Source organism: Pseudomonas weihenstephanensis, assembly GCF_001043055.1.
GTDB classification, from domain to species: Bacteria; Pseudomonadota; Gammaproteobacteria; order Pseudomonadales; family Pseudomonadaceae; genus Aquipseudomonas; species Aquipseudomonas weihenstephanensis.
The window spans coordinates 115,344-173,014 of sequence record NZ_JYLF01000005.1; the positions used below are offsets into that span (position 1 = coordinate 115,344).

49 protein-coding genes, 1 tRNA gene and 5 pseudogenes (2 of these 55 cut by a window edge) are annotated in these 57,671 nt (G+C 53.8%); 19 read left to right on the forward strand and 36 right to left on the reverse strand.

All coding sequences use genetic code 11. The annotated features are described in order from the left end of the window. Nucleotides 1–404, reverse strand: partial view of an aminotransferase-like domain-containing protein gene (locus tag TU86_RS13650; RefSeq protein WP_048364855.1) — the start only. The gene continues 997 nt to the left of window position 1, outside the view; the window shows 404 of its 1,401 coding nt (coding positions 1–404); it begins with the start codon at nucleotides 402–404; its stop codon lies off the left edge, out of view. Between the two features lie 147 nt (nucleotides 405–551). On the opposite strand from TU86_RS13650, the gene TU86_RS13655 reads away from it, so the two are divergent. Both TU86_RS13655 and TU86_RS13660 read left to right on the forward strand, forming a co-directional pair. Next, a complete protein-coding gene (locus tag TU86_RS13655; protein ID WP_048365096.1) occupies nucleotides 552–1,184 on the forward strand; it encodes a LysE family translocator in 633 nt (210 codons plus the stop codon). A 159-nt stretch (nucleotides 1,185–1,343) separates the two neighbouring features. After that, nucleotides 1,344–2,231 (forward strand): site-specific integrase, encoded by an 888-nt coding sequence (locus TU86_RS13660; protein WP_048364856.1) that lies wholly within the window; start codon nucleotides 1,344–1,346, stop codon nucleotides 2,229–2,231. Between the two features lie 318 nt (nucleotides 2,232–2,549). Here TU86_RS13660 and TU86_RS13665 read toward each other — a convergent pair whose 3' ends face one another. Together TU86_RS13665 and TU86_RS13670 are read right to left on the reverse strand one after the other, a co-directional pair. After that, nucleotides 2,550–3,005, reverse strand: a complete 456-nt coding sequence (locus tag TU86_RS13665; protein ID WP_478003120.1) for an N-acetyltransferase — start codon at nucleotides 3,003–3,005, stop codon at nucleotides 2,550–2,552. 194 nt (nucleotides 3,006–3,199) lie between these two features. Next, entirely contained in the window at nucleotides 3,200–3,829 is a 630-nt protein-coding gene (locus tag TU86_RS13670; RefSeq protein WP_048364858.1) for a dTMP kinase, read from the reverse strand. 427 nt (nucleotides 3,830–4,256) lie between these two features. Here TU86_RS13670 and TU86_RS22165 point away from each other — a divergent pair, with 427 nt between their 5' ends. The 3 genes from TU86_RS22165 to TU86_RS13685 are packed head-to-tail and all read left to right on the forward strand — an operon-like array spanning nucleotide 4,257 to nucleotide 16,486. Next, a complete protein-coding gene (locus TU86_RS22165) occupies nucleotides 4,257–7,118 on the forward strand; it encodes a Tc toxin subunit A (protein WP_082152887.1) in 2,862 nt (953 codons plus the stop codon). A gap of 33 nt (nucleotides 7,119–7,151) precedes the next feature. Further along, on the forward strand, nucleotides 7,152–11,975 hold the full coding sequence (locus TU86_RS22910; RefSeq protein WP_048365098.1) for a Tc toxin subunit A-related protein: 4,824 nt from the start codon (nucleotides 7,152–7,154) through the stop codon (nucleotides 11,973–11,975). Next, entirely contained in the window at nucleotides 11,972–16,486 is a 4,515-nt protein-coding gene (locus TU86_RS13685) for a SpvB/TcaC N-terminal domain-containing protein (RefSeq protein WP_048364859.1), read from the forward strand. Before TU86_RS22910 ends, TU86_RS13685 begins: the two co-directional genes overlap by 4 nt. Before the next feature lie 141 nt (nucleotides 16,487–16,627). Here TU86_RS13685 and TU86_RS13690 read toward each other — a convergent pair whose 3' ends face one another. The 5 genes from TU86_RS13690 to TU86_RS13710 form a co-directional block, all read right to left on the reverse strand. Then, entirely contained in the window at nucleotides 16,628–19,606 is a 2,979-nt protein-coding gene (locus TU86_RS13690) for an RHS repeat-associated core domain-containing protein (protein WP_048364860.1), read from the reverse strand. Nucleotides 19,607–19,780: 174 nt separating this feature from the next. Further along, nucleotides 19,781–20,971 (reverse strand): hypothetical protein, encoded by a 1,191-nt coding sequence (locus TU86_RS13695; protein WP_048364861.1) that lies wholly within the window; start codon nucleotides 20,969–20,971, stop codon nucleotides 19,781–19,783. After that, nucleotides 20,955–22,670 carry an AAA family ATPase gene (locus TU86_RS13700; protein ID WP_048364862.1) on the reverse strand — a complete coding sequence of 572 codons (1,716 nt, stop codon included), beginning with the start codon at nucleotides 22,668–22,670 and terminating at the stop codon, nucleotides 20,955–20,957. Before TU86_RS13700 ends, TU86_RS13695 begins: the two co-directional genes overlap by 17 nt. A 141-nt stretch (nucleotides 22,671–22,811) precedes the next feature. Continuing rightward, the gene (locus TU86_RS13705) at nucleotides 22,812–23,147 is read right to left on the reverse strand and encodes an RcnB family protein (RefSeq protein WP_048364863.1); all 336 of its coding nucleotides are present in this window, start codon (nucleotides 23,145–23,147) and stop codon (nucleotides 22,812–22,814) included. 115 nt (nucleotides 23,148–23,262) lie between these two features. Beyond that, nucleotides 23,263–24,309, reverse strand: a complete 1,047-nt coding sequence (locus TU86_RS13710) for a DNA topoisomerase IB (protein WP_048364864.1) — start codon at nucleotides 24,307–24,309, stop codon at nucleotides 23,263–23,265. Nucleotides 24,310–24,592: 283 nt separating this feature from the next. Between TU86_RS13710 and TU86_RS13715 the strand changes: the two genes are divergently transcribed. The 3 genes from TU86_RS13715 to TU86_RS13725 all read left to right on the forward strand — a co-directional run bounded on the left by TU86_RS13715 (nucleotide 24,593) and on the right by TU86_RS13725 (nucleotide 27,376). Next, on the forward strand, nucleotides 24,593–25,759 hold the full coding sequence (locus TU86_RS13715; RefSeq protein WP_048364865.1) for an acetyltransferase domain-containing protein: 1,167 nt from the start codon (nucleotides 24,593–24,595) through the stop codon (nucleotides 25,757–25,759). 70 nt (nucleotides 25,760–25,829) lie between these two features. Continuing rightward, entirely contained in the window at nucleotides 25,830–26,036 is a 207-nt protein-coding gene (locus TU86_RS13720) for a cupredoxin domain-containing protein (RefSeq protein WP_048364866.1), read from the forward strand. Next, nucleotides 26,033–27,376 carry an OprD family porin gene (locus tag TU86_RS13725; protein WP_048364867.1) on the forward strand — a complete coding sequence of 448 codons (1,344 nt, stop codon included), beginning with the start codon at nucleotides 26,033–26,035 and terminating at the stop codon, nucleotides 27,374–27,376. Before TU86_RS13720 ends, TU86_RS13725 begins: the two co-directional genes overlap by 4 nt. Nucleotides 27,377–27,417: 41 nt before the next feature. On the opposite strand, the gene TU86_RS13730 is transcribed toward TU86_RS13725, so the two are convergent. From TU86_RS13730 to TU86_RS13775, 10 genes and pseudogenes are all read right to left on the reverse strand, one after another. Then, nucleotides 27,418–28,161 carry a potassium channel family protein gene (locus TU86_RS13730; RefSeq protein ID WP_048364868.1) on the reverse strand — a complete coding sequence of 248 codons (744 nt, stop codon included), beginning with the start codon at nucleotides 28,159–28,161 and terminating at the stop codon, nucleotides 27,418–27,420. Nucleotides 28,162–28,266: 105 nt separating this feature from the next. Then, nucleotides 28,267–28,398 (reverse strand): annotated as a pseudogene (locus TU86_RS13735) (GNAT family N-acetyltransferase); the annotation flags it as partial. An 87-nt stretch (nucleotides 28,399–28,485) separates the two neighbouring features. Continuing rightward, nucleotides 28,486–28,971 (reverse strand): copper chaperone PCu(A)C, encoded by a 486-nt coding sequence (locus tag TU86_RS13740; protein ID WP_048364869.1) that lies wholly within the window; start codon nucleotides 28,969–28,971, stop codon nucleotides 28,486–28,488. A gap of 29 nt (nucleotides 28,972–29,000) precedes the next feature. Next, on the reverse strand, nucleotides 29,001–29,606 hold the full coding sequence (locus TU86_RS13745) for an SCO family protein (RefSeq protein ID WP_048364870.1): 606 nt from the start codon (nucleotides 29,604–29,606) through the stop codon (nucleotides 29,001–29,003). 248 nt (nucleotides 29,607–29,854) lie between these two features. Then, entirely contained in the window at nucleotides 29,855–30,511 is a 657-nt protein-coding gene (locus tag TU86_RS13750) for a class I SAM-dependent methyltransferase (protein WP_048364871.1), read from the reverse strand. A gap of 21 nt (nucleotides 30,512–30,532) precedes the next feature. Then, nucleotides 30,533–32,224, reverse strand: a complete 1,692-nt coding sequence (locus TU86_RS13755) for a WD40 repeat domain-containing protein (RefSeq protein ID WP_048364872.1) — start codon at nucleotides 32,222–32,224, stop codon at nucleotides 30,533–30,535. Between the two features lie 26 nt (nucleotides 32,225–32,250). Next, entirely contained in the window at nucleotides 32,251–32,847 is a 597-nt protein-coding gene (gene ribA, locus TU86_RS13760; protein WP_048364873.1) for a GTP cyclohydrolase II RibA, read from the reverse strand. Between the two features lie 35 nt (nucleotides 32,848–32,882). After that, nucleotides 32,883–33,893, reverse strand: coding sequence for a formylglycine-generating enzyme family protein (locus TU86_RS13765; RefSeq protein ID WP_048364874.1), 1,011 nt, complete (start codon nucleotides 33,891–33,893; stop codon nucleotides 32,883–32,885). A 74-nt stretch (nucleotides 33,894–33,967) separates the two neighbouring features. After that, entirely contained in the window at nucleotides 33,968–34,834 is an 867-nt protein-coding gene (locus tag TU86_RS13770) for a VOC family protein (protein ID WP_053076037.1), read from the reverse strand. Beyond that, entirely contained in the window at nucleotides 34,827–35,888 is a 1,062-nt protein-coding gene (locus TU86_RS13775; protein WP_048364875.1) for a methyltransferase, read from the reverse strand. The genes TU86_RS13770 and TU86_RS13775 overlap by 8 nt, the downstream gene beginning before the upstream one ends. 324 nt (nucleotides 35,889–36,212) lie before the next feature. Here TU86_RS13775 and TU86_RS13780 point away from each other — a divergent pair, with 324 nt between their 5' ends. Beyond that, on the forward strand, nucleotides 36,213–36,950 hold the full coding sequence (locus TU86_RS13780) for a nitroreductase family protein (protein WP_048364876.1): 738 nt from the start codon (nucleotides 36,213–36,215) through the stop codon (nucleotides 36,948–36,950). A gap of 49 nt (nucleotides 36,951–36,999) precedes the next feature. On the opposite strand, the gene TU86_RS13785 is transcribed toward TU86_RS13780, so the two are convergent. Both TU86_RS13785 and TU86_RS13790 read right to left on the reverse strand, forming a co-directional pair. Beyond that, nucleotides 37,000–38,334: a DUF6687 family protein gene (locus TU86_RS13785; protein ID WP_053076028.1), complete on the reverse strand. Its 1,335-nt coding sequence runs from the start codon at nucleotides 38,332–38,334 to the stop codon at nucleotides 37,000–37,002. After that, nucleotides 38,331–39,785 carry an MFS transporter gene (locus TU86_RS13790; protein ID WP_048364877.1) on the reverse strand — a complete coding sequence of 485 codons (1,455 nt, stop codon included), beginning with the start codon at nucleotides 39,783–39,785 and terminating at the stop codon, nucleotides 38,331–38,333. The genes TU86_RS13785 and TU86_RS13790 overlap by 4 nt, the downstream gene beginning before the upstream one ends. A gap of 131 nt (nucleotides 39,786–39,916) precedes the next feature. Here TU86_RS13790 and TU86_RS13795 point away from each other — a divergent pair, with 131 nt between their 5' ends. Next, nucleotides 39,917–40,588 (forward strand): helix-turn-helix transcriptional regulator, encoded by a 672-nt coding sequence (locus tag TU86_RS13795; RefSeq protein ID WP_048364878.1) that lies wholly within the window; start codon nucleotides 39,917–39,919, stop codon nucleotides 40,586–40,588. Between the two features lie 65 nt (nucleotides 40,589–40,653). Here TU86_RS13795 and TU86_RS13800 read toward each other — a convergent pair whose 3' ends face one another. Beyond that, on the reverse strand, nucleotides 40,654–43,134 hold the full coding sequence (locus tag TU86_RS13800; RefSeq protein ID WP_048364879.1) for a UvrD-helicase domain-containing protein: 2,481 nt from the start codon (nucleotides 43,132–43,134) through the stop codon (nucleotides 40,654–40,656). A 265-nt stretch (nucleotides 43,135–43,399) separates the two neighbouring features. Here TU86_RS13800 and TU86_RS13805 point away from each other — a divergent pair, with 265 nt between their 5' ends. Beyond that, on the forward strand, nucleotides 43,400–44,095 hold the full coding sequence (locus TU86_RS13805) for a pirin family protein (protein ID WP_048364880.1): 696 nt from the start codon (nucleotides 43,400–43,402) through the stop codon (nucleotides 44,093–44,095). A gap of 60 nt (nucleotides 44,096–44,155) precedes the next feature. Here TU86_RS13805 and TU86_RS13810 read toward each other — a convergent pair whose 3' ends face one another. Both TU86_RS13810 and punC read right to left on the reverse strand, forming a co-directional pair. Next, a complete protein-coding gene (locus TU86_RS13810) occupies nucleotides 44,156–44,692 on the reverse strand; it encodes a hypothetical protein (RefSeq protein ID WP_048364881.1) in 537 nt (178 codons plus the stop codon). Between the two features lie 57 nt (nucleotides 44,693–44,749). Further along, entirely contained in the window at nucleotides 44,750–45,931 is a 1,182-nt protein-coding gene (gene punC / locus TU86_RS13815; RefSeq protein WP_048364882.1) for a purine nucleoside transporter PunC, read from the reverse strand. Between the two features lie 118 nt (nucleotides 45,932–46,049). Between punC and punR the strand changes: the two genes are divergently transcribed. Next, nucleotides 46,050–46,973 (forward strand): DNA-binding transcriptional activator PunR, encoded by a 924-nt coding sequence (punR, locus tag TU86_RS13820; RefSeq protein ID WP_048364883.1) that lies wholly within the window; start codon nucleotides 46,050–46,052, stop codon nucleotides 46,971–46,973. On the opposite strand, the gene TU86_RS13825 is transcribed toward punR, so the two are convergent. The 4 genes from TU86_RS13825 to TU86_RS13840 all read right to left on the reverse strand — a co-directional run bounded on the left by TU86_RS13825 (nucleotide 46,967) and on the right by TU86_RS13840 (nucleotide 50,203). Next, complete coding sequence (locus TU86_RS13825; RefSeq protein WP_048364884.1) at nucleotides 46,967–47,575, reverse strand: LysE family translocator; 609 nt, start codon at nucleotides 47,573–47,575, stop codon at nucleotides 46,967–46,969. The genes punR and TU86_RS13825 overlap by 7 nt on opposite strands. A gap of 237 nt (nucleotides 47,576–47,812) precedes the next feature. Beyond that, nucleotides 47,813–48,355, reverse strand: coding sequence for a DUF4174 domain-containing protein (locus tag TU86_RS13830; RefSeq protein WP_048364885.1), 543 nt, complete (start codon nucleotides 48,353–48,355; stop codon nucleotides 47,813–47,815). Between the two features lie 167 nt (nucleotides 48,356–48,522). Then, nucleotides 48,523–49,107 carry a DedA family protein gene (locus tag TU86_RS13835; protein ID WP_048364886.1) on the reverse strand — a complete coding sequence of 195 codons (585 nt, stop codon included), beginning with the start codon at nucleotides 49,105–49,107 and terminating at the stop codon, nucleotides 48,523–48,525. Between the two features lie 49 nt (nucleotides 49,108–49,156). Beyond that, a complete protein-coding gene (locus tag TU86_RS13840) occupies nucleotides 49,157–50,203 on the reverse strand; it encodes a DMT family transporter (RefSeq protein ID WP_048364887.1) in 1,047 nt (348 codons plus the stop codon). Nucleotides 50,204–50,511: 308 nt separating this feature from the next. Between TU86_RS13840 and TU86_RS13845 the strand changes: the two genes are divergently transcribed. From TU86_RS13845 to arsH, 6 genes are all read left to right on the forward strand, one after another. Next, nucleotides 50,512–50,598 (forward strand) — tRNA-Leu (locus tag TU86_RS13845). A 680-nt stretch (nucleotides 50,599–51,278) separates the two neighbouring features. Continuing rightward, on the forward strand, nucleotides 51,279–51,701 hold the full coding sequence (locus TU86_RS13850) for an arsenate reductase ArsC (protein WP_048365102.1): 423 nt from the start codon (nucleotides 51,279–51,281) through the stop codon (nucleotides 51,699–51,701). Further along, on the forward strand, nucleotides 51,698–52,054 hold the full coding sequence (locus tag TU86_RS13855; RefSeq protein ID WP_048364888.1) for a metalloregulator ArsR/SmtB family transcription factor: 357 nt from the start codon (nucleotides 51,698–51,700) through the stop codon (nucleotides 52,052–52,054). The genes TU86_RS13850 and TU86_RS13855 overlap by 4 nt, the downstream gene beginning before the upstream one ends. 25 nt (nucleotides 52,055–52,079) lie before the next feature. Further along, on the forward strand, nucleotides 52,080–53,363 hold the full coding sequence (locus tag TU86_RS13860) for an arsenic transporter (RefSeq protein ID WP_048364889.1): 1,284 nt from the start codon (nucleotides 52,080–52,082) through the stop codon (nucleotides 53,361–53,363). Nucleotides 53,364–53,379: 16 nt separating this feature from the next. Beyond that, nucleotides 53,380–53,850: an arsenate reductase ArsC gene (locus tag TU86_RS13865; protein WP_048364890.1), complete on the forward strand. Its 471-nt coding sequence runs from the start codon at nucleotides 53,380–53,382 to the stop codon at nucleotides 53,848–53,850. A gap of 46 nt (nucleotides 53,851–53,896) precedes the next feature. Next, the gene (gene arsH / locus TU86_RS13870) at nucleotides 53,897–54,610 is read left to right on the forward strand and encodes an arsenical resistance protein ArsH (protein ID WP_048364891.1); all 714 of its coding nucleotides are present in this window, start codon (nucleotides 53,897–53,899) and stop codon (nucleotides 54,608–54,610) included. Here the strand turns inward: arsH and TU86_RS22915 are convergent. The 8 genes and pseudogenes from TU86_RS22915 to TU86_RS13895 all read right to left on the reverse strand — a co-directional run bounded on the left by TU86_RS22915 (nucleotide 54,591) and on the right by TU86_RS13895 (nucleotide 56,838). Continuing rightward, nucleotides 54,591–54,737 (reverse strand): hypothetical protein, encoded by a 147-nt coding sequence (locus TU86_RS22915; RefSeq protein WP_157395908.1) that lies wholly within the window; start codon nucleotides 54,735–54,737, stop codon nucleotides 54,591–54,593. The two genes, arsH and TU86_RS22915, sit on opposite strands and share 20 nt — an antisense overlap. A gap of 83 nt (nucleotides 54,738–54,820) precedes the next feature. Continuing rightward, nucleotides 54,821–55,210, reverse strand: a complete 390-nt coding sequence (locus TU86_RS13875) for a hypothetical protein (RefSeq protein ID WP_048364892.1) — start codon at nucleotides 55,208–55,210, stop codon at nucleotides 54,821–54,823. Then, entirely contained in the window at nucleotides 55,191–55,595 is a 405-nt protein-coding gene (locus tag TU86_RS13880; protein WP_048364893.1) for a hypothetical protein, read from the reverse strand. The genes TU86_RS13875 and TU86_RS13880 overlap by 20 nt, the downstream gene beginning before the upstream one ends. Nucleotides 55,596–55,760: 165 nt before the next feature. Next, a complete protein-coding gene (locus TU86_RS23865; protein ID WP_478003141.1) occupies nucleotides 55,761–55,916 on the reverse strand; it encodes a tail protein X in 156 nt (51 codons plus the stop codon). Further along, nucleotides 55,865–56,158: pseudogene (locus TU86_RS13885) on the reverse strand (phage tail protein); the annotation flags it as partial. The gene TU86_RS23865 and the pseudogene TU86_RS13885, both read right to left, overlap by 52 nt. Next, nucleotides 56,151–56,333 (reverse strand): annotated as a pseudogene (locus TU86_RS23290) (baseplate assembly protein); the annotation flags it as partial. The pseudogenes TU86_RS23290 and TU86_RS13885, both read right to left, overlap by 8 nt. Then, nucleotides 56,293–56,610 (reverse strand): annotated as a pseudogene (locus TU86_RS13890) (GPW/gp25 family protein). The pseudogenes TU86_RS23290 and TU86_RS13890, both read right to left, overlap by 41 nt. 6 nt (nucleotides 56,611–56,616) lie before the next feature. Then, complete coding sequence (locus TU86_RS13895; protein ID WP_048364894.1) at nucleotides 56,617–56,838, reverse strand: hypothetical protein; 222 nt, start codon at nucleotides 56,836–56,838, stop codon at nucleotides 56,617–56,619. 356 nt (nucleotides 56,839–57,194) lie between these two features. On the opposite strand from TU86_RS13895, the gene TU86_RS23710 reads away from it, so the two are divergent. After that, a complete protein-coding gene (locus TU86_RS23710) occupies nucleotides 57,195–57,341 on the forward strand; it encodes a ubiquitin-like protein (protein WP_082152899.1) in 147 nt (48 codons plus the stop codon). Nucleotides 57,342–57,367: 26 nt separating this feature from the next. On the opposite strand, the pseudogene TU86_RS13900 reads toward TU86_RS23710, so the two are convergent. Continuing rightward, nucleotides 57,368–57,671 (reverse strand): annotated as a pseudogene (locus TU86_RS13900) (phage baseplate assembly protein V); it runs 129 nt beyond the window's last position.

Here is a 57,671-nt window from a genome sequence, read left to right on the forward strand (position 1 = left end):
ATTTGCCGCAGGCTGGCGCGTAGGGTGCTGGGTTGCAGCCAGTGTTCGGGCAAGTGACCCGCGCCGGGGCGCATGGCAAGGCTGGCACCGATCAAGGAGCGACGCAGTACGCTGGTCAAATCCTGTGGCAGCAGGTCGACGCCAGCGGCGCGCGACTGTGTCGGCGCCAAGGCCACAAAATAGCCAAGGCCCTGACTGGAGGTAATACGGTTTTGCCCGCGCAGGCGATCGAGTGCCTCGATAAGAGTGAATTTGCTGACCCCAAATGCTTCGGTCATTTGCCGTGCGGAGGGCAATTTACTGCCGGGGCTGAGTAATCCCTGATCAATAGCTGCGCTCAGCGCATCAACGATTTGCTGAACCTTGGGCGTTCCGGGCTGAAATTCAAGGGTTGGAATGTGCATGACGGCCTCGTACTTTGCCGGTCATCCTACCAGTAAAGATCGGTAAAGTTAGGTCGGGCTTTATCTGCTGCATGGAGCGCACTTTGTCTAACATGGCCCACCGCTCGTACCCGTTCGAGTGATGAGATCAGGGATGTAATGCGCTTTATGGCTACTCAATTGACTTATGCGTCCTTTGCTTACTTTTTGATGTTCTGCGCCACGATGACTTTCAGCCCTGGCCCCATGACCTTGCTGTTAATGGGATTTGGCATGCAGGAAGGCTTGAAACGCTCCATGCCGGTGCAGTTGGGCGCGAGTGCGGCGTATCTGGTGTCGATTCTGATTTTTGCTGTCGGTTTTGCCGAACTGGTGAAAGGCAATGTATTGATCAGCCGTGGGATTCAATACATTGGCGTCGCCTATTTGCTGTACCTGGCTTACCAGCAATGGACCCGTCAGGGGCTTTGCTTGCAAACCCCTGACACGCCAATGGCCAGCGGCTTTAAAGGACGCTTCGGTAAAGGTCTGTTGGCCGGATTCTCAAACCCCAAAACGATTGTCATGTTCAGCGCCGTGTTCCCGCAGTTTGCAGGGCAGGGCGGCGACACCCGAATGCTGGATTTGGCAGCGTTGGGGCTGGCCTTCTTGCTGCTGCAATTTGCCAGTGGCTGCTTGTATTGCTATTTCGGCCAACACATTCGCCATGTGCTGCAAAGCCCCAAACGCCAGAGACTGCTGCAAAGGGCCACTGCCGTCATGCTGCTGTGCGTGGCTGCGTTACTGGCGCGCGGTTTTTGAAAGACGACGCTGGCGACTCAACACCGCGGTAAACAAATCAGATTGATGCGGTATATTGCAGGCCTGTTTTGAGCCGTATCGAGATTGGTTTTGTCGACTTCTGACCCCGCAACACCGCTGGCCGCCATCAGCCCTTTAAATGCCGTGCAGGCGCCTGTGATGCTTTATCTAGAGCGGCTGGCGCCATCGAGCAAGCAAACCATGCGCTATGTGTTGCAAGACGCGGCCGATCGACTGGGCGTTGAAGACGTCACCATCGAAGAATTCCCGTGGCATCACTTGCAGCCGGGGCATATCACGGCTCTGGTGGCGACATTGCGTACCGACGGCTATGCACCCAATACGTCATCGTTGTACGTAAACGCCATTCGCGGCGTGATGAATCAAGCCTGGCAGCAAAGCCTGATCACCCAGGATCATTTACTGAAAATCCGTGCCGTAAAAGCAGGCGGCGGCACACGGCTAAGTAAAGGCCGCAACCTGCGGCGCAGTTTGATTCGTGAGTTGATGGAGGTGTGCGCAGCCGACCCGCGCCCGCAAGGGTTACGTGATGCCGCGATCATCGCGATTCTGTACGGCTCGGGGATGCGCAAGTCTGAGTCGGTGAACATAGAACTTAGCCAGGTCAACGTGACAGAGCGCAGCTTGCAGGTACTGGGCAAGGGCAACAAGGAACTGATCAAATTCGCCCCGGCCTGGGCCTTTGAAAAACTCGACGCCTGGCTGCAATTTCGTCGGGCGAACTTACCCGAGGGGGTCAGTGACGATGAGTTTTTGTTCAATCGCATTCGTCGAGGCAACCACATCACCCGCGAGCGCATTACCAAACACGCGATTTACTACATCGCCAAACAGCGCGGCAAGCAGGTGGGCGTCAACATCATGCCCCACGACTTTCGTCGCTCATTCATTACCCGCGTGATCGAAGAGTACGACGTCTCAATTGCACAAAAACTGGCGCACCACGCCAACATTGCCACGACCGTGAGTTATGACATGCGCGATGACAACGAACGCCGCAACGCCACCGACCGTTTCATTCTTTAACGGCTTTATCCGGCGTGCCGTACCGCGCGAAGCAGGGCAGAGTGGCAGGCCAATTACTGCGGTCTATATATAACTCAACTAAACAGACATTTAGTGGAGTTATATTTTTTGGGAATATAGGGATGATAAAAAACCCTAGTCAACACGGTTACAATTTTTGATTTTCAAGACTTTAACCACAGCCTTTTCACAATAGAGCAGTGCGGCTGCAGTTTATCTGCGTCTCAACCCCTGCACGCGGTGGCCCGGTAGCCTCGGGTTATCGATGGCATACATCCGGGCGTATCAGTGCGGCCTTATTTTGACAGGAACGAGTCATTACTCGTAGGTCATCACGTACTCGCGCTGGCCCGTATGTTCATCAATCGACTCTTGGCCCAGCTTAAATCCCTGGGACTGATAAAAAGCGATACTGGAGGCGTTCTCCTTGTAAACAGCCAATGTCAGCTGATCGTGCAGCGCTTTCACATGGCTCAGAAACTGCTTGCCCAAACCTTTGCCTTGATAATCGGGGTCTACAAACAGCGCAGCCAGTTGATGGTTGATCACAGAGTAAAACCCCAGCACCCGGGATGAGTCCTCGATGACAAATGTCTCTGACGCAGGGATATAAATGTCACGCATGTTTTCTATCTGAGATTGCCAATAAGTCTTGTCGATAAAGTCATGGGCTTTGACCGACGCGTCTAGCCAGATCTCCAGAACGCGCTTCATATCGCGTGGCTCAAGTTTTCTTATCATCCCGGATCCCGCACAGTGAAAGCCTGCAATCATGCAGCAAGCCAACGGCAAGCTCAAAGCGTCAGGTTTGCAGCATGAATGTGCCGGACCAAACCCAGGGCCTACAAACACCTTTGAAATCTTTTCCACTGACCCTGACGCACCAATACGTAGATTCGCATAATGTATATTATGTTAAATCATGTATCTCTCTTAAGTACTCATAAGCCCATAATCCCACCTGTCCTTTAATCCCGAGTACTCTCGCACTCCAGGACTCTGTAGATCTCAGTAATCACCTGCATCGTGGCGTCTTCGATCGCGCCCTCATTGCGGCATAACATCCAATCATTATCCGTACAGGCTCGCTCGAATGCTCTGGTGCACACGGCATGCTCCGCAAATGTGTGGATCACAGTACTCCTCAGCCCACGCCGGCGTGCTGCGGCTCTTGCCCAGGAAATTTGCGGACTGGTCACAACTCCGACATGCAGATCTGGCACGCGAACATTGCAATCCTTGTTCAACTGTAGGATTTCTGCAAACGGTAATATCCGGCGAAATGCGGCTTCTGACGGATACCAGCGATCGATCAAAATAATGCTGTCAGGTGGCTGTTTAGGCAGCACGTGCTCGGAAATCCACCTGCGACTGTCCGCAAAAAGCTCACACACCCGCAACTCCAAAGCCCTGGAGGGACTTCTGGCGAGCGCATTAACCAGGCTCATTGTTTCTGCCCTGTAGGGATCGCTTTTTTGCTCGCTCAGCCGGATGACTTTTTTGTTGTCTGCCCTCATTACTTTCGTAACAGCTTCCAACAGTGTGGTTTTACCAGTGCCTTTGGGTCCATCCAGAGAAACAAATAGCGGACGATTCATGGTTTACATTCTGCTGAATTTAGCCTCTACCTTACGACGCCACCCCTGCTCCCGCCAACGAATCTTTAACTGAGCCGTCAGGCAACGAAATCGGGTCTGTCGTAATGCCCTCTTCCTTCGTTTCCAACGACATCAACGATGCCGTCACACAATGGCAGGCCATAGGCTGCATTACGACGCAGAAAAGACACTGACTTATAGGGGCATACTTGACTACAAAATAACGGAAATTTGTTACATCATGCCCTTACTTTATTGCAGCCTGTCCTTCACCTTGCACTGACAGAACAGCAAGCCCCCCAAAAAAAACCTCAAATTATAAAAGATATTTCCCAAAAATTTTACAGCGCGATCCGACCCATATCCCCAGTAATCCAGTGTTAGTTTCAAGTGCCGTCCTAGATGCTCACTTGTCTTACTGGAGTTCATGAATATGCAAAGTCCCTCCGCATTACTGCTGTCACTGGCAACTGATGCAGGTCCTCCCGCACCTGGCAGAATCAGCTTTGAAGCGGCCATGCTGCAGATGCACCTTTATTCAGTATTCGATATCGCCCGACTGTCTAAATCCGAATTCATCGAAGGCCTCTCTCGATACTGTGATGAAGATGCCGATCAAGCATACGAGCACGCTGTCAGTTATGCTGCGCAAATTGAGTTCCATCATCGCGAACAACAATATTTACCGACGAATCAAGATCGCAGCAAGCGCATGGCTTCTACCCCAGAACAATACGGCGCCTCTTACACCAGCCTTTTCGAAGCCAGTGGAAGAAACGTCTGCTCCAACGATTCGATTGCAGCACTTGACTCTCCGGTTGCGTACCTACGAGCTTTATATTTATTTGCACTTGACGTCGAGAAGACAGGTAAAGGGAGCGCCATAAAAAACACCCTCGACAAACGACGCCCGACCTTGAAAGACATGACCATCGACTTGCACGCGGTGAACCATCAACTCCCAATGCTCACGATTGTGAACGAGACTTTACACACGCACATCCAGTTGCACCTGAAGCAACACAGCAGTAAATACGGAGAGAAAAGTGTTGAAGATATTCTGGCAGAAAGGCGTTTTCCTTTCACACTTCCCTTTTATCTTCCTCATGAGCAATGTGTATTGGGCCTAACAGGAAACAGGCCAGTATTAGGTGAAATAAATTACAAAATCAGCACCGCGTTACCCATAAGTCAGCAGCCCAGCGCGGCCTATGAAAGAGTACAAAAAAACAGCCTAGAAGCACAAAAAATGCTGTCTGCGCTCAGCCCACAGCAATACAGGATAATCACAGAAATCGAAGCGCAGGACAGTATAAAAGACGCCTTCACCCAGCAACACTTCAACTCAACACTTGAGCACCTAAGCACGCTTTCACACTTAATGGAAAGAACTGAACTCACCACGGAGGCACTTTACGAAGTACTCTCCATCGAAAAATTTACTCCCGTCAAGTCAGTTAATCTAACGACAACACACCCCCACGAATCTGAGCATTTCAGCCACTACTTAGACATGGGCATTAGCCTTGACAAAACACACAACACCCAACACTTAACTGGACTGAGCGTCGTACAACTTGACCGTTTGCAGCGTGTCATTCGACTGCACCGCTGGACGAACATTTCCATCACTGATTTAAAGTTATTGCTGCACAGCACGGTGCGGGCCCAGTCCCTTACAGGGAGTTTCACCATCAATGAAAACAGCGTGCGGGCTTTAGGTGTTTACCGTTATTTAAGTCAACGCTACACACTGAACGCTGATGAGTTTTGCGCCATCCTGTACCGCTTGCCTATTCATGCTTCTGCACAATCGGTATCGTTGTATGACCGTGTGTTCAATAACGAGCAATTGTTCAACGGCTCACTCCAGCTGGACGGTAGCCCTTTAAACCTTACCAATTCAGACCCTGAGTCAGTGAGCTTCTTAACTAAAATCGGAGCGGGCCTTACACTCAACGACACGCCCGATGCGTTAGGCGTGTTATCTACTCACGTTCAAAAAAATATACCCTCCCCAAAAAAAAACTTACATACCCTGTCAAGCTTTTATCGACAGGCACGTATAGCCACGCTCTTTAATTTATCGGTCAAAGAAAGCTTGCAACTGGCTGAGTTATTGGGTGGTGTCAGCTACAGCAAACAACTGGCACTGCCAACCCTGCGAAGTGCTATGAAGCCTGGCGCTCCCGACGTGCTAGACGTGCTCATGCAAATGGACTGGGCGACTCAGTGGTTTAAAGAGGTCGGTATCCATACTCAACAACTTCGGCATCAACTGAGGCTTGAAACGTCACAGTCACCGCCCGCCATAAATGAATATGCCAATCAGCTCCACGCCGTATTGATTGAGTTAGAACGCTGCTTATTTAACGACGAGGAAATACATGGAAGCGATTTAAAATCAATGCTCGCGTCAGCCAATATCAAGTTTTCCCAGGGCCAAATACTTGCAAAAACGCTTCTTAAAAACTTCCCCTCTTTACCCGATCACCCTGACCCAGACAAATCACTCCAAGGGCTAGAGTCGGCAGCAGAGAAACTTGCCGAAGGGATTAAAGAGCCTCACGCCAAAGAATCATTAATAGCTGCCATTGTGAGTGCGCTTAAACCTTTTCTATCAGAAGCCTATCAGCGTCTATTGCCCTGGAAAGCCCACCTCTCGAAGATATTCAAAGACACTGCCATGCCCGACACAAGTGAATTGTTCGGTACCGTGTGCAAACACGCTACGTACAACATGGCAAATGCACTGGGTAACTCTGACACGCGAAAGCAGTTAAAGCACAGTTTGCTAGCGATGCCCGGCGCCGTCACGGCCTTGGCGTTGCCGCTCAGCGCTCCTGCACTGCACGTTTTTTTACTCAATCCGCACTGGTTGGATAAAGCAAATAATAAAGAGGCGCAATTAAAACTGACATTTGCGACGTTGTATCTCTTTCAACAACTTAAACAGATCACTCAGAGCTACCCCATCACAGAGAGTGATCTATTAAATTACTTACACCTCGCCAACGTGCAGGACGGCTCAGCCGAATCAGATGCGAGTGCCTGGTTAAGTCGATTACTGGGCTGGGCGGTCAGTGAGATCCAATCACTCCTGCAGGAAGTTAACTGGACACACGTTCAGTCTGTCGCACAACTTGATTGGATCGTCCGGTGTCACCAAACATCCCGCGCCACAGGATTATCGGCCCAAGTATTACTAACAGCCACACACTTGAACGTTGACAGCCCTGGAGATGAATGGGTTCGCGTCGGTGAAGCTGTGATGGCAACGGCTGTTTAATTTCTTATTATCTAGAGTGGCTAAACAATGAACATGTCGCATCGTCTCAAACACCAATTGAATGAAAAACTGCGTGATGCCCAGCTTTCTTTTTATCTGCATGAAGTCGATCCTAGGGGTGAAAAACAGCAAACAGAAAACGCCTCGACGCCAGGAAGAACGGCTGATGAATTGTACGCAGATTGGTTACTGGATGTACAAATTAGCCAGTCCGTCCCCACCAGCCGAGTGGCTTGCGCAACAGCGAGCTTACAGCAGTACATTAATAGTATTTCCCTTGGTTTTGAACCAGGCTATGACATTCAGGGCATGACACCAAAGCAGATTTCAACATGGAATAACAGCCTGTACAGCTATTCCGTTTGGCACGCAAGCCAGCAATTGCGCCACTTTCCGGCTAACTTTCTGAGCCCCGGACTGCGCCAGAATAAAACTGACATCTTTCAACAATTAGAAAACGATATAAATCAAACCCGTCTACAGCAAAACCATATTGACTCGTCGGTACAACGCTACCTGGGACGCCTTGAAGAAATAATTAACCTGCAAACCATAAATGGTTATATAGATGGCAATATCGAGAGCATGGCAGACAGCACATATTATTTAATTGGACAGTCCAAGGGCACTAACACCGTTTATTACCGATCCTTAAACATGCGTGCACATACCTACTCGAAATCCACTGACCGAAGCACGCAAGGATTGTTAAACTATCCAACCCCAGTTGCATGGTCAGACTGGATGGACGTTCCACTCCCTGCATCGGAGGACATCCCGGTGCAAAGTATACGCCCTGTGAGTTTTAATAATCGCTTATTTGTTATTTGGGCTCAATGCACCAAGCCTCAATTTAGCCACTTGGAACGTCCTAGTCCTATAGACGAAACCGACTTTCAAAATCCCGAAAAACTATTGCGTTTCGGCCGACACTATACCCGCTTACGCTTGCACTTTATGTATAAAAAATTTGACGGCAGTTGGAGTTGCCCCCAAGTGTGCATTGATGAAAATTGCACCAGCAGGTCGCTGAATGAATTAACGCTCCAACAATTAATGTCGTCGATAAGAACGGTTGCCACATTAAACTTAAAAACCACGCCCCCCACCTTATTTTTAGGTTTGGTAAGCCATTTCGATACCGATAACCAACCCTTAAACGCCAACCCTCTCACGAAAGTTAAGAACTTTAGTTTTTCTCATGGGGCACAATTGGATAATCAATTCAACATTATCCAGCTCGCATCATCAGGTTCGCTTAGCAGTTTAGTCAAATTTTTTCAAGGTTATCTCGCTGTTGACGCAAATCGCTACCTGTTGACATTTGCGAGACATAATGAAAACAACTTACAGTTCCACGCCCCGGTGAGTGACACTGTTAGTTTTAAAGCACATAACCCTACCTCTCCCCATCCCACAGCATCCCGATGGAACTATGACAACACACAGGATCACATCAACAATACGCCTGAGCGTATCGGCCTAACATTCAACAAAACCACATCAACTCTCGAAATTACCTCACGCCTGGACAAATCCTTCCCCTCAATTAAGACCGTCACGCTGCACGCCCGTGGCTCAGCGTCAAGTGTCACTCTCACATTGGCCGTCGAGGTACCGCAGGACGGGAGCGCGAGCAGTATTGCCTTACATAAAACGTCCTCTTTAGCTTTACAACATACCGGTTCTGACGCTGTACTTACTGAGCACTTAAATCTTTCCATCACGTGTAACAAAACAAAAATTTCTTTCCCCGACGTCATCATGCATGCGAAAACAAATGAACCGTCATCGATTGAAGGCAGAGTTGCAAATCTTCCATATAACGGTAATTCCCTCGAAACGTACGACCTTGAAAACCTGACCATACCGACGATTTTTTTTAACCATTTATTCGTCACGGAAGAAACAACGTATTCAGCCAACCTGTCCTCCAGTGCCGACAACACTCATGCGCCGATCCACTTTGATACGCTTCGCATCACGCGCTCAAATCGGACCTACAGGCAGATCATCATGATCCCTCATTCCGGTATTCCATCCAGCTCTTATCCAAAGCATGTGCATATTACAAATACCGAACTTGTCGGCAGCCCCAATGAGATGCGCCGCTATTTAAAGGGCGAATCAACATCTTTAAACGCAGGGCAAGCCCATACAGCACAACTGAGCATTGATCCTAATCTACTGATGCAAACGCCCAGCACCAACTTACATATATTTCACGGCGTGTTGATTCGAGAACAAAATGTCGAAGACACCGGCTCGGTCATTTTGGGGTATGCACTCAAAGCATTTGAAGTCACGTTAAATACCAGAGCCCGTAGCGATATACCTTTGGGTCCTAAAATAAACCGCCTTGTCTCGACAGACAATGGCACAGCAGAATTTCTGGATTTCAGCACCACCTCCACTCCAAAGTCTGAACCGTCAAACAACCATAAACTGCCCTTGATACGCCTCAATACAGGCCTTGCTGGTAAATTAACGCGCGCAGCCAGTGTTGATATGGCGAATGTATTTTCCTTATCAAACCTCCTCCTGATTGACCCATCACTCACCCCTGAAGCCCCCCATAAGTCCGCCGATTTTCATGGCGCGTACGGCAAGTACTTATGGGAATTATTCCTTTATTTACCTTGGCTCATTACGCATCGCTTACATACGGAGCAACGCTATGTTGAGGCCGAGTCATGGCTTAAGTACTTATTCGACCCAAGCCGTAGCCAGCCCACCGCACCGCACACCCAGGCGTATTGGGGTCTAAATGCACTGACGCCCGAATACTCAGAACCTAGTTATGCTCTCGACAACCCCCTGGACCCAAATCAAATTGCCCTGAGCGCCCCGGTCTACTTGCGACAGGCTTTATATTTGTTGTACGTCGATATCTTGGTCAATCGGGGTGATGCTGCTTATCGACAGATGACTACCGAGAGCCTTTCTGAAGCCAAACTCTGGTATGTGCGTGCCAAGCGCTTGCTTGGACCCTTGCCAGAGATCAGCAAGGTTGAGCCATGGTCAACTATTACGCTAACCACATTGGCTACTCGCCCTGATAGCAACTTGCGTGAGACTGAACGCCTGGCGTTGCAGGTTGATTCTGGTCTGCCTCCTCTCGTGCGAGGCGTACTGGAGGCACCGCAGCACTATGCACCTCTGGACACCCCTGACTTGTGTACACCCATTAATAAAGACCTATTAATGCGCTGGAGAAAAATTGACGCACGCCTGTACAACCTGCGCCAGCATTTGGATATAACCGGTAAGCCTTTGCACATACCTCTGTATGCTGCGCCACTGTCACCTCGTGGTCTGCTTACTCTTTATAGTCAAGGTGCCATGGCGGGGAACACATTGAGCCGTACGCGCCAGCCTATCCAGGTGGGGCATTATCGTTTTCACGTGATCTACGCACAGGCGCTGGCCGCTGTCGACAACCTGATACAGTTTGGCAACAGTTTGCTGTCAATGATTGAGCGTCAGGAGCAGGCTGCGCAAGTAGAGTTACAACACCAGCATGTGTGGCAACTTGCCTCACATGCACTCGAACAACACGCGCACAGTATTCGCGTTGACGAACACAACCAACTAGCGTTGTTGGCTGGCCAGCGAATTATCGAATCACGTATTACTCACTTTGAGCGACTGCTCAAAGAACGCATCAGTTCAGCGGAACAAGTGGCGACTCAAGAGCTTCAGGCCAGCGCCTCGTTAGAAAGCGTGGCTTTTGGACTGCAAGCGGCGGCAGGGCTGGCCATCATCCCGCCTAATATTTTTGGCGCCTCTAACGGTGGATGGCGTCTTGAAGGTGGCTTCTATGCCGTTCAGGCTGGCGTGCAACTTCTGGCTAATGAAAAGCGCGCCAATGCCAATCATCTGGACCGTAATGAACTGTTTAATCGCCGTGCGCAGGAGTGGGAGCAGGCGCTGGAACAGTCACGCCTTGAACTGTCGCAAGTGAAGACTCAGGTTCAAGCGTATGCCGAGCAGGCCAATAGTAGTCGATTACAATTGCAGTCAACTTCCACCGCACTCAGTCAGGCCAAAATCGCCTATAACTTGCTCAATAAGCGGTTCACGACCTCTCAAATGTATCAATGGCTCAGTGCCCAACTGTCTTCCTTTTATTTACAGGCATATGACTCGGCACTTTCGCTGTGTCTTGACGCACAAGCATGCTGGGAGTACGAACGGGCAGAATCGAATCGAACATTCATTCAGACGGCCAATTGGGATAATCAGCACCGCGGGTTAACCGCAGGTGAAACGCTGAAACTCAGCCTGAGCAACATGCACACCGCCTACCTTCAACACAATCAGCGACCGCTGGAGATTACAAAAACGGTGTCACTGCGTCTTTTGCAGGCACAAGACACCACCTCCACGTTGAATGCATCGTGGTCAGAAATCAGCGCGTCGTTGAAAACCAAGGGCACCGCCGAATTTGAGCTAACCCAGGCCATGTTTGATGCCGATTACCCGGGTCATTACCTGCGCCGAATAAAAAGTATCAGTGTCTCGCTCCCCGCAACGCTAAGCCCTTATGAAGATATTCGCGCCACACTGACTCAAACTTACAGCACGATTCAAACCTTGCAGAACGCTGACTTTTCTTATCCCAACCTGCGTGTCAGAGAGCAAATCGCTCTATCGAACGGGCTCAATGACAACGGGTTGTTTACGCTCAACTTTGAGGGTGATGATCGATATTTGCCTTTTGAGTACACCGGAGCAGTATCCCGCTGGATTTTGTCGTTCCCTAACCCTGCAGCCCAGCAGTCGATGCTCGATTCCCTAAACGACGTCATTATTCATGTGCGCTATACCGCCAAAAGCGCAGGAGAGCACGTATGACACAACACCAAGCCACCGTCGAGGCTTTCATGCCGTCGCTGCCCAAGGGCGGAGGTGCCATCCAGAGCATCGGTGTAGGTTGGGGGGCTGTAGGAACGAGCGGTGGTGCTTCATTCAGCGTTCCTTTACCCATTTCTCAAGGCAGAGGGTTCACCCCTGCCTTGAGCTTGAATTACAGCAGCGAACAAGGTAACGGACCTTTTGGCCTTGGATGGTCAGCATCCCCCGGCACTATCCGGCGAAACACTCATCTCGGCACACCTAATTACGAGGAAGACAATAAGTATCTCGGGCCCGGAGGGGCGGAGCTGAGTCCTGAGAAAACTGAGGCAGGCGCCGTCAAAACCACCACGACGACACAATTCAATACCCTGCAACTGAACACACCGTTTACCGTTACACGCTATTTTCCACGCATTGAATCAACCTTCGCGCGCGTGGAGCACTGGTCGTCCAGCGCCGACCCTGCGGGGTTCTGGCTGATACACAGTGCAGATGGAACCCTCCACCTGTATGGCAAAACCCGCGGGGCACGGTGCTTTAACCCCGATGCAGTACAACATGTGGCCGAGTGGTTACTTGAAGAAAGTCTGTCCCCGCACGGTGAACAGATTTACTACGACTATAAGCGTGAGATTCCGAGCGCAGAGGCTGCGCTGCCACATGACTTCCGCAGCCAGCGCTATCTGAAGCGGATTTGCTACGGCAACCTAAACGCTACATCTGACTTACAGTTGTGGTCTTCTGATGTGCTCGCCGACAAACAATGGCATTTTGAAATGTGGTTTGACTACGGGGAACGCTTAACAAGCTTGAGCGATGTACCGGGCTACACCGAGCAAAAACCGTGGCAGATACGTCCCGATCCGTTTTTTAACTACGCGTACGGCTTTGAGCTGGGAAACCGTCGCTTGTGCAAACAAATTCTCACGTTCCATTATTTCCCCCAGGAAACAGCACTGGGACCTGAACCTGTGCTGGTTAAGCGCATGCTCCTTGAATACAAAACCAGCGAACTAGGGGCAAGCTTACTGAGCGCACTCCATAGCCAAGCATTCGATGCGGCTGGTGTTACCAAGTACTGGCCGCCGCTGGAGCTGACCTATAGTCCGTTCAGGCTAACGGCTGACCCGGCGCGGTATCTGCCTTTTCAAGCCCTGCAAGGGCCAGGCGATGGGCAACACTATCAAATGGTTGATTTGTACAGTGACGGCTTACCGGGTGTGCTTTATGGCAACGACAGGCTGTGGCAATACCGTGAGCCCGCCAGAGATACTCATGGGTCTCACGCCGATGCGGTGGTGTACGGCCCGCTGCAAACACTGCCCACAATGCCTGTAAGCGATAACCGTGAATCCTTGCGCCAGCGGTTAGCCGACTTAAATGGCGATGGGCAGTTGGACTGGATACTTGCCCAACCCGACATGAGTGGCTTTTTCACTTTGAACTCGCGCAGGCGCTGGTCTGATTTCGCAACGTTCGCGGCGCTTCCAGTAGAGTTTTTTCACCCTCAGGGACAACTGGCCGACCTGATGGGCAATGGTATTCACGACCTTGCCCTTATAGGTACGCGCAGTGTTCGACTCTACATTAATCAAGGGGCGCAGGGGTTTACGCCTGGTCGTGAAGTCCCTCACCCTCTGGATGATGATGATGCGTTACCGGTACTGAGTCATTCTCCCACTGAGCTGGTGGCTTTCAGCGATATTCTGGGCAGCGGGCAACAACACTTGATCCGTATTCGCCACAACGAACTAAAGTGTTGGCCAAACCTTGGCCGCGGGCGTTTCGGTAAGGGTTTTGTCTTTGCCCAACTGCCTTTCAGTTACGCGCAGTTCGATGCTTCACGGGTCGTGATGGCTGATCTGGATGGCTCAGGCGCCGTTGATTTAATTTACCTTGAACCCGAGCACGCATTGATTTTCATGAACCTGTTCGGCAATGGGCTTGAATCCTCTCCCACACGTCTGCCATGGCCTCAAGGCGCACGCTATGACAGCAGTTGCCGAGTCAGCACCGCAGACCTTCAAGGGTTAGGGTGTTCTAGCCTGATTGTGTCGATCCCCCATGCAACGCCTACGCATTGGCGTTACGACTTTGTCAGCAGCAAACCTTATTTACTTACCGCCAGCGATAACAATATGGGCGCCAGTGGCACATTGACTTACCGCAGCAGTGCCCAAGAGTGGCTTGACGAAAAACAAGAACGCTCACAGGCAAACAAACCTTCAATCTGCGGTGTCCCCTTCCCATTGCACCTGGTGACCCAACAGCAACAACATGATGCAATAAGCGGCAACCGTTTAACCCGGCGATTTCAGTACCGCGAAGGTTTTTACAATGGCCACGAGCGCAAGTTCCAGGGCTTCGGCTTGCTGCTGGAGACTGATACCGATACGCAGGTATCCGCCATTCAAAACACAACGGCTCAGCACACTGCCCCCCTCTTGAGCAAAACTTGGTTCCACACCGGCAAAGCGACGGACATGCTGCGCAGTGATTACTTCAGCCTGGATACAAGCGCTCATCCTCTGGGATACACAGCATTCAGCCGCTTGTCGGGTGAACACACACACGACACACTCATTAAGGGCTCTGGTATCGCGGACTTTGTGCACGAAATCAATCTTGCACTGGTTGGTCTGGTCTTACGCCAAGAGGTATACGCCGCCAAAGATCCACGCACGACAGCTGTCCCTTACTCAGCCAGCCAGCAGCGCTACCTGATAAGACAGGTCAACAGTCAAGCCTCCATGTTGGCCCTAAACCTTGAGACCATCAGTTACCGCTATGAGCGTGAGGCCGCTGATCCTGCGTGCCAGCACACGATTAATTTGCGCTGGGATGCTTATGGCGATTTAACACACAGCGTAACGGTCTATTACGCACGCCGTAAAACCTCTCTCGATGCATCTCCATTCACCAATACCCACCAGGCACAGTGGTGGCAAGACACCCATGACTCAGCGCAACAGTCGTACTACCTGACAGAGACCAGAACCCAGCTGATTCATATCGATAATCCTCAGCGCTGGCGTTTGCACCTGCCCTACCGGCAGCGTACCAACGCCCTGGTACTGGCCAAAGGCAGCACACCCCAAGCATTGACCCCCCAACGAATCAGTTATGAGCACTTCATTGATGAAGACGCTGAGTCGCCTCTGGGAGCTCAAGCGCAACGAACATTGGTCAGTTTATCAACGCAATACTACCGAGGTGTTCGGGCCTCTAAAACGCTCCCTTCCGGGCAAGCCAGTTTTCAGGCCTTGGCCGATCACACTGAAATGGCGGAACTTGATGACCATTCGCTTAAAGCCTACGAAGACATCCCACACCTGCCAGGCGCCGAACCTTTTGACTTGGATAGCGCTCTGACGAAAGCACACTATCATCGGATGTCACTGTTTTTACCTGAAACCACGACCGAAACACGTATTTGGTCTATCAGAAAAAACTATGCCCGCTACAACGACGGGCAGGGTTTTTACCGGGCATACGGTGTACGTCCCACCCAAAGCCATGGCGTAACCTACTTCCAGCACGATCGCTACTACTGTCAGATCGCTACTGTCAAAACGGCGGATGGCTGTATGACGAAAGTCCAGTACGACTACCGACTGTTACTGCCCGTAAACATCACCGATCCACAAGGCACTCAACAACAAGCACTGTATGACGCTTTTGGCCAATTACGCGCTACCAGCTTTTTCGGCCAGGAGCGCGGTCAACCCGTAGGTTTTCAGCCCTTGTCAGACTACCGTGCCCCTGAAGACGACAGCCCGGACAACGCAATCAAAAACCCTGAAAACGCGCTCTTGAAAGCTGCCACCGCCAGCTTCTACAACCCGTTTAGCTGGATGGGGTATGTACCGCCATCTGCCCAACGCCTGCTCTGGATGAATCAAGGCTACCTGCTGCCTAACGGATACATTCGAGAAAGTGCACGCACCCTGACACTGGACCTGACCAACCCGAGCGATAAGCAATTTCATGAACAGCTACAAATAGTTCAGCGTGAGCCGGTGCACTCAGTGGTGTTACAAGCAGATCGATACCCCTCCAACACAGAGGATGAAGCCCCCGTTATACGCATTAACCTGAGCTGTAGTGATGGGTTTGGCCGACTCCTGCAAACCAAGCAGCTAGCCCCTGGTGGCAGTGCGTACAAGGTCGATACCAACGGAGCACTTGAAGTCGACTCCGCGGGCAAACCCACGCTTGAGCAGAGTGAGCGGCGCTGGCGGGTAAGTAGCAGGGTCGAATACAACAACAAAGGTCTGGCCATTCGCAACTATCGCCCCTACTTCGCCGATCAGCATCGCTATATCAAAGATGAGTCACTGCGCACGAGCGGTTACAGCGATCAACTATTCTACGATGCACTGGGTCGTCAAACGCACACCCTCAATGCACGCGGCGATTTGAGTCGGCAAACCTATTGCACGTGGTACACCATTTCAGAAGACGAAAACGACACCCACGGCCTGGAGCAGAATCTCCCGACTGACTAGACAACATGGCCCAACCCGGCAACCGTCAACGATGATCACGACGGTTGCCGGCCAAGCCAGTTTTACAGGTCATCAGTGGGGGCGGCGTATCCCGGCCAGCCGCTAGCGATTACCACCCAGGCGCTCAAACAAACGGATATATCACGCTCGAGAGGGTCGCCACAAACGCGCAATATTGCTGAAGCCTGCCCTGGCTGTTTGCAAGAGTACCCCCCGCACCTCAGTAATTGCCGACACGATGCCCCGCGCAACCCCCACCCAAGTGCGCGTGCGAGCACTTTGTGCAGCTGCAGGTGAGCCTGTGACATAAGCGGCAACCGCCTCAATCCCCACACCCGCCCAGTACGTCCATGTTTGATTGAACATTCGACTCACTCCGCCATGCAGCGTGTCGGTCAGAGGTGGGAGTTGAAGGGTTTGCTGATGCCGCTCAAGCCGCACCGAGGGATGGCCACTGCGGATAATGGCGCCTGCTGCGCCATCGTAAGCTTCTATCAGGGGGGCAATATTAGGGATCAGCGGAGCAGGTATAGAGCCAGCAAAAATAGCGTTGGGCACCGTTGCCAAACCATAGGCAGCAGAGGCCATCAATGTTCTTGGCACCCTGGCGCCAAGCGGTGTCTGCCCCCAGGACGCGTTATCACCCAGGCCACGCAGCGCCTGCTGCACTATTTCGCGTGAAAAAGCACGCAGGTGGCCACCTAGCCGCTGTCGCGCCACCGGGTCCCACACTTGGTCTGTGTCCCCTGCTTCAACGCCCGCGCGGTGCTCAAAACCAATATCAGAGGCAGCGGCTACTGCAAAACCAATGAAAGGACTCCAGCGCACTGCATTCCCCAACAAGCCACTTGTCATATGCAACATGGCGAGGGCATCAAGTAAAGCCACCGTGCTTCTCAAGGCATTGTTAAGTGCCGCAGTGGGCTGTACCCCCTCAAAAAGAGCAACATCCAGACCTGTGCTCAAGGCGTTGCTGATGTAGGTCGACAAGGCGTCACGAATGGCCGCCGAACTCCCGATTTGCACACGAGACCTGACCGCACTCGACACCTGTGCAATATAGCTACGCAGGGACACCGTTCGGCTTTTGGGAACAGCCACATCATTGCTTTGCAAGCCTTGGGCGTCACGGCGATTGACCGGGTTACCGTTCGCCATGCAGTACAAATTCAAACCGTCAATATCACCGGCAGGGTCTGCGCTGATCCAGCGAAACAACCAAGGCGCGTAATAACGATAACCAAAGTAGTACAAGCCACTGGCATCGCGCTCCTTGCCCGAAAAGCGCAACGTTTTATAGCTGGCTTCAATGGCGTTTTTAGAAGCCAGCCATGAGGTGCCGCCATACGGGTAGTAGTCTTCCTGGCTAAGCAGACGCGCATCTTGATCCAGCTCCAATGTACGACTGCCCAAGTGCGTCGAAAGGCTGTAACGCATCTGGCCATCCTCCATACCGGAAGGAAGACCTTGCTCCCACAGCAAAACACGCACGCTGCAAAGATCGCCCTCTACCGTCACAACATTCAACCATTCGCCTGTTGCACTGTTGCGTCGAATCTCCAGCCCCGGCAAATAGCGAGTCTCAGAACGGTGAACCTTGCGGTGAGCGTTATACACACGCGCTTTGAGTATTCGCTGGCCACTTCCATCGTAGCGATAGACTTCGTCATCGTTTGCCCCATCCACACGCACCACTTGAGTCACGCGCTGTAGTTGATCGCGCAACGTCCAGTGCAAGGTCTGGCCTTGCTGTAGGGCCTGCTGATTACCATTGAGATCAAACCCGCTGCCTAACATTGGCGCCGATGAAAAGCCTGCGTCCTGGGCCAAACTGTGATTGCTCTTGCTTGAGACATTCATGTGCCGCGTATAGCCGCTCCCTTGCGAGGGCAGGTGTTGCAGAGAAACAAGGTTTCCGCCTGCATCGTAAGCGTAATGTTGGCGATAGTGGCGGCAACGCCCGACGATACTCGAACCAAAATCCACTCGCCCCGGTAAACCCGGACCGTGGTTTTGCTGGGCATTCTCGCGTCCGGTCGCCGTTATCAATTGATAGAGCGTGTCGTACGCATACGTACAGGATGCCTCGATTTGTGTGTTGTCCAACCACTGCGTCTGTTGTGCTGTGTCACGAATGCTGAGTACTTGCCCAACGGGGTCGTAGGTATAACTCAAGTCCTGTAAGGGCAAATCAAGCTGACCATCACGGTAAGTTGTACACCTTAGCAATTGATCTGTAGCCCCATCGTAAGCCAGCACACTGCGCATGCCATTCCCCGCATATTCCTTCTCAACGTTGCCGCTGGCGCTGTAATGGCGCTGCTGCAACACCGTGCGGCTAACACCCCTGCTTAACGTGACCGCCATCGATGCCAACAAACCATCCACCCCATAACGCGGCACTTGTCGATAGCCCTTGGCATCCGTCTGAGCCACTAATTGCCCTAAGGCGCCGTACTGGCATTGAGTGGCATAGGCGTGGTGTTCAAGCGTCAGATCTCGTAACGCTGGCAACAACGGCCAATCCGCTTCCTCCGCCAAATCCAGGCAAAATCGTCGCGACTGCGCCGTGGTGTTTCCCCACAGATCGTAGTGCTCATACAGCAACGTCCCTGCGGGATCATCATGACGTCTCAAACGGCCACAGCCATTGCCCGCCGCTTCTTCATCGGATGCTTGGGCATAGCTGAAGCGCTCTGCGCACCTTGGCTGCGGCGCATTGGCGGGTTGTTCAAATACCGCAGTCAGACGCAAAAGCGAATCGTATTCATAGCGATGTCGGGTACCGGCACCATCCCAACGTTCCAGTACCTGATTACTCGCCCCTACCCTGACAATACGCGGCCCTTGATCCAGATTACGGCAGCACAACACGTAACCCGAAAGTGAGAAAACAGTGCGTTGATTCGGTTGCAGGCTCGGGTCTTTTTCGTGCAGCGCGCCCAAGCGCGCATCCCATTGTTCACATAGAAAGCCTGAAGCGGTGTAAGACTGCCGGCTTATACGTGCCTCAGGAGGTTGCGCTGTTGAACGACGGTGGTATGCCACGCAACGCACTTCTAAACCGCGCGGATCGAACGCGCTGAGCGAAGGAGTATGGTGATGCAAATGGTGAGTCATGATCGGATTCCTGAACTGCACAATGATTAAAAAGTGTAGATATCAAGCGCCATCGACATGCCATATTCGGTACGCGTTTTGTGATGGGATACGGGCAGTTACAACATATTCAGATCATTCACGGCTGATGGGTTGTCGGGTCTTACAGCACCAAGAGGGCAACGCGCGTAGCGCTTAATGTTCAGGCTGGCTGACCACTTGCAACGCTTGTTCAAACAGGTCGTTGATGGCCTCGACTTTAAATTTTTGCGCTGACACTTTGGTAGTGGGACGGCTCAGATCGAGCACCGCGGCATGGAGGGGCGAGTTGAAGTTCACAGCACTGAGGTCTACACCCTGCCCCTTCAAAAACTCTCGCAACTTATAGGTATCCAGATACCAGGCGCGTAAATTTTCATTTCCGTTGTACAGGCCCTTGATTTTGAAAAGCTCAATGTTTTTATCCTTGAAGGGCTCATTTTGTGGCACCACATCAAAGGTAAGCGTTTGAGCCTCGTTACCGTCAGGCACAAACCCGACCCTGAACACACTCGCGCCCTCAAGGCTGTCGATATAAGGATTCATGTGGCCGAGCATGGAGCTGTTTCTTTTGTGTTTTTGATTACAGATCGATCCCGCCGGGATCAAATTGAACAAAGAAATCGCCAGGAACGGGAAGCGCGTCTTGGGATAAAAATGATCAAGGTCAGGACGTACCGAAATAGCGGAATACGTCTGGATCTCCTCCAGCGCGCAATAGGGACAGACCGTCAGGGCGAGTTGACCCGTGATCGCCATACCAAATTGTTCAGAGATAGCTTCGTAATCAAAACAATCTTTGAATACCTGTATCCAGGGTGGAAAGCGCTCTTTATCGGCGTCGGTGACTTGCGAGTGACCGCGCTTGGCGTTTTCTAATCGACACAGGTAGCGCTTTTTTTTATGCCGCGGCAGGTCGGACTCCAGCTGTTCAATAATATGAGGCGTTAAGCACAGCGTGTACCGGTCGGTTAAAATCCGCAGTTCGTGAATGGCTTTAATCACAGCCAGATCAAAAGCGTCTTTCCCAGCCGCCGACTGTATATCGAGGTTAACGGCATCGAACGCCAGGTCCGATTCCGTCAGCAGATAGGCGTAACAATACCGCTCGGCAAGCATCGGGAACAATGCAAACAGCTCTTCAATTTTGGCTTCAAACAGGGCGGGTGGAGCAATCAGCAGCCCCTTCAAGTAGTCTTTAGTGAACACCCCTCTCGCCTTGGCCTGCTCGTCGAGAGGGACCTTGTTGAGCAGGTTAACTATTTTGGGATACAGCACATCTTCCAAGGCGTACTCAACGTACGTCTGGATGAATGCATCCGCGTAGACTTTATTGATTTTGATCATGATAGAGAAAATAGTTCTTGATGGGAGTGCCCGGCAGTTTTTCAATCAGCACGCGGTCTTGGGAGGTTAATTGCCCTTGTTTGGCTGCCTGCAACAAGTGCGCAATTTTTCGCTGTGCGTGCTCTCCAAAGGTCGATGTCAGGTGCATGCCATTCATATAAATATCGGCAATGCTATTACCAAATCCTGAGGACGGGGTCACTTCAATATCGCCGTCTTCATTTTTGGCGAGCGACACAATATCGTCAGGCAAAAAGTCACTGATCATGATCGGCGAATGGGTGCAGATAATAACCTGAGGCTTTCTGACACCTCGGCTCTGCTCCAAGTACCACAGGTGAGATAAAAACTCATGCAAAAACGTCCGTTGCCATTCGGGGTGCAAATAGAGATCGGCCTCGTCCAGCAGAAAAATATGATTGGCTTGGGGTGAGGCAGTCTTTAAATAGTGATAGCTCTCGGAGAACACATGCGCACGTGCCAGCTCTCCACTGCTAATTCCTCGCCAACCCCATTTGATATTGGCCGCGATATTAGCAGGCAGTCGTTGGATGACCTCTGTCAACGCCTCGATGGTCGCGTAGTCATCCGTCTTGACCCTCCCCAAATTCAGATATTCTCCGTCATAACAATGGTCAATAATGAGGGAAGCCAAGCGTTCAAATACCTTGAAATAGCCTTCCAGCACATTCTTCATATGCTCGACGCCAATACGGTATTGGGATAATCGTACCCACTCTGATTCTTCTAATTGAAGCAGTGCCCGTCTCAAACAATCAGAAACCACAAGGGTATCCGGAAAGTCTCTCACCACCACACTGTACTGATGAAGCAAGCGTGACAGGCTGTCTTCTTGCAGACCGGAGACCTTACTGAGTGCACTTATAATGGAAAGAATATTCATACCCAGTAGTCGCTGGTACACGCTGCCGTAACTGACTTCCTCCTCACTCAATTCAGGCGAATAGTTGACATGTTCCCATTGGGAAAGCAGTTCGTTGCTGTATTTGGCATTCGTTGAAGGACGCCGTATGACGCGCTCAATGATGCTCATGGAGGAGGAGGTAAAGGTGAATTCAAAGTTAACGCTTTCCAAAAACTCATCGCGATCCGGTGCGTTATTAAAATAGCGCAACAACTTCTCAAAATAGCGTTTTTTGCGGGCGGTACTTTTTACGTTCTCTCGAATACTCAGATCATGGATATGTTTGAATTTTTTAGCCTTCGAGAAATTTAACCCTCCCTCGTCCCCCGAGAGCGAATTAATTTTCACAAAGTGTATAGCATGCTCGGTTAGAAATTCCTGATTATCTGAAACAAGAAAGAATCGCGCATCTGATTCGACCCACGTCAGTTCCGTGACATCAATATTGATCATGCATAAGTGATAGCACGTTTTAGCGCTATCAAAAAACACCACCAGCGCTCTGGAGTCACTCTCACCGCTGAGCAATTCTAGCACTTCTAGCGTGCTGCTCTTACCCGCGCCATTGGGCCCAATCAAGGCCGTACAATGATGATCACGGTAAAACCACGTCGTATCGTCCTTTTTAAATAGACTTGCATGGCCACGACTGTAAGTGCAGTTAAAACTGCCATTAATAGGAATATTAAGGTTCTTTAACGCCTTATGTTCCGCCACAAAAATATGGACCAAAATCATTACCGTATCCATTGTAAGTAAGGCAAAAGACGGCATCTTGCCCTCCCTTCCTCAACCATTAATCCTTGGCATGCCAGACACATGCGAATAATGGCATTTTACAATCAACCATAAAAAAAGTGCTACGGCCCACAGTAACGGCAGAGCCGCTGTGCTCAGCGGCCCTTCCCCGTCGGCTTACTGGCTTACGACCGTGCCATCCAGTGCGCGTATTTGCATAATCACCGCGTTAACGCGGTTGACCAGGACGTAATGACGGCTGAACTCGACCCACTGGGCGTCTTCGTCAGGTTTTGGTAGGCCTTTGGCTTTCCAGTTTTTAAGTGCATTTTCCTCGCGGGTGTATTGATCAGGCGCCTTGTCCCCACTGGTGTAGCACGTGTGGTGATCCATGGATGTGGCCAATATGGAGCCTTTCTTGCAATCGCTGGCGGTGTCATCTGCGGCCTGCACAACAAAAGGTGCTGCGCATAAAAAGCCGGCAATGAGTGATGCACAAAGGGTATTTCGCATGGTTAACCTCTTTAGGACGCAATGGACCGTATTCATGCCTGTGCTGCTGCAATGAGCGTCAGGCTTGAGGGGTAGACCCTTACAGCGCGCCAGAGTGCCGAACTTTCAATAATGGTCAGGCATCACCGCCTTTGGCCTGGGTATGCAACAGAGTATCGAGGAACATTGCCAGTCCCACTTCCTGCACTTTAAGCCCTTTGCGTACCCTTGGCGTGGGCAGATCCGCCAGTGCGCCTGATATGAACCCCTCCAGCACGGCCGGGTGGATATAGCACTTGCGACACACCGCCGGGGTGTTTCCCAAGTGTTTAGCGACGTTTTTCACCATATCAACCACGTATCGTTTGGCGTCTGCCTCAGGCTGCCATTGCAGGCCTCGCAAAACTGATAGCGCTAATGCGCTGCCGGCCCAGGTGCGAAAGTCCTTGGCGGTGAAATCAGCGCCGGTCAAGGTGTGCAGATAGGCGTTAACGTCAGAGGACGTGATGCTGTGGCGTACCCCCTCTTCGTCCAGATACTGAAACAGGTTTTGCCCCGGAATCTCCAGGCAACGTTTGATGATCCCCGCCAGCCTGCGGTCCTTGACTGAGATTTGATGTTCGACTCCGCTTTTGCCGCGAAACTGAAATTTAATCGTGGTGCCACTGACCTCAACATGACGGCTGCGCAAGGTCGTCAGCCCATAAGAGCGATTGTCTTTGGCGTATTGGGTGTTACCGACGCGGATGAGGGTCGCGTCGAGCAAAGTGATTACCGTGGCCATCACCTTGTCCCGACTGAAGCCCGGTGTGGCGAGGCGCGCTTCCAATTGCTTGCGCAGCTTGGGCAGGGCCCGCCCGAATTCGCGCAGACGCGAGTATTTACTGGCATCGCGCACTTCACGCCAGCGCGTGTGATAGCGGTATTGCTTGCGCCCTCGGGCATCACGCCCCGTGGCTTGAAGATGCCCGCGTGGATCGGCGCAGATCCATACCTCGATATACGCGGGCGGCACCGCAAGGGCATTGATACGTTTAATTTCGCCCGGATCAACAATGCGTCGGCCTTCGGGATCGAAATAACGAAATTTCCCACGTGACCTTTTGCGGGTGATTCCAGGCTGCGTGTCGTCGACATAATGCAGGTCGTGTGGCAACACATCAGGGAACGGTATCTCGGGCATGGCAGCGATCCTGAAGGAAAATGGGCCGTTACAGCTATTGACCGCGTGCTCGGGCAGACGTGCCAACCCATTGCAGCCTGCGGTTCTTGTGCCTTGCCTCGGTGGTCGCCGAATCAGCCCATCACAACCTCAGCACAAGCTCCTGTGCTGAGGCATTGATGAGCAGGGTCCAGGCTCTGTGGAATGAACGATGGTCAATCGAATTAGAAACGTTATAAGATAACTACTAATTCATGTTCGCCCTTGCACGTTCATTCCCACAATCCTTGCTTGCGATCCTTCAATGACTAACGCTCCCACTGCTGCACCTCCCATTCACCAACGCCTGCTGTCCATTGACGCCCTGCGCGGTCTGGTGATTGTGCTCATGCTGCTGGACCACGTGCGCGAGACCTTCTTGCTGCACCGACAGGTCGCTGACCCAATGAGCATTGACAGCACCGAACCTGCCCTGTTTGTCAGCCGTACCCTCGCCCATTTGTGTGCCCCGGTGTTTGTTCTGCTCACGGGGTTGTCCGCGTATCTCTACGGCGAGAAATATCAGGGCAAGGGCGATGTATCCGCTTTTCTGTTTAAGCGCGGCCTGTTTCTGGTGGTGCTGGAGTTCACGCTGGTCAACTTCGCCTGGACCTTCCAGTTCCCGCCCAGCGTGATTTACCTGCAAGTCATCTGGGCCATTGGTATCAGCATGATTGCGCTCTCAGCCTTGGTCTGGTTACCCCGTCCCGCGTTGTTTGTTGTGGGCCTCGTCATCGTGGCCGGGCATAACCTGCTCGACACAGTGCACTTTGCGGTGGGTTCTGACCTGCACGTGCCGTGGGCAATTTTGCATGACCGGGGCTGGATCGAGTTCTCGGACACCTTGCGACTGCGCACCTCCTACCCTGTGCTGCCGTGGATCGGTGTCATCGCGCTCGGTTATTGCGTAGGCCCGTGGTTTACACGCTCGGTTTCAGCCCACGTCCGTCAGCGTTACTTGTTGTTGACGGGTACAGGTCTACTGATGGGTTTTGTCGCGTTACGGTGGCTCAACGGTTATGGCGAGGCGCAATGGACGAACTACGGGAATGTCACCCATACGCTGATGAGCTTTTTCAACATCACCAAATACCCGCCTTCGTTGCTGTTCCTGACACTTACGCTGGGCGTTGGGCTCTTGCTGCTGTTGGCGTTTGAACGTGCCCAGCAACACAAATGGCTCAGCACACTCGCGGTATTGGGTGGCGCACCGATGTTCTTCTATCTGTTGCACCTGTATGTGCTCAAAGTGCTGTATGTGCTCTGCGTTGCAGCGTTTGGACTGAATCACGGCGCCTACTTTGGTTTTGACGGCATTGGCGCTGTCTGGCTCACCGCCATTGCGCTGGTCACTGCTCTGTATTGGCCGGTGCGCTGGTTTGCCGGGTTAAAAAGCCGTCGACGTGACATCACCTGGCTCAAGTATTTTTGAAGGGATACCCGTGGATGGCGCACAGATCCTGCGCTTTCGAACTTCTTGAACTGTTTTTGGATGAATGAACATGCGACGTTGCTCCCTGCCCCTGTTTCTGACCAGTGCATTGCTATGCGCGTCGGTTGCAGCCCAGCCCCATGAAGTGAAAATGCTCACCTGTGGCGCCACGAGAAGCATGCTGCATGAATCGAGTTACTTACAGATTGCGCCCACACTGCCAAAGCTGGCGCTCGATCGCCTGAGTGCCGCGTTTGAACAACAGGTTGCGCAATGACGGCGCTGAACACTCGGGCCGCGATGCTGATGGTGTTCGTCAGCCCGATCACTCTGGCTGACTCCATTCAATCCCAAAGCCAGGGTTTGATCGAAGATAGCACCTGGAACGTGATTAACCGCACAGTGTACGACCGCCGAGACTACCAGCATGGCGCTCGCAACAGCGGCGCCCGTAACGCCTACAAACCAAAGGCCGAGCGTAATGGCTATGCCGAAGAATGGGCCTACGGTTTGATGGCCACCCTGCAATCAGGTTTCACACAAGGGTTGATTGGCGTAGGGGTCGATGCGCACGCCTACCAAGGCGTCAAACTTGACAGCGGTGGCGGACGGGCTGGCAAGGCGCGCTTGCTGGGGCTGGACAACGAAGGTTACCCCAAGGACAACTTTAGCCGAGGCGGAGCAGCACTTAAGCTGCGCATGTCCAATACCGTGGTGTCCTACGGCGAACAGCGGGTCAAAACGCCAGTCTTCAGCTCTTCCGACAGCCGTTTGCTCCCCGAGACAGCAACCGGGGTCTTCGCCGTCAGCCATGAGTTTGCAGACCTTAAAATGGTCGGCGGGCATTTCACTGAGAGCACCGACCGTAACGCCAGCAGCCACGATCAAGGCTTTGTGGTGAACTACTCCAATGCGCTCAAAGGCGATGCCTTTGACCTGGCAGGCGTGGTTTATACCCCGCGCAAAAACTTCAGCGCCAGCCTCTACACCTCACGCTATGAGAACACCTGGAACCAGCACTATCTGGGTGCGATCTTTAGCCACGCGATTGATGCTAAACGCGCGTTGACATTCAACTTCAACCTTTATCGCACAACCGATGAAGGCAAAGCGCTGTCAGGCAGCATCGACAACACGACTTGGAGCGCACTCTCTACCTACTCCCAAGGGCCGCACAGTGTCAGCCTCGGTTACCAAAAAGTACACGGCAGCACACCGTTCGACTACGTGACCCGAGGTGCCATTTTCATTACCAACGCCGTTCAGTTGTCTGACTTCAACGCACCCAACGAACAGTCATGGCAAGCCCGCTACGATCTGGACATGTCGCCCTGGGGCCTGCCCGGATTGATGTTCAGCGCAGCCTATGTGCGTGGCAGTGATATCGACGGCAGCCATGTGGACCCGCGCGGCGGCTATGCCTACTTGGGCTATGGCAAACATGGCAAGCATTGGGAGCGGGACCTGGAGGCGCGTTACGTCATACAGAGCGGTGCCGCCAAGGGCACCCTGCTGTCACTGCGCCACAACATCCACCGGGGCAACGCTGCACAGGCCGAGCTGGACACGGACCAGATACGGCTCGCCATTGAATACCCGCTCAGTGGCAGGCTCTGAATCATTCAAGGCGAGGGGATCGATGTTTCCTCGCCCCCCCCTTAAAACTTATGACCCAGGGCCATGCCTGCAAAAAATGACAACACAATCAAGGCAAAGCTTGCCCACAGCGCGTATCGCTTGAGGCTGACCAATTGATTGTTAACGGTGTCCACTTTAGTACTCAGAGCACTCAGCAACGTCGACATGTCTTCGAGCGCTTTCGACGTGTGGGCAAACCTGTCCGTCTGAACCTGTGCATGTTCGCGGTCAATAAGGATTGGCTGTGCCGCTGACTCGCCCCTGGCTGAATACCAGCCCGAGCGTCCCAAAATGATCAATATCGCGGTCGCGCTGTACGTCATCCCGATCAGGGCTTGGGTCGCCACAACAATACGTCCTGCCCCGGGCTTGGGCACAATGTCGCCAAAACCCAGGGTTGTGAACACGACAGTGGACGCGTAGAGATAGTCCCCGTTGAAGGGACTTTGCAGCACTGAGTAGGTTGCGCACGTAGTCGGGATGTCTAACAGGCAGTGTCTCTGATAAAGAACCGCAAACAGAAAGATGTAAATCAGCGCCACGGCCAGAAAAAAAACAAAGACAATACTGCCTTCCCAGGGCGCAGGTTTTATCCCCGAAAAGAGCGCGATATTAAAGCATGCATAAAAGATCATCAGCGCCAGATAGCTCTGCCACCAAGCTGTGAACTCCAAACAGGCATAGACCGCGAAGCCCCCTGTTAGCGCAATGACCAGCAGCCCTAAAACGTCTGCTGTACGGCTCTCTTTTTTGGCTAACAACATATGAAAATCCTCATGCAACCACGGTTTCGACTTCCATAAACCCGCCTTCCCGGCAAACAGTTAAATCCATGAACAGCCGCTTTTTTTACCTTCAACGGCCATCTTTCAGGTGGCGTGTAAAAGCCGCCGCTCCATATGGGTCGTATGCCACACCGGGTCGTGTTCGATGTCCGTCAGCGTAAACCCTTGCCGACGCCAAAAATCGACGGCGCCGGGCAGAAACAGAGGTGCATGCAACGCCGCACGCGTAGAAAACATCTGCGCCTGCGCCTCTGTCACGAAGTCCACAACTTCAGCGATATCGCCCGTGACTCCGTAAAAAGATCAGTGCATGTTGCCGTGATCTGACATGTGCATGGCCCCATGATCATGCTTGGACACGGCGTTGAGCGCGCGGGCCGGGGCCTTGACCTCAATCGATTGCTGAGCGCCTTTGGCATCCTCAATGACCAGCGTCAGTGGCACGCTGTCGCCCTCTTTGATTTGCCCGACCAGGTCAATCAGCATGACGTGATAGCCCTCTGGCTCAATGTCGACGGTTTTACCCGCCGGCAAAGCAACGAAAGGCACAGGTCCCATGCTCATCACATCGTTGACCATTTTCATCTCGTGGATCTGTACGGTCCTGGCCACAGGGGATTTGACCTCCACCAGTTTGCTGTCCGTGGTCGAAGTAATGTGCATGAAGGCACCACTGGCTTGCTGGCCAGCCACCGTGGCACGTACCCACGCGTCATCCACGGTGGTTTGCGCCGAAACGTGCAGGCTCAAGCCCAGCAACGACAACATCAGATACTTAACAGGTTTCATAAGGTTGGCTCTTTCAAAGGGGCGTTAAATCAGCAGACCGACATCACCGTCAGCAAGTCTTCGGTGCACTGCTTGGCAGACAACGAAGGTGACAAACCAAGACGCAGCACACCGCGGGTATCAAATACGAAGCTGGTGGCCGTGTGTGAAAGCGTATAAGTCGAGCCACTCGGGATTTTCTCGTAAAACACCTTGAACTCTTTGGCCGTGGCAGCGGTTTCTTCCAGCGTGCCAGACAGCGCCATAAAGGTCGGATCGAAGGCTTTGACGTAGGCATCCAGCACCGCAGGCGTGTCGCGCTCAGGATCGAGCGTGATGAACACCACCTGCAACCGGTCACCATCCGGGCCCATCATTTTTTTCACTTGCGCGGCGCGCGCCAGCGCAGTTGGGCACACCGCCGGGCATTGGGTGAAACCAAAGAAAATCATGGGCATCATGCCGCGAAAGCTGCCCAGCATGACGTCATTGCCCTGAGTATCGTGCAGCTTGAACTTGCGCCCCAGGATCTCATTGCTCAAATCTTTACCGTACTTGTACGACAACCCACTGCCGGGATCGCACCCAGCGAGCAACCCCAGACTGAGCAAGCCCAGGCCTTGAACAACATGGCGGCGAGTCAGTAAATCATTCATGTGAAGGTTCCTTTGGCGCACGACTCATCCCCAGTTCAACCCACGAACCGGCGACATTCAGCGTTTTGGCTTTGAAGCGGGTGTTCGTTAAGAGGGAGACGAGTTTCATGGGCGCAGAATTTACCACTCTCAGCCCTTCGGAGCACGTCACGTTCGTCATTAAAAAGCCGGAAGCCTGTGCGGGTTCCGGCCTTATTCAGGCCCGGCAGGCCCTCAAACGCATACGTGTGTGACTGTCGGTCGCGTTATCAAGTGCGCACCAGCGCCAGCAGATACACCGCATCGCCATGTTGGCGTTCGATGGTGATGAGCTGCTCCCAAGTCAATCCGAAACCTTCCAGCGTGTCGCGAATCCCTTGCTCGGTAAAAAAGTAGCCTTGACGGCGGTTGTCCATTTCACGCCAACCCGGTGTGAGGTTGCTGGCGTCGACGCCAAATACGTTGATTGCAATCAGGCCCCCTGGGCGAACATGGCGGCGCAGGTCATCCAGATAGCTTTGCCACTCCTCCGGGTGCTGGTGGTGAAAGCAGCCGTTATCCAACGCCGCATCGAATTGACGTAATAAGGTCGGCTGCCAGTCTTGCAGTGCGCAAGGCACCAGCTCAAGCCGCTCGCCCCAACGTTTGCGCAGCAAAGGCCAACTGGAGTTTTCGACGATATCCAGACCGGTAACGCGATGACCTGCCTGTATCAACTCGGACGCATCACGCCCCCGCCCGACCCCGACATCCAGAATCAGTTGATCGCTTCTATCCCCCAAATGCTCAAGAAACACCCGCGCGGCCTTGGCCATGCCTATGTCCCATGACCACTCGTCCTCACCGTTGCCGTAACGATGAACAAATGAAGTGTTGAGTACGTTTCTATACGTGGGCACATCCAGAAATTGCGTCTGCTTATTCATTATTGTCCGCTCCTGGTGACGTTAAGAGGCTTGGCGATAGGCGATGGTGTAAATGTTGCCGTCATAGGAGCTGGCAATGAAGCCATTGCTGTCCTTGTCCTGGCTCAAACACGAGATGCCACTGGCGGTCGGACGTTCGACATCCATCCAGGTGCGGCTTGGTAAATCGAACAACGCTATGGTGCCGCTGTAGTTGGCGGTCGCAATGACACGACCATCCGCCGAAGCACAAATGCACTTGATCGAGTTTACGTGTGGCGTGTCGTAGACCTCATCGCCTGAGCCCAGCCACAGGCGCAGTTTCAGGTCGCGACCGATACTGGCAAAACCGCCGTCTACGGTGCAGCAACCATTGGAGATCCGAGTGTGCGCCTGCTCGACATGCCGCGCGCTGCTGAAGTCGTCAATGTTGTGCAACGCCACGGCGGCCGAGGCGCAAACGCTGAACAAGTGTCGGTCGTTGGCCGCCACCCCCTTGATTGCGTTGTCGTGCATCGGGATAGACGCGATCAGCGTCAAGCCATGTGCCGTGTCCAGAGCAAACACCAGGCCTTCGCCGGTGTAAGTGCCGATAAGGGCGTGCAACACACCGTCCTTGTGAAACGCAGTGGCGCAGTTAAGCGGTGAACGATGTTGATACAGAAGCCGCCCGGTCAGCGCATCAAAGACTTGCCCCATTTGCCCACCTGACAATAGCAATGGTCCAAAGGGCAACAGGAAGTTGCACAGGCTGCCCACGCCCATGACCGGCTGGTTATCTTTGAACAGCATCCCTGCGTCGCCGATGCTGTATTGCTGCCCTGCATCGTTGACCACCGCGTTGATACTCACGGCCGGGGCGATGCCGTCGACGTGCCATTGATCCTCGGCGTAATTCCAGGTCGCGTAGCGCGAGCCAAAGGTGGCAAACACCAATTTTTCTTCGCCGACAAAGGCGCAGCTACGCGGCCAGACAATGCTTGGCAAGGCGGTGGTACGGCGTTTGATCAGATCTTGCTGGGCGTCCAGTTCCCAGACAATCGCCGAACGGTCGTAACTGAGCGTCACCAACAACTGTTTATCGTCGTTCCACACGATGCGCTTGATCCCGGCTTCATGGGCAGGAATCGTGCGTACGTGCTCATTGCTGATCAATGAAATACGGCCGTCATCGTCACCCGCAAAAACCAGGCCCTGACGGGTGATTGCGATGGTGTCAGTTTCAACGCCGCCAATGTCTACCAGGCCACACTGCGCCAGGCTGGCCGTGTCCCACTGGCGCACGGTGCCGTCATCGCTGCTGGAAATCAGGCGCAGTCCGTCTGGCGACCAAACCACTGAAATCACGTCGGCGTCATGCCCCTTCAGTTCACCCAGCAACGTACCGTCCAGGTCGAAAATACGCAGTACGTGATCGCGCGAACAGGTGGCGACACGCGTACCGTCGGGTGAAAAAACCGCCATTTCAACATCATCGCCATGCCCGGACAGCACCGACTTCAAACGCAAGCTGGGCACCTCCCAAATACGTGCGGTGTAATCACTGCTGGCGCTGACCAAGTACTTGCCATCAGCGCTGAAGGCACATTGGTTAGCCAGATGGTCGTGGGTAACACGGTGAATCGAACGCCCGGTTTTGGCGTCCCACAGAATCACTTGGTTGTCATAGCCGGCCGTCGCAATGAACTCACTGGCATGCGCGGAAATACCGCTGATAGGACCTATATGTTTCATGGTGAAATCCTTTTCGAAAGCAAGCCTTACAACTTGATGGAGTGACTGGATTTAGTGACCTTCGATTGCAAATAGCCACGGTTATGTTGGGTCAGGAACACCCCCGTAGGCACTGCACTCACCACATCAATCCCGCCATCGCGCAATTGCTGGACTTTCTCCGGGTTATTGGTCAACAAGCGGCATTGCGTCACCTTAAGGGCTTTGAGCATGTCCACCGCCGGGGTAAACGTGCGCGAATCCGCGGGATGATTGAGGTGCAAGTTGGCCTCATAGGTATCCAGCCCGGTGTCTTGCAATAAGTAGGTCTCAAACTTGGAATACAAACCAATGCCGCGCCCTTCCTGACGCAGATAAATCAAATACCCCCCTTGTGCATTCAACGTTTCAAGGGCTTCTTGCAGTTGCGGGCCACAGTCGCAGCGTTGTGAACCGAACACATCACCGGTGATGCACTCCGAGTGCACGCGAACAAGAGGGATGTCCGCGGTGTCGGTATTAACCCCCACGGCAAAATGCTCATTGTTCTTATCAAAACCTTTAAAACCATAAAAGTGCGCATTAATGGTGCCGCCCAAAATAGAAATAGGCACTTTGGTATGACGCGATACTGGCGTGTGCATGAGGTATCCCAATTAAAAGTTCAGATGACAGACAATCAACGTAGGTTTTCAACTAAGCGAAAACCCATGACATAGAGCGGTCGGGGGTAACGGCCATGACGACGCGCGGTGCGGGCCAGGTCTCTGAAACGGGTGAAGCTTCCACCCCGCGCGACGCGATGCTCACCGACATCCAGCACCAAGTCATCACGGATCTGTGGTCCGCCAGGGTAAGGGTGGTAAGCCTCGGCAACGTACTCTTCAACGTTGCCGGCCATGTCCATCACCCCGAACGGTGAAGCCCCTTCAATGAATACCCCCACTGGCGTGGTTTGCATCAAGCCCAGTTCCGCCGTGTTGGCAAAAGTGGCATCAAAGTGCTCACCCCAGGGGAACTGCAAGCGCTGGCTCCCCGCCGCTGCATGCTCCCACTGTGCTTCAGAGGGCAAGGCGAACAGACGCCCGGTGCGCTTGCTCAACCAGCACGCGTAGGCATCCGCATCGCTGGCATCGACGCTGTACACCGGATGGTTGGCCATATGATGCGGGTAAGCGCCGAATGCCCAACTGCTTGCAAGTGCCGGGTGCTGAGTTTCAAGCAAAAAATGCCGATACTCGCTGTTGGTCACCGGATAACGTGCAATCCGGTACTCATCGAGTGCAACCCGATGGCAGGGGGTTTCTTTCTCGATCCAGCTGCGATCAAGCCCCAGACCTTCGAACGCGCTCATCACGGGGTCCACACGCTCAGGCGCCAACCCGATCTGAACGGTACCGCCGGGCACCGTCAACATGTGCGGGTTGAAGGGGTCGATACGCGGATCGCCTTTGAGTCCCAGCACTTCGCCGGCCGCAATGCGCGTCGCCAAAGGCTGCTCAACCTGGCTGATGATGCTGAGCAATTGACTGACCGGCAGCGCCAGCATATCGATCAATGCGCCTTGCACCTGACGGCTGATGGGATGCTCCACAAAATGCGGCGCATAGCCCATCAAAAAACGGTCAGTCACCTCTTTAGGGAGCGGGCTCGAAAATCGAGGCCAGTGCCCTGCTTTTTTAGTTTTCATACACTCACTCTGTTAGCCACAGACAGGCTGAACGGGACGCGAGGGGCTACCCGATCAGCGCGTTTGTCCAACGATTAGAGGTGGTCGAGGACCAGGCGCGGGTTGGTTTCAATCATTTCGATTTCAGAGGAATACACCTCAATCACCAACCCGTCAGGGTCTTCGAAATACACCGCCGTGCGCACGTTGTCAGGCCCATGATGAAAGCCTGGAGCTGGACCATTGCCCTTGACTACGTTGATCCCGGGCCAGGTGGCTACCTTGTCGGCAATGCGCTGTACGTCGTGTGGCAATGCACGCAAACCGATGTGGTAGCCCGGCGGGTAGCTGAACGTGGGATTTAACTCAATGAAGAAATCGAAACCATTGAGTTCCATTACGATCTTGCGCGGGCCAAGGTTGTAGCAATATCTGGCCGACAGCACCTGCTCATAGAAAGCCTGTGAAACGGCGAGGTCGCGGGTCAGGATATTGATATGGCTGACCTGAGGCGCCAACGCGGCTTCCCTGGCGCAGGCAATCGTTATGCCCTCCAGCGAGCGCCACATTTTGACGGCGGCGGCAAATTTCGAAAAACCGGCCAACCAGTCGCTGACTGTCACTGATGGCTGATGGCTTGTCACATTCAGGCCGTGAGGATAAACAAATGCGTGTGCACTGTTCAGCAATGCGAGCGAGCCATGCTGCGGATAATCATCCAGTGCAATCACCACCGCTGCCGTGTTTTTGGCGTGCTCAGGGGACTTAAGCAAATGCTCGGCAAAGAACTGTTCATCACTCGCTGAGGCACACAACAAAATGAGGCCATCGATCTGCGCGGGCACCTCACCTTCAAGGTGAAACTCAAACCCGGCCAGGCTGGCAATTGCGCTCAAGTCATTGGCCCAGGCACGATGCCGGGCGGCGCAGGCAGGGGACTGAAGCGCAAGAAGCTTAAGCACGGTCAGCAACCTCCCCCTTGCCACGCCCTACCAACAAACTGTAACGCCCCAGTTTTTCTTCCATGACCTCGAACCCCTGATCACTCATCTGTTGAGCAAGCCATGGCGTGGGGTGCAACTCGCCATTCACGGTATTGACCATCATGTGCAACGAGAAATCAGCGGAAAGAGCCGGCGTGATTTCGTTAGCATCCAGCGACATGCTCAAAATCATCAATGCCCCGCCCTTGGCTACGAGTTGGCTGGCCGAGGCAATCAGGTCGCGGGTTTGCTCGCGGGTGAAGTAGTGCAGGCAATCGTTAAGCATTACCACATCAGCGGTTTCGCCCTGGTACTTGGCCAAGTCGAGCAGGTTGCGCTCTTTGAACGTTAAGCGGTCATGCAGATTGTAGGTGTCCAGCGTGTGTTGGGCGGCGTCGCGTGTGGCAGCCAAGTCCCAGATTTCACCCTTGAGCGTGGGGTGACGTCGGGCTATTTCGGCGATATAGGTGCCATGCCCGCCTGCCAAATCGATTACCTTGCGCGCGTTATCGAAAATCGGCAGTTCACGCACCACATCCACCATTGGCTGGCTAAAGCGCACCATCGCTTCGTTAAAAGCGTCACGTGCGGCCTGGTCGTGCTTGAAACGGTTTTCCTGCTGGAAATCCATGGATTGGCCAGTGGCCAGGATCTCGCCCAGCCGCGGCCAGTTCTGCCACTGCAAGCGCTGGTGAGCAATGATGGGGCCAATGAATTCGGGGCTGCTGCTGACTAAAAAACGATCACTCAAGACCTGATTGCTAAACCGGTCCTCGTGTTTATTGAGTAACCCCAAGGCCACCAGGCCATTGAGGAAAATCTTGCCTTTATTTGAGGTCCATCCTAAACGCGTTGCAACGTCTTCGGCCGACACGGGAAGCTGGGTATGGTCAAACACCTGCTGGTCAACAGCAAAGTGCAAAATAGCCGATTGGCGATATTGATCAGATAACTTAACCAAGTCCACAACACTGTTTAAACCCGCCACTTCGTTAGCGCGTTCATAAAGGGTTGTCGGTTTTTGCGCGTTCATACCACTGTCTTCCTTATTAGTTATTTGCGTCCATGCCTGGCACTTGGCATTGCCCCACTGCGGCTCTGCCAGTGACCGGGCAGAAAAAAAGACGCCACTCGGGCACTCAAACATGAGTGCCCTGCTTGGCACGGCAGGAGCGTAGACGCGTTTCCTATAAAAACAAGGAATGTCTTTTATATTTTTTAATTATCTAAACACTATTTCATATAACCTTCATGATCAGTTATTCTTTGCTAAAAAGACGCGTTTACACCTCCAGCCCAGCGTGAAATACCGACCAAAGATCAACCTTTAATAAGTCCTTAAGGAATGAGGCGTTTTATGAACGACACGATTCATTTACTCACTCGCCATCGTAGCGAGCGCAGCTTTCAAACACGTTCTGTGGATGAGGAGTTGCTGAGCGCCATTATTCAAACTGCCCACAAAGCGCCCTCTGCCTTCAATGCGCAGCACATTTCCTCGGTTGTGGTACGTGCCCCCGAAACCCGCCAACGTATTGCAGAACTGGCAGGCGGTCAGCCCTGGATTGCGACCGCACCCGTGTTCATCACGCTGATCGTGGACTTTCACAAAACAGCGCAAGGGGTTGCCCGGGCCGGGGCCGAGCAACATATTCACCGTTGCCTTGAAGGCATGCTGGCTGCTGCCACCGATGCCGGGATCATTCTCAGCACCATGATGACGGCAGCCCGCTCACTGGGCCTGGGCGTGGTGCCGGTTAGCGGCATACGTGCCAATGCCAGCGCCATGATTGAACTGCTGCAATTGCCTGAAAAAACCTTCGCCCTGTGCGGAATGGCGCTTGGCTACGTGCTGCATCCTGCCGCGCAAAAACCGCGCTTGCCGATAAGCAGCTTTCGCCATGACGAGCGCTATGACCCCCATGCGATTGACTCAGCGATAGGCGAGCACGACCAGGCGATGCTCGCGCACTGGCAACGTCAGCAACGCCCGCAACCGCAGAATTGGTCGAGCAGTGTGAGCCAGCGTTACGCCCATAACTACCGCCCGCAATTGAGAAATCAATTGCGGGCCAACGGCCTCGATATTGAGTAAATGCTAACGATGCAGGTCGCACGGCGGGTTGTCTGGCAACGTCAGCGGGTCAGGCATTGCTCCACGCAACCGGGGCCACACGCAGGAATTGCTTGAGTTCTTCCAGTACCGTCTGCGGCGAAAGATCACTCAGGCCGCCGGCACGCAGTTTCAGTGCCGGCATGATCCATTGCACACCGTCGTAACCCCAGTGCGCGTTACCCCGCTCCCGATCCTGTATCGCATGCTGGAAAATCGCCAGGTCGCGGCGGCCTCGCATCAAACCGCTAACACGCTCCACCCAGCTTTCGTAGCGTTGGCGAATCTCGATAAAAGGACCCTTTATGATCGCCAACACGCCGCATTTAGTGCGGTTATGAAACGCGATATTGGAAAGCCCGAAGTAAGGTTGGCCCAGGTTGATTCGAGCGCTCGCCTCTGCGGGCAGGCGAAATACGGCCAAGTCAATATCAGCATGTTCCTCAAGCTGCATCTGCGGGTCTGACAACAGCGTTTCGGTGTGCTCAAGCAGCTGCCATTGCTCGCGCCAGGCTGGGCTGTAGGTGTGCGTGCGCTCAATTACATCGTTGAGCAATGGCAGCAACGTGCCAAAGGTTTCAAGCAACTGCCGACTTTCGTTGGGTGCACGTGAGGTGCGGGTGCGCTCGGCCAAATGGTTGAGGGTAAAAGCCACCTGCAAAGCATGGCTGCAGGTACCGCGAGCGTAGTCCCCCAACCGGGCAACATCGATCAGCACGTCTGCATGACGCTGCGCCTGCTCGGGGGCCAGAAACGCATAGATAGAGGCCAAGCCGTCGAGGTCGAAATGATCGCTGGTGACGATGCTCGCCTGCGGCCAGGTACTGGCCTGCGCCATGTAGCGCAAAGCACTTTGCGTCGACAAGTTGGCTTTGTAAGGCTGCGGGGTGCGGTTGGCAGGCCAGTGAGACAGCGTCAAACGCGTCTGCTCATTGTGGGTTGAGTCCAGCGAGATATTGGCCACTTCACCCGTCATGTCCAACGGCAGGTAGCCAAATTGACTGTGCGGATCAATACGCACCGCCTGCGCCGCTGCATCAGCAGGTGCAGCAGTTGCAGGTGGCAAATCAGGCAACGTGAACGGTACGCGCTGAAAGTCCACCTCGGTTTGCCTGATTTCGCCATGACCGCCCAGGGTGTAGACCAACCGGCACAGGTTTTCGCGCCGAATATCCCGCCCCTCCCCATTGCGCGGCGCACTGCCCGGCCCGGCAATGGCGCTCGTCAAGTCGATGAAGTGGTTTTCACACAAGCCGATAGGCCGCCCACCGAGTAGGCGGACATCAAGCGCCCGGATTTGCCCGAGGACATCGGCATCTGCCATCACGTCACTCTCACCGCTGCTCATTGCGCTGGCCAGAGTCATGGCAACTCCGGCTTTTCAGTGGCCAGTAGCACGTCTCTATCAACGTGCCCCTCAACCGTATCGCGCCGGATCACCTGGCGCACAGTGATAAACAGCAGCGCCGACAGCAATGCATACAGACCAAACAACCACGCCGCAGCGCTCGACGCACCCTCCACGCCGCCCGGTGTGGTAAATCCGGCCAGGTTAGCAATCATGCCCGCCAACGCCGCACCAATGGCCGTAGCAATCAACTGCACAGTGGTGATGGAGGCCCCGGCAATGTTTTTCTCAGCATCCGGCACATTGGCCAATACCCGCGTCAGCAGGTGTGGCCACGCCAGACCTATACCTGTACCCACGCAGACCATGCCCACCGAGACCCCGCACAAACTCAGTACAGAACCGGTGGTTTGCGGGACAAAAATGCACGCCAGCGCCAACCCCACGACGACAAACACCGGGCCATACAGCGTTGCCCGATTGGCCGACTCACGGGCCAGGCTCGAACTGTAGAGCGCTCCCAACGTCCAGCCAGCCGCCATTAAAGCCGCGATATAGCCCGCTACCAACGGCGTTTGCAAGTGCAGCACTTGCAAGAAGTACGGCACAAAGACTTCACTGGTCATGCCAATGACCATCAAACTCATGGACAGATAGATCGGCAACAATGCGCCGCGGGAACTCAGGCTGTTTTGGGGCAGCATGCGATGTTTGTCGCTGCCCTCCACCCGGTACACCGCATACAACAGCACTAACCCGGCCAGTAACCCCAAGCCATTGAACAAGGGCGAGGGTTTGATGCTGCCCAGGGAGATGGCCAGCACCACTGCGGTCAATAGCGCCAGTTGCACCATCGGCACCGAGACCTTGGCACGCGGCTCGGTGCTTTTCTTGGGCAGCATCAGCGTAGCCAGCAACATGAACACCAGTGTGACGGGGATCAGCGCCCAGAACGCCGCACGCCAGGCGTCATATTGAGCAAATACCCCGCCCACCGCAGGTCCGATCAGCGTCGCAGCGCCCCACATGCCCGAAATCAGGGCCATTGCGCGCGGCCACAAACCTTCATCGAACACCAGGCGGATCATCGAGTACGGCAAGGCGAACAATAATCCGCCCCCCAACCCTTGCACTGTGCGCCCAAGGATTAACACGCCCATGTCCGGCGCCAGGCTGCAAATGCCACAGCCGATGGCAAAAATCACACCCGCTACTGCATACGCGAGTTTTGGCCCAAGGCCGGTCAGGCACTTGGCCGACAGCACTGAGCCGATAATCGAAGCCACGACAAACAACGTGGTGTTCCAGGCGTAGTAATCAAGCCCGCCGATGTCCTTGACCACAGACGGCAAAATGGTGGTGACCAAGTACACGTTGATCGCATGCAACGCGACTCCACCCGCCAGCGCCAAGGACCTGAGTCCGTTTTTGCCCAGCAATAATGCCGCCCATCCTGTTGCCGTTGTCATATCCCTGTCCTGAGTTACATTCCGTTGCATCGAGCCTATTACAAAAGGTAAAGCTTTGATAATTATTTTTTGAAGTTGTGGGTATGATCACGCCCGGCTTCACCCATCCCTCTTGAGACGACCACTGCCCTATGTGCGCAACCCCGACCGACTCCGCCAATGCCTCGCGCAACACCGGCGCCACTGCTGAACGGATTCTGTTTTTGCTCAAATCCCATGGCCCGCTTAAAACTGCCGACCTGGGACCGATGCTAAACATCACCCTTGAGGCCACGCGCCAGCAAATTCAAAAACTGCTGGAGGCCGAGCTGATTGTCGGTCAAGTCGTGCCTTCGGCAGGCGCAGGCCGCCCCTCGCAGAAGTGGGCGCTCACCCCTGCGGCGCAGGCGCGGTTTCCCGACACGCACGCGCAGCTCACCTTGCAGCTGATTGATTCGATCAAGTTGATCTACGGCAACGATGGCATCGATAAAGTGGTCAACAGCATTGAACAAGCCAATACCCACGACTACGTCAACGCTTGCGCACAGGCCACCAGCCTCGAAGAAAAAGTCATGGTCCTGGTAGGGATTCGCGACGCGGCCGGTTATATGGCCAGCATGCAGGCCGACGGTGACAGCTGGCTGCTGATAGAGAGCCATTGTCCGATTTGCATTGCCGCGCAGAAATGTCAGGGTTTCTGTCGTTCGGAGCTGCAAGTGTTTCAGGCGGCGTTAGGGCAAGACGCTGACGTTGAACGCATTGAGCATTTGATCACCGGCGATCGCCGGTGCGTCTACCGTGTGACGCCGCACCCGTCTTGAGCGACGGGGGCGCGCGGCTAACCTTGCGGCTTCGCCTTAAGACTTAAGCGCGAAGGCAGGCTCTTCTAGCGCTGCGTCTGGGCAGTGACGCCACGCATGTCTTCGAAGAAGGCTTTGTCTTTAGGCACCCGATCAGAAGCCTTGGGGATGTTCGGCCCTTGAGCGTCCTGGCTTTCTACGTACCAATAACAATGCTTGATCGCACGCGTGATACCGACATAGGCCAGACGCAGCACCTCGTCCTTCTGCGCCGAATCATACGGCTCGGGGTCACCAGCCTTACCTAGCCCAGCCATGCGATACACCTGATTTTTGTAGGGCGATGACGTTAAATGCTGACAGTCTCCCAGCAGGAAAACCGCATCCGCTTGCAGCCCTTTGGAGCTGTGATAGGTCAACTGTTTAAGCCTGCGTGCCTCTGGCTGCAATCTAGAATCCGCATTAACTACAGACTGAATTTCTTTTTCTATCAATAACTTATCGCTGCTTTTTCGATACAACATTAAGACGCTGTTACCTGCGTTGTAATGCTCGATCAGTTGTGCGGCCAGCGCCTGATCGTCACGATTCAATACGGTAACCGGCACCAACGTTTTTGGCTCTCCACTCGCCTTGGCACGCTTGCCGGGAATACCAGGCGCTGCACGCACGATGTGTTCGGCGGCATCAATAATGTGCTGGTGGCTACGGAAATTGTCACTGAGCATCACCCGCGTAGTGGCCGGTGAAACAAACTCTTTATTGAAATCCATAAAGTATTTGGGCGAACTGCCCCGCCAGCCGTAAATCGACTGCCAGTCATCGCCAACACACAGCAACGACGAACGTTGTGCGCCCCGGCCGATGTGCATGGCGGGACCACGGCTGCGGATCTCGCGCAAACTGGCACGCAACCAGGAGACGATCTGTGGCGAAACGTCCTGAAATTCATCGATCATCAAATGCGAAAGCGGACGCAATTGCTCATGGTTGAGCAGCTTGAAATTTTCGGGGCTGTTCTCGCCAAACAGCGCGAACATACGGTTATAGGTCATGACTGGCGGGGTTTGCGCCAGCAAGTGATCTTCCAGTGCACGCCAATACAGGCTCAACGCCTCGAAGAAAAACCGGTCGGGGTCGTCTTTGGCAAAGCGCATGTCACCGACAGCCGTCGCAACATCCAGCCCCAGGTTCTCGATAAAGCTGGCGGCGCTGACAAAACAGTCCAGCAGCGGCGCTGAACTCAGCTCCCCCTTGAGCTTGTAGTCAATGCCAGGCCCCGCGCTCGCCTCATCCGCCAGAGCAGATAGAACACGCTTTGACGCGCTATAACTATCTAGCCATATCAATGGTTTATCGCAGAAAGCTCGAAACAGCGTCTTCTTGACTGCCCACTCTGCGCGCACGGTCAGCTTGGCATTGGGACGGCTGATCTGCGGGCTTTCTCCTGGATCAAACCCCAACACCACCCACGCGTTGAGCTGCGGGATATAACCGTGGCAATGGAAGGTTGAGCCATTGATCTGGAAGGTTTCACGGCTCGGCTCAATGCCCTGAATAGGCCACGCGCCCGCGCCAAACCATAAATCTTCGAGGGTGTCGCAGAGTTCTTCATCGCGCTTGGCGGCTAATTCAGTCACCGCCATGCGCTTTTGCACATCCGGATGATCACGTTCCAGCGCCCCGAGCTGTAGAGCATGCCGACGCAGCGGCGCCATAAGCGTCTTAAAGCGTTCGTCACGGGTGTACAGCGCGTGATAACAGGCATTCAGTTGTTGGCGCTGGGTGTCGTTGATGCGCAAATCAAAAGGATTGCTCTCAACCTCTTCATCCGCCTGGGCACTGCGCGTACTAAGGTTTTCAAAGGCTTCTAACTTGGCGTAGCCCGGCAGGCTGCGCACCATCGGCAAAATACGCGAGTGAAAGGTGCGTACAACGTCCTGCGCCTGCTTGAAACTCAGGGCTCGCCCCCACAAACCGAACACTTCTTGCAGCTTGGCAATAAAGTCCTTACGCGACTCTCGGGTAAAGGTGACGACGGTCATCGAACTCAGCTCAAAACCCAAGTAGTGGCTGAGCAGCAAAATACGCAAGACCAGCGAGGTCGATTTCCCTGCCCCTGCACCCGCGACCACCGAGGTTGAAGGGGTGTCACTGAAGATCATCTTCCATTGCGCTGCACTAGGTTGCGCATGCGCCGGCAACATCGCCGCCACATCAGCCTTGACCTGCTTTTTCAACTCAGCCGTCAGGGGCAGGCGCCAGTCATCAAACAGGTCATTGTCGACCCCCGGCCCGCGGAGTTCCCGGGATCGCGTGTCATTGATGTGCAGCACCTGACGCCCGTCTTCCAATCCCTCGGCATGGCCCTCTTTGTAGCCGTAATCCACCCCCGCGCTGTGCCCGCTGCGAAACCCGTCCGCCTGGCCATGCAACCACGATGCTGCGTGTTGAGCCCGCAAACGGGTTAAACCGCTGCCAAACAACCGTGCAGCCAGGCGCTTGAGCAAGGGCAGTTGAGTGATAGGAGCGAGTTCATCAGGCTGATCGGATTTGTGTTGCGGCACGCTGACTCCAAGGTGTGAGGCTGTCCGGGGGCACTATGGTCGCCCCATTGCGCGAAGAGTTCTAGCTAATTGCTTGAATGTCAGCTGTTTAGCTTGAGTTTTGAAGGCAAAGGATTATCTGTTGCCAAGGGTAAACATCGAATATATAGATTGGTTTAAAACATTTTTTACGCTTTTTATCGATTAATCATTATTGGAAACTCACTCCCATCATCGATCGGGTAGCAGCATCCTTCGCCCGACTGACCCGAACAGGAGCGTCATCATGCTTGAACTCAGACCTTTCAACACACTGGGCGGCGCGAATCACGGCTGGTTGGACGCGCATCATCACTTTTCGTTCGCCGAGTACTACGACCCGCAACGCATGAACTGGGGCAACCTGCGCGTATGGAACGACGACGTCATCGCTCCCGGCACCGGTTTCCCAAAACATCCGCACCGTGACATGGAAATCATCACCTATGTGCGAGACGGCGCCATCACTCATGAAGATAACCTGGGCAACAAAGGCCGCACTGAAGCAGGCGATGTGCAAGTCATGAGTGCCGGCACTGGCATTGCGCACAGCGAGTACAACCTGGAATCGAACGCGACCAAGATTTTCCAGATCTGGATTCTGCCCAATCAGGCCGGTGATGCACCTGCGTGGGGCGCCAAACCGTTCCCTAAAGGTCAGCGTGAAGGCTTTGTGACGTTGGCCAGCGGCAAGGACGGTGATCAAGAGAGCCTGCGTATCCGCGCCGACGCTCGCCTGATGGCCGCCAACCTGAAGGCGGGCGAGACAGCCGAATACGTCTTGGATAAAGGCAGACGTGCGTATCTGGTGCCTGCGACCGGTGTGATTGAGGTCAACGGCCTGCGAGCCAATGCCCGTGACGGGGTGGCCGTCGCTGATGAAAGCGTGCTGCGCGTACAGGCACTGGAGGACAGTGAAATCGTACTGGTCGACCTTGCATGACACCCAATGAAAAGGCCGGGCCTGTAATGAGGCTCGGCTTTTTCACGGTTTGAAACACCCTTAAGTCATTGGGTTATCGATCTGGATGTAAAGCGAAAACGCACCCAGCACCAACCAGAAGCAGGCGAACAGCCAAGGCGACCGTACCGAGAACATCAACGATTTTTTGTAGCCTTTGTGCGTCGACTCCATCTCACAAAACAGCGGGGACTCGTCATAAGCAAGCCCCATCTGTGGCTCGCTGCTTAGCAACTCACTCTGCTTGAAGTGCCAATGATCGATGATGTCGTACGCAGCCCGAATACCCGGCCAGGCATTCAACGAAATCATGAGCCCCAACACCGCCAGCATCGGTGGCACAGTCAACGTGAAGAACTTGCCCCACTCAGGGTTGAGGTTGGCCATGCTCGACGCAAATGCGATCACCAAAAAAGACTGGGCTGCCAGATAGGCGTCCGTGCGGTGGGACAAGATGCTGGTTTCGTACTGGATTTCGCGGCGGTAAAAGTCCAGACGGTCCTTGGGCGAACCAAACATTTTTGCGTCATGTTCGGTGTGAACCTGTGGCGGGGTATCCGGGGTAATGATTTGGGTCATCCAAAGCGCTCACGCAGTGACTCGAAAACGCTTTGATGCCCACGATGACGACAAAGTTCAGCGCGTTGCCAGACCTTCGGCCACAACTTTGCGCCGCTGAATCATGTAACCCAACAGTGCTAAGGGTGCTGAAGCCAGCATGACCTCGACGGTGATTTCTAGCGGTTTACTGATGTAGGCCGACACCAGCAGACTGCCCAGAAAGCACAAACCAAGCTGTAGTGTGTTTTGCAGTGCAGCGGCTTTGCCTGAATTTTTGGAAAATGGCAGCAAGGCGTTGGCGACCACGATCGGGTAACTCGCCCCGTTGACCAACGCCATCAGGCAAAACGGAATCAACAAGGTGAGCAGCGTGGGTTCAGTCTGTGTGGCCACGACATAGAGTCCCACCATGCTTGCGCAATAAGCCAACAACAACCAGGGCAATAACGTACGGCCTTTGATGTGCTGCAAGGCACTGCGGCAGCTGTAGCCGCCAATTAAAAATGCCAGCGTCGGAAACGCATAGCTCAAGCCAATATCATTCGGGCTGTAGCCCATGTCGCCGAGGATGAAGGGTGAAGCCGTCAGCCAAGCGAAAAAACTGGCTGAGCACGCTGCAAAAATCATCACATTGCCGCTGAACGTCGCCGAACTCAGCAACTGGAAGTAACTCACGCGCGCAGTCTCTGTCTGACTATGTACGCGCGGCTTATCTTTAAGCAGCAGCGTGGGCACCAACAGCATCAGAGAAATCCCCAGCAACACCGTGAAGATTGCCTGCCACCCCAAATGGTTGAGCACCACGGCCCCCAACAGGGGCGCCAGGGCTGGCGATAAGCCCATCAGCGGCATAATGCCTGCAAACACCCGATTGGCTTTGTCGGCCGGGTAACGGTCAATCACCAGGGCTTGCCACGTCACCGCTGCGGCGCAAATGCCGATGGCCTGAATAAAGCGCAGGCTCAACAGCCACACCGCGTTGTCGACCCAGAGCATGCCCAGACAGCCCAACGCAAACATCGACAAACCCGCCAAGAGCACAGGCTTGCGTCCAAGCCGATCCGACAGCGGTCCCCAGAGCAATTGGCCAAACGCAAAACCGGCCAGAAAGATGCTTAAACTGGCCCCCACCGCACCGGCTGACAGGTTTAACTCACTGCGCAATGTGCCAAATGCCGGTAAATACATATCCATCGCCAAATAGCCCAGCATGCTGAGGCCGGCGAGGTAACAGGTGAAACCAAACGAGTTTTTCATGTGCACCTAAAGCTTCCCATCAAACAATTTGTTGACTGGCGTGCATTATCCGGCTGAGCATTCGCTTGTGAAGCGATAATAATTTCACTTTGGCATCAATTATTTCGAAGGCAAAACTGTGTGGTCTGAATATTCTCTGGATGTCATTGATGCCGTGGCCCGGCATGGCAGCTTCAGCGGTGCAGCCCAAGAGCTGCATCGTGTGCCATCGGCCATCAGTTATACGGTGCGTCAACTGGAAGTGTGGTTGGCGGTGCCGTTGTTTGTGCGCCGTCACCGGGATGTGGAGCTGACCCCGGCCGGTCAGCTATTTGTCAAAGAAGCCCGTGACGTGCTTAAAAAAATGCTCGGCACGCGCCGCCTGTGCCAGCAAGTGGCCAATGGTTGGAGCGGCCAGTTACGGGTCGCGGTGGACTCCATCACCAAGCAACCGCGCTGCCAGCAAATGGCCCTCGACTTTTACCGACACTTCCCGGACGTGGAACTGATTATTCGCTACGAGGTGTACAACGGCGTGTGGGACGCTCTGGTCGATGGCCGCACCGACATCGTCATCGGCGCGACGCGTGCCATCCCGGTAGCGGGCAGTTTTGCCTTTCGCGACATGGGGTTTCTACACTGGTTATGCGTTGCCAGCCCTGATCATGCGCTGGCCTCCTGCCAAGGCTTACTCAGTGATGAACAGCTGCGGCCCTACCCATCGTTGTGCATGGATGACACATCACGCAACCTGCCCAAACGCGACACCTGGACGCTCGACAACCAACGGCGAATGATGGTCCCTGACTGGGCAACGGCGTTGGCCTGCCTGTGCGAAGGCTTGTGTGTTGGCATGGTGCCTGCGCATCTGGCTCAACCTCTGATCGAACAAGGGTGGTTGGTGGCCCTGCACCTGCAACGCCCCTTCCCCGCCAGCCCCTCCTGCATTGCCTGGGTGCAAAACAACCATTCCCCCGCCATGAGCTGGTTGCTGGAGTACCTCGGCGACACTGACACCCTGAGTCAGGAGTGGCTCAATGATGCCGAGCGAGATGCTCAGTGATCGAACAGGATCGGGTATAACGACAGCACCAACAGCAGCGCCATGCTCAGATTGAATGCCAACAACCACTTGGGCTTGGTCAGCACATTGCGCAATGCGCTGCCAAAGCCTGCCCACACGCAGACGCTGGGCAAATTGATCACAGCGAACACCAGCGCAATGATGAACACATTGACGATGTATCCCTGCGAGGGGGTGTACGTGGTAATAGCACCGACCGCCATCACCCAGGCCTTGGGGTTGACCCATTGAAAAGCGGCTGCGCCCCAAAAGCTCAACGGTGCGCCATGTGCGTCTTGCGTACTTGAAACTGGCCCGCTGGTGGCGACCTTCCACGCCAGATACAACAAGTATGCGGCGCCCAGGTAGCGCAATACGGTGTAAGCCACCGGCACGGCCTTGAACACCCCGCCCAGACCCAATCCCACCGCCAGTACCAAACACATAAAGCCAAAACTGATACCCAATGCGTGAGGAAGAGTTCGGCGAAACCCAAAGTTAACGCCCGAGGCCAGCAACATGGTGTTGTTGGGGCCAGGGGTGATGGAGGAGACGAACGCGAACAACACAAACGCTGAGATTAATTCGAGAGAGAACGGCATGTTTACGTCCGGTGTTTGGAGGGTGGTTGAACACACCCTAACGGATCACCGGGCAAGCCTTGCGTTACAGCTGAGGAGTATTTGTACCGCACACATTGGCCAGCATTTTCTGTTTTGAGCACATGTTTTTCACGCGCCGTTCACATTCCAGCGCCTAAATTGAACCCACTCCTTTAGTGAATCCCTCTTGGCCCGCTTCCCCCAGCGGGCCTTTTTTTGCTCGCCGATTGTTCAACCTCAATCATCCAGAGGCTGTGGGGCTTTCACCGCTCCAGAGGCTTTTACAGCGGTCTCGCCTTTGCCTTTTTTAGCTTTATCGGGTGGGGTCACCAGATCCTCAGGCCTTGAGTTCTCTTTCTCTTGAGCAGGCAAGTTATCAATTGCGCTGAAGATGATATTGAGGTCGTGTGTGTCGGCAGGTAATGGCACACGCTGGCCGTCTTTGCCAAAAACAACGACTTGGGTGCTGTTGATGACACCTAAACTGAGCCCCCGAATCAGCGCCATGGTTTGCGGCTGCTCCAGGTTTTTGCCGTCGCGTTTACCGCTCAAACCTTCAACCGTATACAACACCATCTTGCGGTCTTTGAACGCTTGCTGCGTGGTCGGTTCTTCGAGGTTTTTTTTCAAGCTCATCAATGTGGGATCAGCAGACGTGCGAGCAAAAATTACCAGCGGGCGAGACTTTCCGATGTCCTGTTTCAAGGGGCTGTCAATGTCAGCAGACTGTGCGGCGCCAGACAACAATACGCTGGCAAGAATCATCAAGCGAATAAGCATCCAGACCTCCTTTTTTATCATCGAACCGGGGCGTGAGCAGGCGTTAAAAACCTTCTCCCCGGTCTGCCTGCCAAGAGTCTAGGCCAAGGGAGTTATCACGCCACCAGCGCTCCCGAACTTTGCCTTTCGGGTTTATTTTTTGCAACTACACACAAGTGCGAGTCGCTTTACCCCTCTTGAGCCGCTTTGCGCTTAGCCCTGACATGCCGCACAAGTGCCGCAACCACCACCAACGCCATCACCCCCAAAATGATAGGCCAACGGTACGGTTTCAGATCGCCCAATACGTGCTGCAGGAACTCCCCAGCCCAATATCCGGCACTGGCAAACAGCGTGGCCCACACCAGCGCGCCTGACAGATTGATACACGCAAACTTGAGGGGCGACACCTTGCACGCGCCAATCACCATCGGCCCCATCAAACGCATGCCGTAGACAAACCTCACGGTAAAAATCGACACCGTGGGGTGTTGATTCACCAAGTGCGTCACCTTGTCTATGGCTGCCTGCTGCTTGTGCAGCCTGGGTAACAGGCGTTCACCAAAGTAGCGGCCGGCCCAAAACAGCAACTGATCACCCAGCATCCCGGCCAAACTGGCATAACCAATCACCGGCAGCAGCTTGAGTACATGCTGATGGGCCGCCATGCCGCCCAAAATCAAAATGGTCTCACCTTCCAGCAAACAGCCAATAAAAATGGCCAGATAACCATAGGTTGCCAGCAGGTAATTGAAATCTAAGTGTTCAAACATGCGCGTTCAATGACTCCATTGAGGGGTTAAACGGTCGCGATTTTTCACCTCAGTGCCGATGCCGATGATGAATATCCGGAAAGTGCGGGTGACTATGATTGATCGGCAGATGTACATGCGTATGGCTGTGGGGCTTATCCATCGCCACCTCGTCGACATGTGCGTGTTGATGGTGCTCATCATGATGGTGGCGGTGGGCGTGCTCTATCAACCAATGGTGATGCTCGTGCGTGTGCAACTCAGTCAAATGCAACCACACCCCCACAGACATAAATGCAGCAGCCAACCAGAACGGGAGCGACACCGACTCACCCAACACCAGGATCGCGAGCGCAGCGCCTAAAAAAGGCGCTGTGGAAAAATACGCACCGGTGCGTGCAGCCCCCAGGCCGCGCAGTGCCAGCACAAATAGAACCAGGCTCACGCCATAGCCGAGAAAACCGATTAGCAAAGTCGGCGTTAATACCGCCAATGCGGGCAGTTGGGCGCCAAGCGACAGGGCTATTGCGCAATTGACGCCACCGGCAAACACACCTTTGGCGCCCGCGATATACAGCGCATCAGAGGCCGAGACCTTGCGGGTAAAATTGTTGTCCACGGCCCAACACAGGCAGGCAAACGCCACGGCTAACGGCCCTGACCAAGACGCCCCCCCAACGCCCACCTCAGCTGACGGCCAGGCCAACACCACCCCGCCCGCAATAATCGCCAACATGCCCAAGACAATTCGGCGGTCGGCGTTTTCTTTAAACACCACCCACGCCAGCAACGCCGTCAACACAGGCTCCAGGTTCAACATCAAAGACGCTGTGGCGCCGGACGTGCGCGTCAAACCAAACATCAACGCCACGGGGCCCATGACCCCACCAAATGCAATGGCACCCAGCAACCACGGCCATTCGCCAGCCCTTAACCCTGACGATTTCCAGCCACGGTCTCTGACACAACGCACCAGCAACACCCCCGCGCCACTGCCCACATACAACAACCCGGCCAGCAAAACAGGGGAAATATCGGTGCCCAACAGCTTGGCCAGCGGAGTACTTGCACCAAACAGCGCAGCAGCCACCAACGCATAAATCACACTCGTATTCATTTCGCTTACTACAGTTGCAAACCTGCAAATACCCTAGCCTAAACCAGCTTGGGGGAGGTGGCGGATAAACCAGGCCGATGCCTGCCTTAAGACAGCCGCCCCCTTGCCCACTAACAATGCGCGTTCATAGCTTCATGATTTTTCGACGTTTTTATGAGGCACTCGGGTAAAAAAATGTACATAAATGGACGTTATCGAACTTGCCTCATTGCACAAGCCTCTATATATTCGTCCACCTGTCACGCAGGCTCTTGAGCACTTTAAGCAATTAAAGTCCCATCCTCCCTGACGCGCTGCACAGCGCTACCGCCCGAATGGCGAAATTGGTAGACGCATGGGACTTAAAATCCCCCGTTCGAAAGGACGTGCCGGTTCGATTCCGGCTTCGGGCACCAAACAAATCAAGGGCCTGCATGAGATTCTTCATGCAGGCCCTTTGTTTTTTTGCACCGCAAAAATTCAGACCGCTCCGCAATTCTGTTTTTACCCCTTCCCTTGGCGCCCTGCCAATGTACGGCATTACGAGCATCACAACCGTAGCCAAATCCCTAGCACCCTATGCGTGTCAAGGCTGGCGAAACCCGTACAGAGCAAGCACTCACGGGGGCACAGACTGAAAACGATGCCCTACAGTGTTTAGTCAGGTTTCACGATCCCCCGCAAAAGTCCCTAAGGTATTGGCGCCTTGTCTCCGGCGTTCTGGCGAACCAGCCATCTCCCAGAACTTCCTGTAATAAGCCTAAACCTCGGTCGCTTTCTGCTCCAGAGCTTTGATGCGCTCAACCTAACGTTCGATGTCCAATGCTTGGGCCTCAACCTGATCTATCGTGATTGCTTGAGCTTCCACCAGGTGCGGGACGTATTGTTCGTACCCCATTGACCAAACATCAGCCTCCCCTGCATCAGCGTGATGACTCACTCCCGGGAACCGATGCGCGTGGTTTTGCCGCTCCCGCGCATGTCGCTGGCTTTGCCCCGGATCACCAGCGGATCGGGCGAGAGTCACCCATCACATTCGCTTTACCGAACATTCGCCAAAGCGTATATTCAGTTTTCCATATGCGCAGACATCACCATGAGCGTTGCTATAAAAGTGCTTTTCGTCTGTGTTGCCAACTCTGGCCGCTCTCAGCTTGCAGAGGCTTTGCTTAGGCACACCGATCCGCGCTTCGATGTTTTTAGCACGTGCTATAAGCCCTCTCACGTTGACCCGCGCACAATTCAGGCGCTGGAGGCCGTCGGAGTCGATGCAACCGGTCTACGCAGCAAGTCCATCCATGAGTTTCGCTCTGAACGATTCGACTACCTAATTACCCTCTGTGACAAATCCGCAAGCGAGTGCCATTCGATGCCCGGCGCTAATGAGGTTATCGCATGGGATTTTCCTGATCCGGTGATCCGCGATGACCCTGTCGCATTTCGACATACGCTCCATCACATCCACGAGCGCATCAAGCTCTTCGTTTTGGTAAAGACCAAACATCTGGAGGATCTATGACAGAACCCATGAACCCCACCACGCTATTCAAGTGCCTGGCAGATGACACGCGAACCAAAATTACGTTGCTCGTCGTGAGTGAAGGTGAGCTGTGTGTCTGCGAACTGACGGCGGCACTCGATCTGAGTCAGCCGAAGATTTCTCGGCACTTAGCGCTGCTTCGCTCAGCCGGATTGCTAGTGGATCGTCGCCAAGGCCAGTGGGTGTATTACCGACTGCACCCTGACTTACCTGTCTGGGTGACTGCCATTTTGAAAGACGTCGTAGATGCCAACCAGCAGTGGTTGGAAACCGAGGCTAAACGCCTATGCGGCATGAACGATCGTCCTATCAATCAGGCCGTGTGCAACTGATTCACGTCCAAACCGGGTTATTGAAATGTTGATTGCCGTATTGATCTTTATTGCCACCATCGCGCTTGTCATCTGGCAACCCAGAGGGCTTGGGGTAGGTTGGAGCGCCATGATGGGTGCTGTCGTGGCTCTGCTGACGGGCGTCGTTACCCTCGGGGACATACCTGAAGTTTGGAGCATCGTCTGGAACGCCACCGGGACGTTCATCGCGGTCATCATTATTAGCCTGCTGCTTGATGAGGCCGGATTTTTCAAGTGGGCTGCGCTGCATGTTGCGAGATGGGGCGCTGGCAGCACCCGCAAGCTCTTCGCACTATTCATCCTGTTAGGCGCGGCGGTATCGGCGTTATTCGCCAATGACGGCGCGGCACTCATCCTCACGCCCATCGTGATTGCGATGCTGCTGGCGTTGCGTTTTTCTCCTGCTGCGACATTGGCATTCGTAATGGCAGCCGGTTTTATCGCCGACACGGCGAGCTTGCCGTTTGTGGTTTCCAACCTGGTCAATATCGTTTCTGCTGACTACTTCGGTATTAGCTTCAATGAATATGCCTCGATTATGGTGCCGGTAAACATTGTCAGCGTGGCGGCGACATTAGCCATGCTGCTGTGGTTTTTTCGAAAGGATTTGCCCAAAACCTACGACCTCAATCAACTGGACAATCCGAGCGAGGCAATCCACGACCGCGCCACCTTTGTAGCCGGTTGGTGGGTGTTAGCACTGCTCTTGATCGGTTTCTTTGTCATCGAACCATTGGGCGTTCCGATCAGTGCCATTGCAGCGTTCTGCGCACTCATCCTCTATGTCATCGCGGCGCGTGGCCATGCCATCAACACAGGCAAGGTGCTCAAAGAAGCTCCGTGGCAAGTGGTGATTTTTTCTTTGGGTATGTATCTGGTCGTCTATGGCCTGAAAAACGCAGGCCTGACTGACCACATCGCGCAGATCCTGAACGTATTTGCCGGTTATGGCGTCTGGGGCGCGTCCCTAGGAACAGGGCTGCTAACAGCATTTCTGTCGTCAATCATGAATAACATGCCCACCGTCCTGGTAGGTGCCCTGTCGATTCATGCCGCCGAAGTCGATGGCGTCGTACACCAAGCAATGGTGTACGCCAATGTCATCGGTGCCGACCTGGGCCCGAAGATCACGCCAATTGGTAGCCTGGCAACGCTGTTATGGCTGCACGTGTTGGCTAAGAAGGACATCAGGATCAGCTGGGGCTATTACTTCAAGACCGGAATCGTGCTGACTTTACCCATCCTCGTCGCCAGCCTGTGCGCCCTGGCATTGCGCCTTAGTTTCTGAATCAAGGAATCTTTTGATGAAAGTCTTATTCATGTGCACCCATAACAGCTGCCGCAGCATTCTGTCTGAGGCGCTGTTCAACCACCTAGCACCTGAAGGCTCAGAAGCGGTTAGTTCGGGAAGCTTTCCCAGTGGTCGAGTGAATCAACGGGCATTGCAAACGCTGGAGGCGGTCGGTATCTCCACGGTGGGATTGAGCAGCAAGGCTTCGGATGCTTTTGAAGGCTCCCCTCCAGATATCGTTATTACCGTTTGTGATCGGGCTGCGGGTGAAGCGTGCCCAATATTTTTCGGGCCAGCCTTGAAGGCGCATTGGGGCTTGGCCGATCCGTCCGAAGCCTCCGGGTCAGAGTCCGAGATTACCGCAGCGTTTGAAGCCACCCTCAACAAAATTCGTGAGCGTGTTACAGCGTTTCTTGCGCTACCGCTGCAAACCATGAGCGCTGACGAGCTCAAAGCTGAACTGAACCGTATCGGTTCGCTTTGAAGAACAATCGAGGCCTTGCCTGCTTGGCAAGCCTGTAGGAGTTTATATGCAAGACACATTGCCAAACGTAGACGCTGACCTGATCGACATTCCTTCGTTGGAGCAACTGTCGCCTCGTACACCCATGCGCCATAAACCTCGAATTCTTCTTCTGTACGGATCGACGCGAGAACGTTCATTCAGCCGTTTAGTCACGCAAGAGGCCGCACGCTTGCTGAATGAGTTTGGCGCCGAAACCAAGATCTTTGACCCATCGGGCTTGCCGTTGCCAGACGATGCTCCGGACACTCACCCCAAGGTCGCAGAGCTGCGCGAGTTAATGCAGTGGTCTGAAGGCCAAGTATGGTGTTCCCCAGAGCGTCATGGCTCCATGAGTGCAGTTTTCAAGGCCCAGATCGACTGGGTTCCGCTGGCGATTGGCGCTGTACGTCCTACCCAAGGAAAGACCCTTGCCGTGATGCAGGTCTGCGGCGGTTCGCAATCATTTAACGTGGTCAATCAGTTGCGGGTACTGGGTCGGTGGATGCGGATGTTCACCATCCCCAACCAATCTTCGGTGGCCAAGGCGTTCACCGAATTTGATGAGGCAGGCCGGATGAAACCGTCCTCGTACTACGACCGTCTGGTGGACGTAATGGAAGAGTTGATGAAGTTCACGCTGCTCTTGAGGGATCGCCAGGACTATCTGGTTGATCGATATTCAGAGCGCAAAGAGTCCGCAGAAGAGCTGTCAAAGCGTGTCAATCAGCGCTCCATTTAACGTCATTGCGAGGACACATCACTTTCTGATGACCGGGCTTGTCAGTGGTTCGTCGTAAAAGCAGGCGGTCGTTGATCAGTGCGGTGATGTCAGCACCGTCTGCGACGATGCGAAAGATGGGGGTCATAGGCAAATCCCGGAGAATAAAAAGCCCACACAGTGGCGGGCTAGCTAGCAACTCGTAAGAATTAAGAAGTGATCAGAACAGTTTTATTTAAGCATTCCTGACTCTCTAAGAAAAAATAAAGTAACCAGTGCAGCAATCAAAAAAAATGACGCCCTTTTTAGCACCACTAATTTCTTTCTTAAATGTGTTGGGAAATTATTTAAATCTTCTGCGCTCGCTTCACCACGCTTTAGGTAGTACTCAGGAAACCTGAAGAGCCCTGCAATCCAGCCAATCAGCATGAGTTTACCCCAAGGCCCACCATACTTTAGTGGCGAGTGAGCTCTAACAATCGAACAGTTCTTCAAATACTCCAACATCAAATCCATCTTTGTATAGGCCATATAAAGAGAAGTGCCTATACAAAAAATAGCCCCACCGAAGATTGATAGGCCGAGTACCAAAAATACCTGATCAGCGAGATTTACTGTCATTTGAAATTCTCATAGGCGCTTGCGGTTGCGGTTTTAAAATCGGTTCGGCTTCCGGCAACGGCGGTTTTTCCTGCTCAACAGGCATATGGAAACTGCCCGTCCAACCGCGTCCGGGGATGTGGAAATACTCGTTGAATGTGTCTTGGCTCAGCGGACTGAAGGGATCATCTTTAACCAATAAAATGTCGCCCGCTTCTACGGCGTCTACGATTTCTTCATGGGTTAATTGTCGGCCATACGTTTGGATATCAAACAGGCTTAGCGTGGGGAAAGGCGTACATAAAGCGTCTTCGACTTCAAATTTGGCAAAGAAAGGGGCTTCGATTTCACTGAGACGAACCCCAAGTTCTTCTCCAACGTCTGCATAAATCAGGCGCATGTGCATGTCGTATTTTCCTTAATCACCAGGGCCGATTAAAGCAGCGCCCCGTTCAGGTCAATCCATTGAAGTGAGCGGACTGTATCGGCCAGTTCAGCCAAGGGTCAATAAGACCTTTCACATGATGACGGAGGCTCTATCTCTTTTGTTCGTCGATGAAGCGCCGGAATTTCAAGCCCACAACATCACCACCTCATCATTCGGCAACGGCAAATCCGGCAGGTGAATGATCAGCCCGGCCAGCCCTTGGTTGGCATCGAGCACGGCCTCGACCGTGCCGTTGAGGCCGGTCGGCGACTCAGGCGCTCGTGTGAAGCCCAGCGGAATTCGCTGGAGCGCTTGAGTTCGTCGAAGGCAGCGGTGTCCAGGTTGAAGTAGAACGGTGTCGATCCCGGCTTGAGCGGTTGCATGATCAGCAGGTGCGGGAATGGCTTTACCGCTTCGGCAGCCAGGGTCGCGTCTGCGCCCAGCACGCCGGTGGGCACGATGTTGGCCATTGACGGGCTGACCTTGCCAGCCTGTTCTTTGAGCACGCTGAGGCGCTCCTCGATCTGCGAGGCTGTGCGGGTGCGCATCAATCGACGAGCGCGAGATTTCCACACCAAGGCGCCGACGCAGGTTGATCCAGGCTGCGAGGCGCCGGGTCGCTTCGGCCTGAATCGCCTCGTTTTCCGAGCCGGTACTGGCCATGTGCAGCACCGCGTCAATACGATATTCCTGCACCTCGGCGCTTTGCACCGTTAAGCTCAAAACTGATCACACCATCGAGCACCGCCGTGACCCGCACCGACTGCAATTTGAAGCGCGACTCCCACAGGTTCAGGGCGTGGGCGACTTCGGCCTGTACCGCGCTTTTCCAGACCGCGTTGATCGGCATGTCGACGAACCGGCGCACTTGGCAGCCTTACGACGGGCGCATGCGCCGACTGCCCACCGGGGTGGTGAGAATGTCAGCGATGGACTGGCGAAGATGCTCTACGCCGGAAAGGGCCGCACCGGTGTGGCGATCCATTCCGATCATCGCGGGTTACTCCGTGAGGCGTTCAAAATCCGGGGGGGTGTTGAGGTACTGGAACTGCTGATCGTCGACCGCCGTGACGCGTCCTTTGGCGACCAGGAGCGAGGCACCTCCGTGCAGGATCAGGGTGCGCGAGGTGTAGACCTTGTCGCGGAAGATGCGGGCCGTTACTGCCTTTTGCAGGGCTGGTGCAGCCGGTTCGGGAACTTTGTCGTCAGGTGTTTTGCTCATGGTTTTACTCCAGTGAAATAAACCCGCACTTAGCGAGTGCATGGATAATTTGCGATTAGAAATACAGCACCATTTTTATATGAATCCGTCAAAAAAGGCGCAGAATTCTCACAAAAACAACCCTCTAACATTGAACCTACTGCATTGCACTGGCATGTCACTTGTCGGAAAGCAGGTTGGTTTTTTATTGTTAGGCAAACTTCAAATAGGCACTTCAGCAAATCAGACCCTTGAACCATCACGCCCCACAGGCTCCGAGGAATCGACATGAACATATTCATTCACAGCATCATAATAGGCAAAACATTCCCACTTGATTTGCAGTCCTCGGATACAATTGAAAACGTTAAACAAAGATCCAAGATCATGAAGGAGTCCCTCCTTCACATCAGCGAATTTACCTTGCCACAATAGAACTCAAAGACGGCAAAGTCTTATCTGATTACGACATTGGCAACAATGCAACTTTAGAGATGAAACTCCAACTCAACGCTCGAACTTAAGACTGATCAGGCAAACGCATAAAACTTTAATGTTTGTGATTAGATGTATTACCTCCGGTATCGATGATTTTTCCGAGGCTGGTGATGTCACCTGTCACTGCTAACGTGCCGTCGATTTTGACCGAGCCTATCAAGTCGATGGCAACCGCCGTGACGGTCACGGCGCTGACAGTCACCACCGCCGGAGTACCGCCGACCGCAATCGTCACGGTGCCGCTGGGCAAGGTGATGGTGTAGCTTTGGGCCTGCCAGTCGTAGACCAGCGAGCCGCCATCATAGAATCGCCACACCTCCACGTGGTCACGGTTGTCTGGGGGTGCACCTGCATCG

Bases quoted from the DNA above. Each gene is read 5' to 3' on its own strand.
- TU86_RS13655 (WP_048365096.1), top strand. From the start codon at position 552: ATGGCTACTCAATTGACTTATGCGTCCTTTGCTTACTTTTTGATGTTC.
- TU86_RS13660 (WP_048364856.1), top strand. From the start codon at position 1,344: ATGCTTTATCTAGAGCGGCTGGCGCCATCGAGCAAGCAAACCATGCGC.
- TU86_RS13665 (WP_478003120.1), bottom strand. From the start codon at position 3,005: ATGATTGCAGGCTTTCACTGTGCGGGATCCGGGATGATAAGAAAACTT.
- TU86_RS13670 (WP_048364858.1), bottom strand. From the start codon at position 3,829: ATGAATCGTCCGCTATTTGTTTCTCTGGATGGACCCAAAGGCACTGGT.
- TU86_RS22165 (WP_082152887.1), top strand. From the start codon at position 4,257: ATGAATATGCAAAGTCCCTCCGCATTACTGCTGTCACTGGCAACTGAT.
- TU86_RS22910 (WP_048365098.1), top strand. From the start codon at position 7,152: ATGTCGCATCGTCTCAAACACCAATTGAATGAAAAACTGCGTGATGCC.
- TU86_RS13685 (WP_048364859.1), top strand. From the start codon at position 11,972: ATGACACAACACCAAGCCACCGTCGAGGCTTTCATGCCGTCGCTGCCC.
- TU86_RS13690 (WP_048364860.1), bottom strand. From the start codon at position 19,606: ATGACTCACCATTTGCATCACCATACTCCTTCGCTCAGCGCGTTCGAT.
- TU86_RS13695 (WP_048364861.1), bottom strand. From the start codon at position 20,971: ATGATCAAAATCAATAAAGTCTACGCGGATGCATTCATCCAGACGTAC.
- TU86_RS13700 (WP_048364862.1), bottom strand. From the start codon at position 22,670: ATGCCGTCTTTTGCCTTACTTACAATGGATACGGTAATGATTTTGGTC.
- TU86_RS13705 (WP_048364863.1), bottom strand. From the start codon at position 23,147: ATGCGAAATACCCTTTGTGCATCACTCATTGCCGGCTTTTTATGCGCA.
- TU86_RS13710 (WP_048364864.1), bottom strand. From the start codon at position 24,309: ATGCCCGAGATACCGTTCCCTGATGTGTTGCCACACGACCTGCATTAT.
- TU86_RS13715 (WP_048364865.1), top strand. From the start codon at position 24,593: ATGACTAACGCTCCCACTGCTGCACCTCCCATTCACCAACGCCTGCTG.
- TU86_RS13720 (WP_048364866.1), top strand. From the start codon at position 25,830: ATGCGACGTTGCTCCCTGCCCCTGTTTCTGACCAGTGCATTGCTATGC.
- TU86_RS13725 (WP_048364867.1), top strand. From the start codon at position 26,033: ATGACGGCGCTGAACACTCGGGCCGCGATGCTGATGGTGTTCGTCAGC.
- TU86_RS13730 (WP_048364868.1), bottom strand. From the start codon at position 28,161: ATGTTGTTAGCCAAAAAAGAGAGCCGTACAGCAGACGTTTTAGGGCTG.
- TU86_RS13740 (WP_048364869.1), bottom strand. From the start codon at position 28,971: ATGAAACCTGTTAAGTATCTGATGTTGTCGTTGCTGGGCTTGAGCCTG.
- TU86_RS13745 (WP_048364870.1), bottom strand. From the start codon at position 29,606: ATGAATGATTTACTGACTCGCCGCCATGTTGTTCAAGGCCTGGGCTTG.
- TU86_RS13750 (WP_048364871.1), bottom strand. From the start codon at position 30,511: ATGAATAAGCAGACGCAATTTCTGGATGTGCCCACGTATAGAAACGTA.
- TU86_RS13755 (WP_048364872.1), bottom strand. From the start codon at position 32,224: ATGAAACATATAGGTCCTATCAGCGGTATTTCCGCGCATGCCAGTGAG.
- ribA (WP_048364873.1), bottom strand. From the start codon at position 32,847: ATGCACACGCCAGTATCGCGTCATACCAAAGTGCCTATTTCTATTTTG.
- TU86_RS13765 (WP_048364874.1), bottom strand. From the start codon at position 33,893: ATGAAAACTAAAAAAGCAGGGCACTGGCCTCGATTTTCGAGCCCGCTC.
- TU86_RS13775 (WP_048364875.1), bottom strand. From the start codon at position 35,888: ATGAACGCGCAAAAACCGACAACCCTTTATGAACGCGCTAACGAAGTG.
- TU86_RS13780 (WP_048364876.1), top strand. From the start codon at position 36,213: ATGAACGACACGATTCATTTACTCACTCGCCATCGTAGCGAGCGCAGC.
- TU86_RS13785 (WP_053076028.1), bottom strand. From the start codon at position 38,334: ATGACTCTGGCCAGCGCAATGAGCAGCGGTGAGAGTGACGTGATGGCA.
- TU86_RS13790 (WP_048364877.1), bottom strand. From the start codon at position 39,785: ATGACAACGGCAACAGGATGGGCGGCATTATTGCTGGGCAAAAACGGA.
- TU86_RS13795 (WP_048364878.1), top strand. From the start codon at position 39,917: ATGTGCGCAACCCCGACCGACTCCGCCAATGCCTCGCGCAACACCGGC.
- TU86_RS13805 (WP_048364880.1), top strand. From the start codon at position 43,400: ATGCTTGAACTCAGACCTTTCAACACACTGGGCGGCGCGAATCACGGC.
- TU86_RS13810 (WP_048364881.1), bottom strand. From the start codon at position 44,692: ATGACCCAAATCATTACCCCGGATACCCCGCCACAGGTTCACACCGAA.
- punC (WP_048364882.1), bottom strand. From the start codon at position 45,931: ATGAAAAACTCGTTTGGTTTCACCTGTTACCTCGCCGGCCTCAGCATG.
- TU86_RS13825 (WP_048364884.1), bottom strand. From the start codon at position 47,575: ATGCCGTTCTCTCTCGAATTAATCTCAGCGTTTGTGTTGTTCGCGTTC.
- TU86_RS13830 (WP_048364885.1), bottom strand. From the start codon at position 48,355: ATGCTTATTCGCTTGATGATTCTTGCCAGCGTATTGTTGTCTGGCGCC.
- TU86_RS13835 (WP_048364886.1), bottom strand. From the start codon at position 49,107: ATGTTTGAACACTTAGATTTCAATTACCTGCTGGCAACCTATGGTTAT.
- TU86_RS13840 (WP_048364887.1), bottom strand. From the start codon at position 50,203: ATGAATACGAGTGTGATTTATGCGTTGGTGGCTGCTGCGCTGTTTGGT.
- TU86_RS13850 (WP_048365102.1), top strand. From the start codon at position 51,279: ATGAGCGTTGCTATAAAAGTGCTTTTCGTCTGTGTTGCCAACTCTGGC.
- TU86_RS13855 (WP_048364888.1), top strand. From the start codon at position 51,698: ATGACAGAACCCATGAACCCCACCACGCTATTCAAGTGCCTGGCAGAT.
- TU86_RS13860 (WP_048364889.1), top strand. From the start codon at position 52,080: ATGTTGATTGCCGTATTGATCTTTATTGCCACCATCGCGCTTGTCATC.
- TU86_RS13865 (WP_048364890.1), top strand. From the start codon at position 53,380: ATGAAAGTCTTATTCATGTGCACCCATAACAGCTGCCGCAGCATTCTG.
- arsH (WP_048364891.1), top strand. From the start codon at position 53,897: ATGCAAGACACATTGCCAAACGTAGACGCTGACCTGATCGACATTCCT.
- TU86_RS22915 (WP_157395908.1), bottom strand. From the start codon at position 54,737: ATGACCCCCATCTTTCGCATCGTCGCAGACGGTGCTGACATCACCGCA.
- TU86_RS13875 (WP_048364892.1), bottom strand. From the start codon at position 55,210: ATGACAGTAAATCTCGCTGATCAGGTATTTTTGGTACTCGGCCTATCA.
- TU86_RS13880 (WP_048364893.1), bottom strand. From the start codon at position 55,595: ATGCACATGCGCCTGATTTATGCAGACGTTGGAGAAGAACTTGGGGTT.
- TU86_RS13895 (WP_048364894.1), bottom strand. From the start codon at position 56,838: ATGAGCAAAACACCTGACGACAAAGTTCCCGAACCGGCTGCACCAGCC.